This is a genomic window from Morganella morganii H1r (assembly GCF_000633515.1).
Taxonomy (GTDB): domain Bacteria; phylum Pseudomonadota; class Gammaproteobacteria; order Enterobacterales; family Enterobacteriaceae; genus Morganella; species Morganella morganii_B.
The window spans coordinates 55958-100057 of the sequence record NZ_AYMP01000031.1 but is presented as its reverse complement, the minus strand read 5'-3'; the positions used below and the strand labels follow the sequence as shown (position 1 = coordinate 100057).

The 44100-nt window shown below is 52.2% G+C and carries 41 protein-coding genes (1 of these 41 running past the window's edge); 33 read left to right on the top strand and 8 right to left on the bottom strand.

The genetic code is table 11. From position 1 onward, the window contains the following. Nucleotides 1-294 precede the first annotated feature (294 nt). Nucleotides 295-2040 carry a D-lactate dehydrogenase gene (dld, locus tag U868_RS0118065; protein ID WP_025154527.1) on the top strand — a complete coding sequence of 582 codons (1746 nt, stop codon included), beginning with the start codon at nt 295-297 and terminating at the stop codon, nt 2038-2040. A 94-nt stretch (nt 2041-2134) separates the two neighbouring features. Next, nucleotides 2135-2431, top strand: a complete 297-nt coding sequence (locus tag U868_RS0118060; RefSeq protein WP_240182743.1) for a hypothetical protein — start codon at nt 2135-2137, stop codon at nt 2429-2431. A gap of 39 nt (nt 2432-2470) precedes the next feature. Here U868_RS0118060 and sbcB read toward each other — a convergent pair whose 3' ends face one another. After that, nucleotides 2471-3889 (bottom strand): exodeoxyribonuclease I, encoded by a 1419-nt coding sequence (gene sbcB / locus U868_RS0118055; protein WP_025154525.1) that lies wholly within the window; start codon nt 3887-3889, stop codon nt 2471-2473. Nucleotides 3890-4166: 277 nt separating this feature from the next. Between sbcB and tmaR the strand changes: the two genes are divergently transcribed. Beyond that, nucleotides 4167-4493, top strand: coding sequence for a PTS system regulator TmaR (tmaR, locus tag U868_RS0118050; RefSeq protein ID WP_025154524.1), 327 nt, complete (start codon nt 4167-4169; stop codon nt 4491-4493). A gap of 110 nt (nt 4494-4603) precedes the next feature. On the opposite strand, the gene rne is transcribed toward tmaR, so the two are convergent. Further along, the gene (rne, locus tag U868_RS0118045) at nt 4604-7738 is read right to left on the bottom strand and encodes a ribonuclease E (RefSeq protein WP_025154523.1); all 3135 of its coding nucleotides are present in this window, start codon (nt 7736-7738) and stop codon (nt 4604-4606) included. Between the two features lie 534 nt (nt 7739-8272). Between rne and rluC the strand changes: the two genes are divergently transcribed. Further along, a complete protein-coding gene (rluC, locus tag U868_RS0118040) occupies nt 8273-9232 on the top strand; it encodes a 23S rRNA pseudouridine(955/2504/2580) synthase RluC (RefSeq protein WP_025154522.1) in 960 nt (319 codons plus the stop codon). Nucleotides 9233-9300: 68 nt separating this feature from the next. Here the strand turns inward: rluC and U868_RS0118035 are convergent, their stop codons facing one another. Beyond that, nucleotides 9301-9627 carry a hypothetical protein gene (locus tag U868_RS0118035; protein ID WP_025154521.1) on the bottom strand — a complete coding sequence of 109 codons (327 nt, stop codon included), beginning with the start codon at nt 9625-9627 and terminating at the stop codon, nt 9301-9303. A gap of 37 nt (nt 9628-9664) precedes the next feature. Beyond that, complete coding sequence (locus U868_RS0118030) at nt 9665-10255, bottom strand: Maf family protein (RefSeq protein WP_025154520.1); 591 nt, start codon at nt 10253-10255, stop codon at nt 9665-9667. 154 nt (nt 10256-10409) lie between these two features. Here U868_RS0118030 and yceD point away from each other — a divergent pair, with 154 nt between their 5' ends. From yceD to umoD, 20 genes are all read left to right on the top strand, one after another. Further along, complete coding sequence (yceD, locus tag U868_RS0118025) at nt 10410-10934, top strand: 23S rRNA accumulation protein YceD (protein WP_004238065.1); 525 nt, start codon at nt 10410-10412, stop codon at nt 10932-10934. A gap of 12 nt (nt 10935-10946) precedes the next feature. Then, complete coding sequence (gene rpmF, locus U868_RS24725; RefSeq protein WP_004240653.1) at nt 10947-11117, top strand: 50S ribosomal protein L32; 171 nt, start codon at nt 10947-10949, stop codon at nt 11115-11117. A gap of 28 nt (nt 11118-11145) precedes the next feature. Next, nucleotides 11146-12180: a phosphate acyltransferase PlsX gene (plsX, locus tag U868_RS0118020; protein ID WP_025154519.1), complete on the top strand. Its 1035-nt coding sequence runs from the start codon at nt 11146-11148 to the stop codon at nt 12178-12180. Nucleotides 12181-12185: 5 nt separating this feature from the next. Then, nucleotides 12186-13139 carry a beta-ketoacyl-ACP synthase III gene (locus U868_RS0118015; RefSeq protein ID WP_004238069.1) on the top strand — a complete coding sequence of 318 codons (954 nt, stop codon included), beginning with the start codon at nt 12186-12188 and terminating at the stop codon, nt 13137-13139. 19 nt (nt 13140-13158) lie between these two features. Next, nucleotides 13159-14091, top strand: a complete 933-nt coding sequence (gene fabD / locus U868_RS0118010) for an ACP S-malonyltransferase (RefSeq protein WP_025154518.1) — start codon at nt 13159-13161, stop codon at nt 14089-14091. A gap of 7 nt (nt 14092-14098) precedes the next feature. Further along, on the top strand, nt 14099-14833 hold the full coding sequence (gene fabG / locus U868_RS0118005; protein ID WP_004240650.1) for a 3-oxoacyl-ACP reductase FabG: 735 nt from the start codon (nt 14099-14101) through the stop codon (nt 14831-14833). 155 nt (nt 14834-14988) lie between these two features. Next, nucleotides 14989-15225 carry an acyl carrier protein gene (gene acpP / locus U868_RS0118000; RefSeq protein ID WP_004238075.1) on the top strand — a complete coding sequence of 79 codons (237 nt, stop codon included), beginning with the start codon at nt 14989-14991 and terminating at the stop codon, nt 15223-15225. Nucleotides 15226-15294: 69 nt separating this feature from the next. Continuing rightward, entirely contained in the window at nt 15295-16539 is a 1245-nt protein-coding gene (fabF, locus tag U868_RS0117995) for a beta-ketoacyl-ACP synthase II (RefSeq protein ID WP_025154517.1), read from the top strand. A gap of 158 nt (nt 16540-16697) precedes the next feature. Further along, nucleotides 16698-17537, top strand: a complete 840-nt coding sequence (gene pabC, locus U868_RS0117990; RefSeq protein ID WP_025154516.1) for an aminodeoxychorismate lyase — start codon at nt 16698-16700, stop codon at nt 17535-17537. Nucleotides 17538-17557: 20 nt separating this feature from the next. Continuing rightward, the gene (mltG, locus tag U868_RS0117985) at nt 17558-18580 is read left to right on the top strand and encodes an endolytic transglycosylase MltG (protein WP_025154515.1); all 1023 of its coding nucleotides are present in this window, start codon (nt 17558-17560) and stop codon (nt 18578-18580) included. Next, nucleotides 18577-19215 (top strand): dTMP kinase, encoded by a 639-nt coding sequence (tmk, locus tag U868_RS0117980; protein WP_025154514.1) that lies wholly within the window; start codon nt 18577-18579, stop codon nt 19213-19215. Before mltG ends, tmk begins: the two co-directional genes overlap by 4 nt. Beyond that, nucleotides 19215-20213 carry a DNA polymerase III subunit delta' gene (gene holB / locus U868_RS0117975; RefSeq protein ID WP_025154513.1) on the top strand — a complete coding sequence of 333 codons (999 nt, stop codon included), beginning with the start codon at nt 19215-19217 and terminating at the stop codon, nt 20211-20213. Before tmk ends, holB begins: the two co-directional genes overlap by 1 nt. 10 nt (nt 20214-20223) lie before the next feature. Next, nucleotides 20224-21003, top strand: coding sequence for a metal-dependent hydrolase (locus U868_RS0117970; RefSeq protein ID WP_025154512.1), 780 nt, complete (start codon nt 20224-20226; stop codon nt 21001-21003). Between the two features lie 43 nt (nt 21004-21046). Continuing rightward, nucleotides 21047-21397, top strand: a complete 351-nt coding sequence (hinT, locus tag U868_RS0117965; RefSeq protein WP_025154511.1) for a purine nucleoside phosphoramidase — start codon at nt 21047-21049, stop codon at nt 21395-21397. A 21-nt stretch (nt 21398-21418) separates the two neighbouring features. Then, entirely contained in the window at nt 21419-21997 is a 579-nt protein-coding gene (lpoB, locus tag U868_RS0117960; protein ID WP_025154510.1) for a penicillin-binding protein activator LpoB, read from the top strand. Beyond that, nucleotides 21987-22829 carry a hypothetical protein gene (locus U868_RS0117955; protein WP_025154509.1) on the top strand — a complete coding sequence of 281 codons (843 nt, stop codon included), beginning with the start codon at nt 21987-21989 and terminating at the stop codon, nt 22827-22829. Before lpoB ends, U868_RS0117955 begins: the two co-directional genes overlap by 11 nt. Before the next feature lie 18 nt (nt 22830-22847). Then, a complete protein-coding gene (nagZ, locus tag U868_RS0117950) occupies nt 22848-23870 on the top strand; it encodes a beta-N-acetylhexosaminidase (protein WP_025154508.1) in 1023 nt (340 codons plus the stop codon). Continuing rightward, nucleotides 23867-24415: an alpha/beta hydrolase YcfP gene (gene ycfP / locus U868_RS0117945; protein WP_025154507.1), complete on the top strand. Its 549-nt coding sequence runs from the start codon at nt 23867-23869 to the stop codon at nt 24413-24415. Before nagZ ends, ycfP begins: the two co-directional genes overlap by 4 nt. 444 nt (nt 24416-24859) lie before the next feature. Beyond that, nucleotides 24860-26164 (top strand): NAD(P)/FAD-dependent oxidoreductase, encoded by a 1305-nt coding sequence (locus tag U868_RS0117940; protein ID WP_025154506.1) that lies wholly within the window; start codon nt 24860-24862, stop codon nt 26162-26164. 327 nt (nt 26165-26491) lie between these two features. Beyond that, a complete protein-coding gene (gene umoD, locus U868_RS0117935) occupies nt 26492-27052 on the top strand; it encodes a UmoD family flagellar biogenesis regulator (protein ID WP_345840333.1) in 561 nt (186 codons plus the stop codon). Between the two features lie 82 nt (nt 27053-27134). On the opposite strand, the gene U868_RS0117930 is transcribed toward umoD, so the two are convergent. Both U868_RS0117930 and mfd read right to left on the bottom strand, forming a co-directional pair. Beyond that, entirely contained in the window at nt 27135-28304 is a 1170-nt protein-coding gene (locus tag U868_RS0117930; protein WP_025154504.1) for a pyridoxal phosphate-dependent aminotransferase, read from the bottom strand. A gap of 148 nt (nt 28305-28452) precedes the next feature. Continuing rightward, on the bottom strand, nt 28453-31893 hold the full coding sequence (gene mfd, locus U868_RS0117925; RefSeq protein ID WP_025154503.1) for a transcription-repair coupling factor: 3441 nt from the start codon (nt 31891-31893) through the stop codon (nt 28453-28455). A 239-nt stretch (nt 31894-32132) separates the two neighbouring features. Here mfd and lolC point away from each other — a divergent pair, with 239 nt between their 5' ends. From lolC to U868_RS0117880, 9 genes are all read left to right on the top strand, one after another. Next, nucleotides 32133-33335, top strand: a complete 1203-nt coding sequence (gene lolC / locus U868_RS0117920; RefSeq protein ID WP_025154502.1) for a lipoprotein-releasing ABC transporter permease subunit LolC — start codon at nt 32133-32135, stop codon at nt 33333-33335. Next, nucleotides 33328-34023 carry a lipoprotein-releasing ABC transporter ATP-binding protein LolD gene (lolD, locus tag U868_RS0117915; RefSeq protein WP_025154501.1) on the top strand — a complete coding sequence of 232 codons (696 nt, stop codon included), beginning with the start codon at nt 33328-33330 and terminating at the stop codon, nt 34021-34023. The genes lolC and lolD overlap by 8 nt, the downstream gene beginning before the upstream one ends. Beyond that, nucleotides 34020-35267 carry a lipoprotein-releasing ABC transporter permease subunit LolE gene (gene lolE, locus U868_RS0117910; protein ID WP_025154500.1) on the top strand — a complete coding sequence of 416 codons (1248 nt, stop codon included), beginning with the start codon at nt 34020-34022 and terminating at the stop codon, nt 35265-35267. The genes lolD and lolE overlap by 4 nt, the downstream gene beginning before the upstream one ends. An 85-nt stretch (nt 35268-35352) precedes the next feature. Further along, on the top strand, nt 35353-36201 hold the full coding sequence (gene cobB / locus U868_RS0117905) for a Sir2 family NAD+-dependent deacetylase (RefSeq protein ID WP_025154499.1): 849 nt from the start codon (nt 35353-35355) through the stop codon (nt 36199-36201). A gap of 51 nt (nt 36202-36252) precedes the next feature. Beyond that, nucleotides 36253-37485, top strand: coding sequence for a peptidase T (gene pepT, locus U868_RS0117900; protein WP_025154498.1), 1233 nt, complete (start codon nt 36253-36255; stop codon nt 37483-37485). A gap of 265 nt (nt 37486-37750) precedes the next feature. Beyond that, the gene (locus U868_RS0117895) at nt 37751-38317 is read left to right on the top strand and encodes a fimbrial protein (protein ID WP_025154497.1); all 567 of its coding nucleotides are present in this window, start codon (nt 37751-37753) and stop codon (nt 38315-38317) included. 103 nt (nt 38318-38420) lie between these two features. Next, complete coding sequence (locus U868_RS0117890; RefSeq protein ID WP_240182741.1) at nt 38421-39035, top strand: fimbrial biogenesis chaperone; 615 nt, start codon at nt 38421-38423, stop codon at nt 39033-39035. A gap of 7 nt (nt 39036-39042) precedes the next feature. After that, on the top strand, nt 39043-41445 hold the full coding sequence (locus U868_RS0117885) for a fimbria/pilus outer membrane usher protein (RefSeq protein WP_025154495.1): 2403 nt from the start codon (nt 39043-39045) through the stop codon (nt 41443-41445). A gap of 10 nt (nt 41446-41455) precedes the next feature. Continuing rightward, nucleotides 41456-42508: a fimbrial protein gene (locus U868_RS0117880; RefSeq protein ID WP_025154494.1), complete on the top strand. Its 1053-nt coding sequence runs from the start codon at nt 41456-41458 to the stop codon at nt 42506-42508. 61 nt (nt 42509-42569) lie between these two features. On the opposite strand, the gene U868_RS0117875 is transcribed toward U868_RS0117880, so the two are convergent. Further along, nucleotides 42570-43691: a cupin domain-containing protein gene (locus U868_RS0117875; RefSeq protein WP_025154493.1), complete on the bottom strand. Its 1122-nt coding sequence runs from the start codon at nt 43689-43691 to the stop codon at nt 42570-42572. A gap of 112 nt (nt 43692-43803) precedes the next feature. After that, nucleotides 43804-44100: the 3' portion of a two-component system sensor histidine kinase PhoQ gene (phoQ, locus tag U868_RS0117870; RefSeq protein WP_025154492.1), read on the bottom strand. The gene runs 1173 nt beyond the window's last position; only the last 297 of its 1470 coding nucleotides appear in the window; its start codon lies off the right edge, out of view; its stop codon occupies nt 43804-43806.

Here is a 44100-nt window from a genome sequence, read left to right as displayed (position 1 = left end):
ACCACAACAAGGGAAGACCCTTAAATATACAGTGAAATTTAGGCGTGTAGTTGATGAATGTCAAGAGTACAATTGGCAGAGAGATATATATGCGTACAGAGGGCTTTGGTGCGCAATGGTGCATAACTTATTTGTACATAAAGTTGCTCATAAAGCTGCATTTTAATTTTATTTTTTATGCTAACAAATTGATTGTTAATAACTTATTGGCTTTTTGTTTTATTCGTATTATAAATAAAATAAGGGGCATAATGGTTATTTAGCGAACTATAAGTAACCTGAGCGGGGGAATGTATGATCAACAGTCAGCAACCTGACGGCGCACGTCTTATTCAGACACTGACAGACATTGTCAGCCACAAACACATTTTAACAGAACCGCGTAAGACGGAGCGCTACCGCAAGGGGTTCCGTTCCGGTGAAGGCAGCGCGCTGGCAGTGGTGTTCCCGGGTACACTGTATGAATTGTGGCAGGTGTTTAAAGCCGCTGTTGAGGCTGACAGAATTGTGATTATGCAGGCAGCCAATACCGGTCTGACGGAAGGCTCCACCCCGAGCGGGGATGATTATGACCGCGAAATTATTATTATCAGCACGCTGCGTCTGGATAAAATTCAGGTTCTGACAAAACAGCAGCAGGTGGTGGCACTGCCCGGCAGCACGCTGTGGCATCTGGAAAAAGTACTGAAACCGCTGGGCCGTGAGCCGCATTCCGTCATTGGTTCTTCCTGTATCGGGGCTTCCGTGGTCGGCGGTATTTGTAATAACTCCGGCGGTTCGCTGGTGCAGCGCGGTCCTGCTTATACCGAACTGGCGCTGTACGGCCGTGTTAATGCAGACGGCACCGCAGAACTGGTCAACCATCTGGGGATTGATTTGGGCTCCACCCCCGAAGAAATTCTGAATTGCCTGGAATACCGGCAGTATCAGGATGCGGATATTGAGGATACGGATAAGCCGGCTTCTGACCATGATTATCATCAGCGTATCCGTGATGTGGATGCGGATACCCCGTCCCGTTTCAACGCCGACGAACGCCGCCTGTTTGAAGCCTCCGGCTGTGCCGGTAAGCTGGTGGTGTTTGCTGTGCGCCTGGATACGTTCCCGTCTCAGGGTGAAAATAAAGTCTTCTACATCGGCACCAATACACCTTCTGTGCTGGAAGATATCCGCCGTCATATTCTCGCGGAGTTTGAGCATCTGCCGGTGGCCGGTGAATATATGCACCGCGAGTGTTATGACATCGCGAAAGTCTACGGTAAAGACAGCTTCCTGATGATTGATAAGCTCGGCACCGAAAAAATGCCGAAATTGTTCACCATCAAAGGGAGAATGGATGCTGTTTTCAATAAAATTCCGTTGCTGCCGAAAAACCTGATTGACCGCACGATGCAGTTATTCAGCCATTTGTGGCCGAATCATCTGCCGCGCCGGATGGAAGAGTACCGCGATAAATACGAGCATCACCTGATGCTGAAAATGGCCGGTGAGGGGATTGATGAAGCCCGCAACTGGCTGAGCCATTTCTTTGATAATGCAGAGGGCGCTTTCTTTGAGTGTGATGCCAAAGAGGGGGCAGATGCCTTCCTGCACCGCTTTGTGGCCGCCGGTGCCGCCATCCGTTATCATGCGGTTAACAGCAGTAAAGTAGAGGATATTCTTGCGCTGGATATTGCACTGCGCCGTAATGATCAGGCATGGCTGGAAGTCCTGCCGCCGGAAATTGAGAGCAAACTGGTGCATAAACTCTACTACGGACATTTTTTATGCCACGTTTTCCATCAGGACTATATTGTGAAGAAAGGTGTGGATCCGCATGCGCTGAAAGAGGCGATGCTGGAAATCCTGAACACGCGCGGGGCGGAATATCCGGCAGAGCATAATGTCGGTCATTTGTATAAAGCCAAACCACAGCTGAAAGCCTTCTATAAAGCCACCGACCCGACCAATACCCTGAATCCGGGGCTGGGTAAAACCAGTAAATTAAAATACTGGGGTGAAGGACATGAAGGGTGCAGTTGCAGTCAGCATCAGAAGTGATCTTTCAGAGGTACAGAAAATCAGTATAAACCATGAATGTTAATAAGGGATTAAATTCATTATAATCAGCTTTTCTTTCTGATTACTGATGATTATGTTTAAAAGACTCAAAAATGCCTTCGGCAAAGCGGTTCAGGTCAAGTGCCATAAAGCAGAGGTTCTGCATAACCTCAGCACCGATGAGCGGGCGCTGATTGTCTATATCCTGAATGCCCGTGATGAAAATGTCAGTATCGGCATCAAGCACAGCAGTGCGGATTCGCTGATCACCAAAGGGGTGCTGAAAGAACTGGGACGGGATACTGAGAGCCGCACGCGGATGGTTTCTGTTTGTCCGAAGTACAGGGAATCCCTGTGCCGGGTGTTTTATACCGTTAATAAAGCGGGGTAATTTTACCGCCGGGAGTGTTGCTCCCGGCGGTCTGTCTGCTTACTCTGCCAGGTGCTGCGCGTACTGCACCAGCTTTTTCAGCAATTCTGTCTTGTTTGCATCATGCTGATATTCCTGCATCATTTCACCAATCTGTCCGAAATAACGGGTTAAATTATCCTGACTGAACACCTCACGGCGATGGGCAAGCCAGCGCTGCTGCTCATGTTCGTCCAGTGTGCCGGGGAAATTCCGGGCGCGGTAGCGGAACAGTAATTCCGGCAGACGGGCATCCTGATAACTCAGTTCCAGTGCAGGCAGATTTTTCGGATCTGTTTCGCGGATAATGGTCATGGCCGCTTTATCTGATTCACTGAAAAAGCCCTGGTAAATCATGCGATCGACATCATTCTGTACCGGGAATTCACGCGGCTGAGCAAAAACCGCCACCACTTTCTCGCGGATCTCCGGATGCTGATGCAGCAACTCTGCATTACGGGCACACCGGTCTTTATCCAATCCGATACGCTGTGCATCCTGCGGGCGCAGGGTATTTTCCGGTGCCAGGATCGGGCATTTATTGATATGCACCAGTTTGAGCGGTACCGGGGAAGCGCCTTCCGGCAGATCATCACGGCGGGTGTACAGGTGTTCGCGCAGGGTATCCGCATCCAGCGTCAGCAGCGGGGTCAGATCACCGGCGAGATCACACATAATCACAGCATTGCGGTTATCCGGATGCCATGCCAGCGGTGCCACCAGGCTGGTATTGGCACGGATCGCCCCGAACATGCCGGAGACATGTACCAGCGGTTTCATGGCGGGAATATCAATCAGTGCCGCGAGTTTGCGCTTATCGCGCAGGCTGAAGAAATAATCGAACAGACGCGGTTGTGCGCCGCGCAGCTGTTTTGCCATGGCAATGGTGGCATACACATCCGCCATCGCATCGTGGGCGTTTTCATGGGCGATACCGTTGGCGGCGGTCAGATGCTCCAGCTTAAAGCTCGGCAGTCCTTCGTCATTCTCCGGCCAGTTTGTACCGTCCGGACGCAGCGCATAACAGGCGCGGGTGATATCGATCAGATCCCAGCGGGAATTGCGGTTCATCCAGCTGTAGGCATACGGGTCGTAAAAATTCCGGTAGAAAATATTACGGGTGACTTCATCATCAAAACGAATGCTGTTATAGCCGAGAATACAGGTGTCCGGCTGTGTAAAGGTGTCATGAATCAGCCTGGCAAATTGCGCCTCATTAACGCCTTTCTGCAACGCTTCCTGCGGCGTAATGCCGGTTATCATCACTGCGGCGGGCTGCGGCAGATAATCATCCGCCGGGGCGCAGTAGGCGATCACCGGGTCGGCGATAATATTGAATTCGCTGTCCGTGCGGACACCGGCAAACTGCGCCGGGCGGTCACCGGCAGGATCCTGCCCGAAGGTTTCGTAATCGTGAAAGAAAAATTGTGCTGAAGACACCGTATGGCCCGTTTTCTGATAAAGGATGGGCTACAGGGTAACAAATCGCGGACAAAATACCAATTTCGCCGGTGAATGTTCCGGAGACAGGGACTGCCGGGGCTCAGCAGAAAATAACGGGATTTTGTGCGGAATTTGCATCTGCTGAAACAATTCCGCTCAGAAATACGCTACACTGAAGAAAACCGCAGAAAACCGGCAGAATTGCTTGTCGGCAGTCATGGTTAACCTGTATTGTTTAATGAATCACATTTCAGATATGACTAAGGGTAGAATAATGGACAACACAACCAAGCCTTCCTTTCACAATGTCCTGGAGTTCGTTCGTATGTTTCGCCGTAAAAACAAAATACTGCGTGAAATAACTGACAACGAAAAGAAAATTCGTGATAACCAGAAACGTGTACTTCTGCTTGATAACCTGAGTGATTACATCAAGCCGGGTATGTCCATTGAAGATATCCAGGCCATCATTGCCAATATGCGCAGTGACTATGAAGATCGTGTGGATGAGTACATTATCAAGAATGCGGATCTGTCAAAAGAGCGCCGCGAAATCTCCAGAGAACTCAAGGCAATGGGCGATATCAAAGATATCAAGTAATCGCATAACCTGAACAGCAGAAACCGTGAATTGAATATTCACGGTTTTTTTATCTTTTGTCATAAAAAAATGGCTCCCGGGGGAGCCATTTTCAGTTCAGTGCGGATTAATCAGAGCAGGGTTTTTGACGGCTCTGATGCTGCATGGTTAGTGGCAGCATGACCACCTGCACCGTGCAGCGCATAGGCTTCACGGGCTTCGCGCTGATATTCGGTGATAACAAAAGCGTCGCCGGTGGTTGCCGGAGCAGGGGCTTTGGTCATCGGTGAATAAGCATGGCGACCGGCCACAACGACGGTTGTTTCAGTAACCGTTGCCGCAGCCGGTGCGGTAACAGGCTCTGCCACAACAACCGGTTCAGGCTCTGCAATCACTTCCGGTTCTGCAACAACAACCGGTACAACAGGTTCTGTGACAGCAACAGGCTCATCAGCGATAACGTTAGCAGTTTCCTGTACAGGCTCTTCTGCCGGTACAGATTCAGTGACAGTATCCGCAACAGGTGTTTCTTCCGGCGCCGTGGTCTGAGGTGCTTCAGACGCGACAGTCAGAGAGAACTGTTCTGCCGCAACAGAGGTTTCTGCCGCTTCAGTCATCACCTGAGCAACAACGCCGGTTTCTGTAATTACAGCGGTTGTTTCGGTGATTTCCGGTGTCTCAGCTGCAATTTCCTGTTCTGCCTGTGCAGCAGGTGTTACAACCGGATACTGGATCCACACTTTACCGGAAGCCAGTTCAGGCGAGAACACAGCCATTTCCAGCGGAACCGGAGACTGCGTCAGCTGACGGTCTTCACGGTAACGGCGGCGGCGCTGACCACTTACCCGCAGATGACGCGGTGAACGGCGTGAGCGGCGCGGCAGGATGTTGTCGCTGTGTGCTTCATCACCATTGCTTTCAGCCGCTGCCGGTACCCCGGTATCCGCAGTAACGGCCGCAGGGGCATCATCAATAACAACCGGAACCGGTGCTGCAACAGCCGGTTTAGTCTGCGTTTCACCATCAGTGACACGGACAGAGCCGTTCAGCTGGCGGCGGGTACGGCGCTGACGAACCGGCGCCGGTGCATCATCATCTTCCGTATTGCCGTCACTGTTCAGGGCATCCTGCTCGTCCTGCTGGGCGCGCAGTTTTTTCGCATCCTGCTGGGCACGTTTTTCGTCCTGACGGCGGCGCTGACGCTCTGCACGCTGTTCACGGCGTAACTGCTGCTGTGCTTCGCGGGCGGCCAGTTCTTCCGGTGTCAGATCTTCGTTCGGTGTATTCTGATTACGGCCTTTACGCGGCTCATTCACAGCATCGCGATCGCGTTTGTTGCGCGATTCGTTATCACTGCGTTCACTGCGCTCAGGACGGTCAGTACGCTCGGTACGTTCACCGTTACGATCATTACGGTCGCGGCGGTTACGGCGTTGTTTGTTACGATCATTCCCGCCGCGGCGGTTGTTATCGTTAGTCTGTTTTTTCTCTTTCTGTTCAGTTTCTTCCGGTACAGCAGGTGCGGAGCCGAACAATTTTTTGATGAAACGGCTGAAGAAACCACCTTCAGAAGCCGCAGGTGCCTGTTTGTCCTGACGGTTATCGCGTTTGCTTTCCGGTTTGCGGGTTGCGGCAGTCTGTGCCGGTACCGGTGCATCGGATGTGATAGCAAAGGCATTGATAGCCGGTTGTTCCGGCGCACGGCGTTCCTGAGTTTCCTCTTCTTCACCGGCAGCGGATTCCGCTTCGTATTTCTCCGGCAGGCGGTAGCTCAGGGTACCGATTTCATCACCTTTACGGACACGGACCACACGGAAGTGCGGGGTTTCCATCTGGTTGTTCGGCACGATGATGACGCTGACACCGGCCTGGCGTGCTTCAATCGCACTGACCGCCCGGCGTTTTTCATTCAGCAGATAAGAGGCGACCGGCACCGGTACAATCGCATGTACCTGATGGGTGTTTTCTTTCAGCGCTTCTTCTTCAATCAGACGCAGAATGGAGAGCGCCAGTGATTCGTTATCACGCACAGTCCCGGTCCCGCTGCATCGCGGACACACATGGTGGCTTGATTCACCCAGTGACGGGCTCAGACGCTGACGGGACATCTCCAGCAGACCAAAGCGGGAAATGCGGCCAATCTGGATACGGGCGCGATCCTGACGGACGGCTTCGCGCATGCGGTTTTCCACTTCGCGCTGATGACGGACCGGGGTCATATCGATAAAGTCGATAACAATCAGGCCGCCGAGGTCACGCAGGCGCAGCTGACGGGCGATTTCATCCGCCGCTTCCAGGTTGGTGTTAAAAGCGGTTTCTTCGATATCACCGCCGCGCGTTGAGCGGGAGGAGTTGATATCGATAGCGGTCAGTGCTTCGGTGGTGTCGATAACAATCGCACCGCCGGACGGCAGGCGGACTTCACGCTGGAAAGCGGATTCAATCTGCGATTCGATCTGATAATGACTGAACAGCGGCACTTCGCCCTGATACAGTTTGATTTTGCTGGCAAAGTCGGCACGACCGATAGCGGTGATGTGCTTGCGTGCCAGTTCCAGAATTTTCGGGTTATCGATGAGAATTTCACCGATGTCCGGGCGCAGGTAATCACGGAACGCACGGACGATAACATTACTTTCCTGATGGATCAGGAACGGAGCAGGGCGGCCTTCAGCAACTTTTTTGATGGCTTCCCAGTGCTTGATACGGTACTCGAGATCCCAGCGCAGGGCATCGGCTGATTTACCCACACCGGCGGTGCGGACAATCAGACCCATACCCTCCGGGATATCCAGCGCGGACAGGGCTTCTTTCAGCTCGGTGCGGTCATCCCCTTCGATACGGCGGGAAATCCCCCCGGCACGCGGGTTATTCGGCATCAGAACCAGATAGCTGCCGGCCAGGCTGATAAAGGTGGTGAGTGCCGCGCCTTTATTACCGCGCTCTTCTTTATCCACCTGTACAATGACTTCCTGACCTTCTCTCAGGACATCTTTGATATTCGGGCGGCCGGAGGCGTGGTAATTAGCGGGGAAATACTCGCGGGCAATTTCTTTGACGGGAAGGAAACCGTGACGTTCTGCGCCATAGTCAACAAAAGCAGCTTCTAAACTCGGTTCAATACGGGTGATTTTCCCTTTATAGATGTTTGCTTTTTTTTGTTCGTGACCGGGGCTTTCGATATCCAGATCATACAAGCGCTGCCCGTCAACAAGGGCAACACGCAACTCTTCCTGCTGAGTTGCGTTGATTAACATTCTTTTCATTATAAGTTACTCAATTTTTTTCATTTAGTTAGTGCGCTGCGGGCAATTTCGTTGCTACCGGAACCGATGACCTCGTGGCTTTTACCGCACCGTCAGCCTCCCGGCTGTCGATCGTATAGAGGTGCAAATTGTGTCGGTGAGGTTCAGTCTTGTCTGAATCCCCGTTGCCGGCTGAAAATCACGTTTATACGCGATACCGGCCCGGTAAGCTGCAACCCGCAGCCCGCTGATTATCTGACCGGAAATAACGTCTTACGCCATTGCTGCGTTGTCATCGGTCAGACAAAGATAAAATATCTGTTTTGCCAAAATCGGCGCATGCATTATTCCATTGCCGGTGTGGTTATAGCAAGGTGACATTGCATGTTTCGGTGAAATTTGTGCAGAAATTTGTTAATGACGTTAATCCTTGGTCTTTTTCCGGAAAAAATGGGAAAATAGCCGCGTAAAACATTGATGCACATTTGCCGCCTGTTTCACCGGGAAAATATCCCGGTTTACGGAGCAACGGTTCAGAGGATAGCCCCCCGTTTCATGAAAACTGATAATCAGACAGTTCAATTTGTTGTTGTGTCCGGCGATGAAGCCGGCCAGCGTATTGATAATTTCCTGCTCGCGCGCCTCAAAGGGGTGCCGAAGAGCATGATTTACCGCATCATCCGTAAAGGGGAAGTGCGTGTCAATAAAGGCCGGATTAAGCCGGAATACAAAATCGCGGACGGGGACAGCATCCGTATCCCGCCGGTGCGTGTGGCTGAGAAAAATGATGCCCCGGTGTCGGCGAAACTGGATAAAGTGTCTGCACTCGCAAAGTGCGTATTGTATGAAGATGATCATATTCTGGTGATTAATAAACCGGCGGGTACAGCGGTACACGGCGGCAGCGGTCTGAGTTTCGGGGTGATTGAGGCAATGCGCGCGCTGCGCCCGGAGGCACGTTTCCTGGAGCTGGTACACCGGCTTGACCGCGATACCTCCGGCATTTTATTGATCGCCAAAAAACGTTCCGCGCTGCGGGCGCTGCATGAGCAACTGCGCCTGAAACAGATGCAGAAAGATTATCTGGCACTGGTGCGGGGCCAGTGGCAGTCTTCGGTAAAAGTGGTGCAGGCACCACTGCTGAAAAATATTCTCCAGAGCGGCGAGCGCGTGGTGAAAGTCAGTCCGGAAGGCAAATCGTCGGAAACACGGTTTAAAGTAGAGGAACGGTTTGAGGCGGCCACGCTGGTCAAAGCCAGTCCGGTCACCGGCCGTACACATCAGATCCGTGTTCACACGCTGCATGCGGGCCATCCTATCGCGTTTGATAACCGTTACGGTGATGCGCAGTTTGATGCTCAGCTGAAAGGGACGGGGCTTAACCGGCTGTTTTTACATGCGGCGGCACTTGCCTTTACCCATCCGTCCACCGGTGAGGCAATGCGCCTTCAGGCACCGTTAGATGAAAAACTGCGCCATTGCCTGACGGTACTGCGGTCGAAACAGGCAAAATAAGCAGAGAACAGAAATAAAGAACCCGCGCAGAACGCGGGTTTTTGCTTAATACAGAGGGTATTCTGCGGTTACTTCGTCTGCACACCGATAATCTTTGTGGTGCAGCTCTGTGCAATCTCACCGATCGCCTGAGAGTCCTGCTCTGTCAGTTTCTGACCTTTGCGGACCAGATCATCCAGTTTTGCCAGCCCGTCTTTACCGAATTTCGCCAGTGAGTTGTCATACACACACTCACAGACCGCCGGGACTTTACTGCGGTTCTCCGGGTTTTTCAGATTGGTCACAGCGCCTTTTGTACAGTCGGTAACAAAAGTTGTCTTATCCGCCAGTGACGGGGCAGCCAGACCGGCAGCACTGAACAGCAGCGTTGCGGCAGCGATCATTTTCAGCTTCATGTCAGTTCCTCAGAATCATCGGATGCCCCGGAGCGTGTCAGCGGGGGATCCGCAGTGGGTTGTATCCGGCCTGAATCAGTAATTCTGTCAGTCGGATCAGCGGTAAACCTATCAGTGTATTAGGGTCATCTCCCTGCAGTTTTTTAAATAAGGCGATTCCTAAACCTTCAGATTTAAAGCTTCCGGCACACTGATAGGGCATTTCCGCCAGCAGATAGGCCCGGATTTCGTCATCATCCAGTGTACGGAAATGCACACAGTAAGGTTCACATATCGTGTGATCTTCTCCGGTGGCACTGTTGTACAGGCTCAGCCCGGTATAAAAGGTGATGCACTGACCGGAGGCTTTGCGCAATTGTGCAAAGGCCGCGTCATAATGATGCGGTTTGCCGGTAATTTCCCCGTCCAGCACACAAACCTGATCAGAGCCGATAATCAGGCTGTCAGGGTACTGCTGCGTTAATGAACGGGCTTTTTCGCGCGCTAGGCGCATCACCAGCGACAGCGCGTCTTCTGCCGGATGCGGGGTTTCATCTGTCCCCGGGGCGGCGGATACAAACGGGATGCCGAGTTTTTCCAGCAACGCTTTGCGGTACAGGGAGGTGGAAGCGAGAACCAGTGAGATCATAAATATTCCGAAAGTCGTGGTAAAAAGAATAAACTCATTCTAAACTATGCGCCGCTTATTGAGTGTATTTTTAGCGGGAAGGCTGGTTACCGCCCTCTTTGCTGTCTATATTTTCTTTGACTATATCGTCTTACGAATATAAGATGCGCGCCTTATGCAAAAGATAAAATTACCTCTGACTATTGATGCAAAGCGCGCCGCGCAGAAGCGTCTGGATTACCGGGGGTGCTATGCACCTGAGCAGGTTACGCGGTTAGCCGAATCGGTAGTCAGTGTGGACAGCGATGTTGATGTTGATTTGACGTTTGAAATCGATCCGCAGCGTCTGACAGTCATTAAGGGAACAGCAGAAACTGATGTTTCACTTGAGTGTCAGCGGTGTGGTAATATCTTCCCGCTTCATGTCCGCGCAACGTATTGTTTCAGCCCGGTTGTCAGCGATGAACAGGCTGAGGCATTACCGGAAGAGTATGAGCCAATTGACGTAAATGATTTTGGTGAGACAGATTTACTGGCAATGATTGAAGATGAATTAATTCTTTCTCTGCCTGTGGTTCCGGTACATGATTCTGAACACTGTGAAGTGTCCGACGCGGTGAAAGTCTTTGGTGAGCTTCCTCCGGAAGCAGAAAAACCAAATCCGTTTGCCGCATTAGCCAGTTTAAAGAAAAGTACTTAAGGAGTAAGGTCAATGGCCGTACAACAAAATAAACCAACTCGTTCCAAACGTGGTATGCGTCGCTCTCATGACGCACTGTCAGCAACTCTGGTTTCTGTTGACAAAACCTCTGGTGAAACTCATCTGCGCCACCATGTGACCGCTGATGGTTACTACCGTGGTCGTAAGGTAATCAACAAGTAATCTGCTGCTTTTTAAGCACGTTGATATCTTGACTAATCTAACCATCGCGTTAGATGCCATGGGTGGGGATATCGGCCCCCATGTCACAGTGCCTGCCTCGCTGCAGGCACTGGCATCTAATCCAAAGCTCACCCTGTTGCTGGTCGGGCACCCTGATTCCATTTCTCCTCTGCTTGCAAACCAGAATGCTGAGCTGCTCAGTCGTCTGCGGGTGATCCCTGCCTATGAGACGATTGCCGGTGATGCCAAACCTTCTCAGGCTATCCGCCAGAGTAAAGGCACATCCATGCGTATCGCGCTGGAACTGGTGAAAGAAGGGGAGGCACAGGCGTGCGTCAGTGCCGGAAACACCGGGGCGCTGATGGGGCTGGCGAAACTGATGCTGAAATCCATTGACGGCATCGAGCGTCCTGCACTGATGACCGTGGTGCCGAATCAGAAGAAAGGCAAAACGGTGCTGCTTGATCTGGGTGCAAATGCGGAGTGCAGCAGTGAGATGCTGGTGCAGTTTGCTATTATGGGCGCGGTGATGGCAGAAGATGTGGCCGGGATCCCGCATCCGCGTGTGGCATTACTGAACATCGGTGAAGAAGAAACCAAGGGACTCGACAATATCCGCGAAGCAGCCACGGTGCTGAAATCGATACCGGGCATCAATTATATCGGCTATGCAGAAGGTAACGAGCTGCTGACCGGTAAAACCGATGTGCTGGTCTGTGACGGCTTCGCGGGTAATGTTACCCTGAAAACCATGGAAGGGGTGATTCGTGTGATCCTTTCTATGTTTAAATCACAAAATGAAGGCAAATCTTCATCCCTGCTGTACAAACTGGTGAAGAAAGTGGTGACAAAATGGCTGAATAAACGCTTCAGTCACCTGAACCCCGACCAGTATAACGGTGCTTCTCTGTTAGGATTACGCGGCATTGTGATTAAAAGTCACGGTGCGGCGAATGTAAGTGCATTCAACGCTGCCATAACGCAGGCGGTTCAGACTGTTGAAAAGCAGGTGCCTGAACGAATCGCAACCCGCCTCGCTATGGTATTACCCAAGAGTAACTAACTAATATGTATACAAAAATTTTAGGAACCGGGAGCTATCTTCCTGCACAAATCCGCACAAATGCTGATCTGGAAAAAATGGTCGACACAACCGATGAGTGGATTGTTACTCGTACGGGTATCCGTGAGCGCCGTCTGGCCGGTGATGATGAAACCGTTGTTACGATGGGACACCAGGCAGCACTGAACGCACTGGATATGGCGGGTATTCCTGCCGGTGATATCGATCTGATCGTTGTGGGTACCACTTCTTCCACGCACGGTTTCCCGAGCGCAGCCTGTGAAATCCAGAAACTGCTGGGCATTGACAGCTGCATCTCCTTTGATGTGGCGGCGGCGTGTGCCGGTTTCAGCTATGCTATCAGTGTGGTGGATCAGTTCATTAAAACCGGTATGGCGAAAAAAGCCCTGGTGATCGGTTCGGATGTGCTGGCGAAAACGCTGGATCCGGCAGATCGCGGTACGGTTATCCTGTTTGGTGACGGCGCAGGTGCCTTTGTGGTTGAAGCCTCAGAAGAGCCGGGCATTCTCTCCACGCATTTACATGCGGACGGTCGTTACGGCGATCTGCTGACATTACCGAATAAAGATCGCAAAGACAGCGAAAAACCGGCGTACCTGACAATGGCAGGTAACGAGGTGTTTCGTGTGGCGGTCCGCGAATTAGCCAACGTCGTTGAAGAAGCGCTGGTGGCGAACAATATTGATAAATCAGAACTCGACTGGCTGGTGCCGCATCAGGCAAACCTGCGCATTATCAGTGCCACAGCAAAAAAATTAAATATGGGCATGGATAAAGTGGTGGTAACCCTGGATCGTCACGGTAATACCTCTGCGGCCTCTGTACCGACGGCCTTCGACGAAGCGGTTCGTGACGGGCGCATCAAACGCGGTCAGCTGATTCTGATTGAAGCCTTCGGCGGTGGTTTTGCCTGGGGTTCTGCATTAATTCGTTTTTAATTTTTCAGGAAGCTAAATCATGTCTGCATATGCAATGGTATTTCCGGGGCAGGGTTCTCAGTCAGTCGGTATGCTGGCGGATCTCGCGGCAAATTTTCCGGTCGTTGAGGCAACCTTTGCCGAAGCATCCGCTGAACTGGGCTACGATTTATGGGCACTCGTTCAGAACGGGCCGGAAGAGGAACTGAATAAAACCTGGCAGACTCAGCCTGCACTGCTGGCGGCCTCTGTGGCCATCTGGCGTGTCTGGCAGGAAAAAAACGGCGCCATGCCTGCCATGATGGCAGGTCACAGCCTGGGGGAATACTCCGCGCTGGTGTGTGCCGGTGTGATGGATTTTAAAGAAGCCATCAAACTGGTGGAATTACGCGGCCGCCTGATGCAGGAAGCCGTTCCGGCCGGTACCGGGGCAATGTATGCCATCATCGGTCTGGACAATGATGCTATCGCCAAAGCCTGTGAAGAGGCTGCTCAGGGGCAGGTCGTATCACCGGTTAACTTTAACTCGCCGGGCCAGGTGGTTATCGCCGGTGAGAAAGACGCGGTTGAGCGTGCCGGGGCATTATGTAAGGAAGCCGGGGCAAAACGTGCGCTGCCGTTGTCGGTCAGTGTGCCGTCACATTGTGCATTAATGAAGCCGGCTGCTGATAAATTAGCCGTTGCGCTAAAAAATATCACATTTAATACACCAATCTTTTCTGTTGTGAACAATGTTGATGTTAAGATAGAGACTTCCGCCGATGCAATTCGTGATGCATTAGTCCGTCAGCTTTATAATCCGGTACGCTGGACCGAAACTGTTGAGTTTATGGCCGCGCAGGGTGTTGAAGATCTGCTGGAAGCAGGGCCGGGCAAAGTACTGACCGGGCTGACTAAGCGTATTGTGAAAACATTAACATCATCTGCTGTCAATGATATGGCATCATTGGAAACAGCACTTGAAAATCGCTGAGGTTGAGATGAGCTTTGAAGGCAAAATTGCCCTTGTCACCGGTGCGAGCCGCGGAATCGGCCGTGCAATTGCTGAAAAATTAGCAGCACGCGGTGCAACTGTCATTGGTACTGCAACCAGCGAAAGCGGTGCGGCAGCTATCAGTGAATACTTGGGCGCAAAGGGTAAAGGCCTTGCGCTGAACGTGACCGACAGCGCATCCATTGACCATGTATTAGAAAATATTCGCGCTGAGTTTGGCGAAATTGATATTTTGGTTAATAATGCAGGTATCACACGTGACAACTTACTGATGCGTATGAAAGACGATGAGTGGCAGGATATCCTCGACACGAATCTTTCATCTGTATTCCGTCTGTCCAAAGCGGTTATGCGCGCCATGATGAAAAAGCGTTGCGGGCGCATCATCACCATCGGTTCTGTGGTCGGAACGATGGGGAATGCCGGACAGGCTAACTATGCGGCGGCGAAAGCGGGGCTGATTGGTTTCAGTAAATCACTCGCCCGTGAAGTCGCGTCGCGCGGTATCACCGTCAACGTCGTTGCCCCGGGTTTTATCGAAACCGATATGACTCGCGCATTGACAGACGACCAGCGTGCAGGCATTTTATCTCAGGTTCCTGCTAACCGTTTGGGTGATGCTGAAGAGATTGCCAGTGCTGTAGCCTTCTTAGCTTCTGATGAAGCGGCTTACATCACAGGCGAGACATTGCATGTCAATGGTGGCATGTACATGATTTAATGTTTGAGCTGACCATTTGCCGTTTTTGTGTAAACACACGCAAAAGTGAGTATTTATATGGTTAGACCAGCCGGGATTGGGTTGCATCTTTTCCTGTATTTTATAAACTACGAAAACCATCGCATATAGCGAGTTTTGATAGGAAATTTAATAGTATGAGCGCTATCGAAGAACGTGTTAAGAAAATCATCGTTGAACAACTGGGTGTTAAAGAGGAAGAAGTAAAAAACGAAGCTTCATTCGTTGATGACTTAGGCGCTGATTCTCTTGACACAGTTGAGCTGGTGATGGCTCTGGAAGAAGAGTTCGACATCGAAATCCCAGACGAAGAAGCAGAAAAAATCACAACTGTACAGGCTGCTATTGACTACGTTGAGAACGCAGGCAAGTAAGCATCCCTCATGTCCAGGCGGTCATCCGACCGCCTTGTTTCTTTTATTTTCCCCCCCCGGAGGATAAGCGTGTCTGAGCGTCGTGTAGTCGTGACCGGACTTGGCATGTTATCTCCTGTCGGTAATACAGTCGATTCATCCTGGAAAGCTGTGTGTGCCGGGCAGAGTGGTATCAGCCTGATTGAGCATTTTGACACCTCTAACCATGCGACCAAATTCGCAGGTATGGTAAAAGATTTCAATCACGAAGATTTTAATATTTCGCGCAAAGATGCCCGGAAGATGGATCTCTTCATTCAATACGGTATTGCAGCCGGTATCCAGGCAATTGCGGATTCCGGAATTGAAGTAACAGAAGCCAATGCAACCCGCATCGGAGCTGCGATTGGTTCTGGTATTGGTGGTCTCGGACTGATTGAAGAAAACTGCAGCTCTCTGGCTGCCGGCGGCCCGCGTAAAGTGAGTCCGTTCTTTGTTCCCTCAACTATCATCAATATGGTTGCCGGACACCTGAGTATTATGTACGGCCTGCGCGGACCAAGCATTTCTATTGCCACTGCCTGTACATCCGGCGTGCATAATATTGGTCATGCTGCCCGGATCATCGCTTACGGTGATGCGGATGTGATGGTTGCCGGTGGTACTGAAAAAGCCAGCACACCATTAGGTGTTGCCGGGTTCGGTGCTGCGCGTGCCTTATCCACCAATAATGACAATCCTCAGGGCGCAAGCCGTCCGTGGGATAAAGATCGTGACGGGTTTGTGCTGGGTGACGGCGCCGGTATGCTGGTGCTGGAAGAGTACGAACACGCGAAAAACCGCGGTGCAAAAATCTACGCGGAGCTGGTCGGTTTCGGGATGAGCAGCGATGCTTATCACATGACATCACCACCGGAAAACGGTGACGGTGCCGCACTGGCCATGGCAAACGCGATTCAGGATGCAGGCATTCCTGCTGACAGCATCGGTTATATCAATGCTCACGGTACATCCACCTCTGCAGGTGATGTGGCGGAAGCAAAAGCCGTTGAAACGGTATTTGGTGAAGGAACAAACGTTCTGGTCAGTTCCACCAAATCCATGACCGGTCACCTGCTGGGTGCCGCCGGTGCAGTGGAGTCCATTTTTACCATTCTGGCACTGCGTGATCAGATTATACCGCCGACCATCAACCTGGATAATCAGGATGAAGCGGTCTGCAAACTCGACTTTGTACCGGGCAAAGCCCGCAAAGTGGAAGGTATGGAATACGCACTCTGTAACTCTTTCGGCTTCGGCGGCACCAACGGTTCCCTGATTTTCCGTAAGATCTGAGTTTGTTTTCCGGAGAAAAGCGCCTGACGGCGCTTTTTTTTTATCTGATGCCCGGTGTTATCGTGCTTTTGCACAAAAATCACAGCTGTACTATTATACAGGTCTGTCCGCATACTGAATGACGGTTAAATAACAACCGTTAAAACAATGAGTTGGCTATGACACAACAGACGCATTACTGGGTCAATGGTGTAGCGCAGCACACCATTGCGATTTCTGATCGCAGTGTGCAGTTTGGTGACGGTTGTTTTACCACGATGCGCATTGTCAACAGCAAACCATCTCTGCTGTCACGCCACCTGCACCGGATCCGCAGCGGTTGTGCCGGGCTGGGGCTGACGCCGCCGGATGATGCACTGCTGATTCAGTGGATAATGCAGGCCGCAGACGGCAGCACCGATGCTGTACTGAAAGTGATTATTTCTGCCGGTGAGCAGGGGCGCGGTTACCTGCGTGCGGATGTACCGCCGGTAGTGATCCTGATCCGCTCCGCATATCCGGAAAGCTATCCGGCATTGCAGGATCGCGGGTTATCGGTGGTGAAAAGCCCGGTACCGTTGTCCGTCAATCCGTATCTGGCGGGTATCAAACACCTGAACCGGCTGGAGCAGGTGCTGATCCGCCGTTATACGGCAGAACAGCAGGCCGATGAAGCCATTGTCTGTGATACTGACGGCCTTCTGACCGAAGGATGCAGTGCCAATTTGTTCTGGCGCTGCGGTGATGACGTATTTACCCCGTCACTGAGCAAATGCGGCGTGGCCGGTGTGATGCGCGCGCACATCATGGATGTGCTGAAAGGCAGCCGTTACCGCTGTTATGAAACCGAACGTTTTCCGCAGGTGCTGGCAAAAGCGGATGAAGTGATTATGTGCAACGCGCTGATGCCGGTGATGCCGGTCAATGAGATCCGTGCGGATGACCGTCATCACTGGCATTATACCTCCCGCTCACTCTTTACCTGGCTTTTGCCGCATTGTCCGGCAGCAATACCCTGATTGAACAGAGTTAATGACTGATGAAAAAAACACGGATTTTCCTTGTGACATTTTTGGTGCTGCTTGCGGTTGCGGGCGGCGTGGCGTACTGGCTTTATCATCAGGTGAACGCATTTTCCGGGCAAAAAATTTCTGTCACTGAAGAGACCATTTTCACCATTCCGCCGGGGACCGGTCGTGTGGCGCTGGAGAAAAAACTGGCGGAAAGCGGGATTATCCCGGAATCACACAATTATGACTGGCTGCTGCAACTGGAGCCGGAACTGGCAAAAATCAAGGCCGGTACTTACCGCCTGACGCCGGATATGACGGTCAAAAGCATGCTGCAACTGTTTGTCAGCGGTAAAGAGGCGCAATTCAGTATCCGTTTTGTGGAAGGCAGTAAATTAGCGGACTGGCAGAAGATTCTGTCAGAAGCGCCTTACATGAAACAGACCCTCGCGGATTTACCGGCGGATAAACTGACGGAAATGCTCGGCCTGCCTGCAGGGAGTCATCTGGAAGGGCGTTTTTATCCGGATACTTACCTTTATACCGCCGGAATGGAAGATACTCAAATCCTGAAACGGGCGCATCAGCAGATGGAAACCAAACTCGCGGCGGCATGGAAAACCCGTAATACCGACTTACCTTATGCCGACCCGTATGAAATGCTGATCATGGCCTCGCTGATTGAAAAAGAGACCGGCGTGGACGGCGAACGCAAAAAAGTGGCCTCGGTCTTTATGAACAGGCTGAAACTGAAAATGCGCCTGCAAACCGACCCGACCGTGATTTACGGCATGGGTGAGCGTTATCAGGGCACGATTTACCGCAGCGACCTGACGCGGGCAACACCGTATAATACCTATCAGATTGACGGCATGCCGCCGACCCCTATCGCCATGCCGGGCAGTGCCTCGCTGGAAGCGGCAGCCAGACCGGACACCACCGGATACCTTTACTTTGTCGTAGACGGCAAAGGCGGACATGTATTTACCACGAATTTACGGGATCACAACCGGGCGGTTGCGGATTACCGTAACGGATTAAAAAAACAATGACAGGCAAATTTATTGTAATTGAAGGACTTGAAGGTGCCGGGAAAACCACGGCACGTCAGGTGATTGTTGATACACTGCGCGAAAACGGCATCACAGATCTGATCTATACCCGCGAACCGGGCGGCACGCCGCTGGCAGAAAGACTGCGTACCCTGATTAAGGACGGGATCGACGGCGAAACGGTTACCGATAAAGCGGAAGTACTGATGTTATACGCTGCCCGTATTCAGCTGGTCGATAATGTTATCAAACCGGCACTGGCGCGCGGACAATGGGTGATCGGCGATCGCCATGATCTCTCCTCGCAGGCCTATCAGGGCGGCGGACGCGGTATCGATCGCCAACTGATGGAGTCACTGCGTGATACCGTACTGGGGGATTTTTATCCTGATTTTACCCTGTATCTCGACCTGCCGCCGGAAACCGGCCTGGCGCGTGCCCGCAGCCGGGGCGAACTGGACAGAATCGAACAGGAATCACTGGATTTCTTCCGCCGCACCCGATCCCGTTATCTGGAGCTGGCAGAGTCCGATCCGCGCATTGTGACCATTGATGCTTCGCAATCAATGGATAATGTTCATCAATCAATCCGCTCTGCCATACTGAACTGGCTGGCACAGCAGAAAGAGGCGTAATGAACTGGTATCCGTGGCTTAATCCTGTTTACCGTCAGCTGGCAACCGCATGGTTGTCCGGTCAGGGACACCATGCTCTGCTGCTGTACGGCATATCCGGTACCGGCACCGACGAGCTGGCTTATGCCCTGACGCGGCTGCGGATGTGTCAGCAGCCGCAGGGCATCAAAAGCTGCGGGGAGTGCCACAGCTGTAAGCTGATGCTGGCAGGCACCCATCCGGATTTTTATCTGTTGCAGCCGGAAAAAGGCAAATCCGCCATCGGGATTGATGCGGTGCGGGCCGTGACAGAAAAGTTGTACGAGCACGCCCAGCAAGGGGGGGCCAAACTGGTGCATATTCCGCAGGCGGAACTGCTGACCGAAGCGGCTGCCAACGCCTTGCTGAAAACCCTGGAAGAGCCGACAGAGAATACCTGGTTTGTGTTACAAAGCCGGGGGGCGGAACAGTTGCTGCCGACACTGCGCAGCCGTTGTTTTGCTTATCATCTGGCTCCGCCGTCAGCGGATACCGGTGTACAGTGGTTACAGCGCGAGCATCCGCAGTCTGATGCGGTGTCGCGGCAGACTGCGCTGAATCTTTGTCACAATGCCCCGGCGGCGGCATTGTCACTGCTGACCACCGCTGACTGGCAGAATCGCCTGAACCTGTTTACGCAACTGGCAGCGTCCGTACGCAGCGGAGACTTTTTATCGCTGTTATCTGAACTGAATCATCAGGATGCGGAAAAACGCATCAGCTGGCTGACGACTCTGTTTATGGATGCGGTAAAATATCAGCAGAATATGGCACCTGCCTGTCTGAATCAGGATCAGTCTGCTCTTGTTGCACAACTGGCAACGCATTACAGCAGCGCACACTTACTGAATACAGCGGAAAGCTGGCTGACCTGCCGCCACCGGCTGATGACCATCACCGGTGTGAATCAGGAACTGCTGCTGACAGAACAATTGTTACACCAGGAAACCCTGTTTTCTGCATCACCTAATTTAAAATAATGAGTTAATTATGTTTTTAGTCGATTCTCACTGCCACCTCGATTGCCTGGATTATGAAAACAAGCATGAAAGTGTGGACGATGTTATGCAAAAGGCCGCGCAGCGTGATGTGAAATACGCGCTGGCGGTGGCGACCACCCTGCCGGGTTACACAAAAATGCGTGAGCTGATTGGTGAGCGCCCGGATGTGGCCTTTTCCTGCGGTATTCATCCGCTGAATCTGGATGAACCGTATGATTTCACTCAGCTGCGCGAAATGGCAGCAGATAAACGGGTGGTGGCACTCGGCGAAACCGGGCTGGATTACTACTACCAGAAAGAAAATGCCGCGCTTCAGCGTGATGTTTTCCGCGGGCATATCCGTATCGGACGTGAGCTGAATAAACCGGTGATTGTCCACACCCGCGATGCCCGTGAAGATACCCTGGCGATTATCCGTGAAGAGCAGGCCGGGGAGTGCGGCGGCGTGTTACACTGCTTTACCGAAGACAAAGAGACGGCCTCAGCGCTGCTGGATGAAGGTTTTTATATCTCCTTTTCCGGCATTGTGACTTTCCGCAATGCAGAGCAGATCCGCGAAGCCGCCCGTATCGTACCGCTGGATCGCATTCTGGTGGAAACCGACTCGCCGTATCTGGCCCCGGTACCGTTCCGCGGTAAAGAGAACCAGCCCGCGTATGTGCGTGATGTGGCGGAGTATATGGCAGTATTAAAAGGGGTGAGCGTTGAGGCGCTTGCTGAGATCACCACTGACAATTTCTGCCGTCTGTTTCAGGTGTCTGTCCGGTAAATCCGTACACATCTGTCAGGCTGATTAATTACAGGAGCAGGTTATGGCCGAAGAAACTATTTTCAGTAAAATTATTCGTCGTGAAATTCCGTCTGATATCGTCTATCAGGATGACAGCGTGACGGCGTTCCGGGATATTTCCCCGCAGGCGCCGACACATATTCTGATTATTCCCAATCACCTTATTCCTACCGTGAATGATGTCACACCGGAAGATGAACAGGTTCTGGGTCATATGATCACGGTTGCGGCTAAAATCGCACAGCAGGAAGGTATTGCGGATGACGGTTACCGCCTGATCATAAACTGTAACAGTCACGGCGGACAGGAAGTGTTCCATATTCATATGCATCTGGTCGGCGGCCATCATCTGGGGCCGATGCTGGCGAAATAACCGGCGGACAGGAGAACAGTGATGAAACGTCTTTTATGTGTGATAGCGTCAGTCTGGCTGCTGGCCGGGTGTCCTTCAACGGCACCGGTAACACCACCGGTACCGGTGGGCTCCGTAACTCCGCCGACGGATACCACACCGCCGCCGCTGCCGCCGGATACGGTGCCGGTTCCGCCGAAAATGAAAAAAATCGAGTGGGAACAGAGTATTACACCACTGGTTAATCAGATGGTTCACAGCGATGGTGTGAATCAGGGCAGCACGCTGCTGGTGAATAAAGTCGGTAATAAAACCAACAGCAGTCTGCAAACCAGCGTTGCGACCGGCGCGCTGATGAATACCATCGGAAAAACCGGGGTACTGAATGTGATCCCGGCCGGTACGGTCAGCAGTGCTATGTCGGTGCTGGGCATGGGCGACAACGACACACTGACCCTGCGCAGTAAAGCGATTGGTCTGGCGCGTTATCTGAATGCCGACTATGTGCTGTACAGTGTGGTGACCGGTACCCGTGAGGCCCGTCAGATGGAGATGCAGCTGATGTCTGTCAGCAGCGGTGAAATCATCTGGTCCGGTAAGGGCGCGGTGCTTGAGCAGTAACCGCGCGTTACTGTTATGCCTCGCTGAACACTTTCCCGCACTGCCTGCCGGCGGCTGGACAATCCGTCCGCTGCACGGGCTGACGCGGGAAAGTGTCAGTATTGAACAAAAAGGTGTGTCTCTGATTGGCAGAGCACAGACCGTGCACAGTGCGGATATCGGTGTCAGCCGTCAGAAAGAGGCGCGGATCCTGCACCGTCTGCGTGACAGCGGCCTTGCCCCGCGCGTGGCCGGGTTCAGCCATGGCTGGCTGCTTTTGTACCGGGTGGAGGGGGAAACACTGCCGCCGGAACAGATACAGCAACCGGGCTTTATCCCGCAGCTGGCGGCGCTGGTCAGCAATCTGCATAACCAGCCGCTTACCGGGTATCGTCTGCCGCTCAAAGCGCAGGCAGATCGCCATTTTCACCTGACCGACAAACGCCGCCGTACCCCGCAGCTGTTGCGTATCCACCGTCACTTTATGCGTGAAGCCGAGCCTCAGCCGCTGAAACTGGCGCCTGCACATATGGATATCCACCCCGGTAATATCGTGACGGCAGCGGGGGAGCTGCATCTGATTGACTGGGAATATGCCGCTGACACGGATATCGGTCTGTCTCTCGCCACACTTTTTCGTGCCAATCACTGGTCATTGACGTTAATTCACACTTTTCTGCGTTATTATTCTGCTTATCACTGTCCGCAGCGCGTACTGGCGCAGACCTGCCGCTGGCAGGCACGGGCAGATTATATGATGGTTATGTGGTTTGAGAGCCGCTGGGGACAAACCGGCGACCCGCAGTTTCTGCAATACCCGGCCGTGCTGAAAGCCGCCGCCGGGCTCAGGTAAATATAACGAGGTGTCACTATGGGTCCTGTAATGTTAGATGTAGAAGGGTATGAGCTGGACAGCGAAGAGCGCGAGATCCTGCGCCACCCTTCAGTCGGGGGAGTGATTCTCTTTACCCGTAATTACCATGACACGGCACAGCTGCGTGAACTGACGCGGCAGATCCGTGAAGCTACCCGCGACAACCGGGTTGTGATTGCGGTTGACCAGGAAGGCGGCCGCGTTCAGCGGTTTAAAGACGGCTTTACCCGTCTGCCTGCGGCACAGTCTTTTGCCCTGTTTAATGACCTGCTGACCGGCTCTGCGCTGGCGGAAGAGGCGGGCTGGCTGATGGCTGCGGAAATGATCGCCATGGATATTGATATCAGTTTCGCGCCGGTGCTGGATCTGGGACACGCCAGCGCGGCTATCGGCTCACGTGCGTTCCATGAGGACGGCGACATTGCGGCGCAGATGGCGGAACGCTTTGTGCGCGGTATGCGCAGTGCCGGGATGCCGAGTACCGGTAAACATTTCCCGGGACACGGTGCGGTCAGTGCGGATTCCCATAAAGAAACACCGCGTGATGAGCGCGACCCGGCGGTGATCCGCGGTAAAGACATGGCGATTTTCCGCGAATTTATCCAGCGTGGCCTGCTTGATGCTGTGATGCCCGCACATGTGATTTACACACAGATTGATGATCGTCCGGCGAGCGGTTCCTCTTACTGGCTGAAATCGGTACTGCGTCAGCAGCTCGGGTTTGACGGGGTGATTTTCTCCGATGACCTGTCAATGGAAGGGGCGGCGGTGATGGGCGGCTATGCGGAGCGTGGTCAGGCATCACTGGACGCGGGCTGCGATATGATCCTGGTCTGTAATAACCGCAAAGGTGCTGTGACTATCCTTGATAATTTGCCTGTTATCACGGCACAACGTATTGATAAGTTGTATCATCGGGGTAAAGGTTATGATCTGGCTGAACTGCAGCGCAGTGAGCGCTGGCAGCAGGCGAACAAAACCCTATCCGTATTACACGAACAATGGCAGGAGCGAGCATGATTATTTATCTTCATGGATTTGATTCAACCAGCCCGGGCAATCATGAAAAAGTGATGCAGCTGAAATTTGCGGATCCCGATGTCCGTTTTATCAGTTACAGCACGCTGCATCCGCGTTATGACATGAAATATCTGCTGACTGAAGTGGATAAAGCGGTAAAACAGAGCGAAGGACCGGCCATTGTGCTGGGCGTGGGGCTGGGGGGCTTCTGGGCTGAACGTGTCGGGTATCTGTGCGGAATTCGTCAGGTGATGGTGAACCCGAACCTGTTTCCGTATGAAAATATGGAAGGCAAAATCGACCGCCCGGAAGAGTATCTGGATATCATGACCAAGTGTATTTCGGATTTCCGCACCCTGAACCGGCAGAACTGCCTGGTGTTGTTGTCCCGCAATGATGAGGCGCTGGATAACCAGCGTGCGCATGATACCCTGTCACCGTACTATCAGGTTATCTGGGATGAGGAACAGACTCATAAGTTTAAGGATATGTCCCGTCATTTACAGGAAATCAAAGAGTTTAAAACCGCGTTTAAAAAAGCCTGATAACACCGCCTCTCTGTAAAACAGCCGCGCCTGCGGAAGGCGCGGTATTTTTCCCCTGCAACTGAAGCGATTCCTGTCTCAAATCTGCCTTTCCTGTGATCCTTCTCTTACGTATCGTTCCGGTCATTGCGTTATATCAATAACTTTCTTTTTCTGAATCAGCAAGATAACTGGCTTTTATTATCCGCTGCGCTGAGAAGTTAATCCGGTGATTAAAGAAAGCATCAGAGGTAAACCAAAAGTAAAATTATTTTGCTAAATTTAAAATAATGTTTGCATTTTCCCGCCGGATTACCCAAAATTTGATTATGATCAAATATGGTATGACCAAATTACCTGTTGTGGTATACCATGGTGTGACACGATTCAGTTTTGTCTGATGTTATCTCACTGTTTTTTATGAAGAGCCCTGAGATAACGTTAGATTATTTTTCAGAGGATGTTATGACTACACCGAATACGAAGATTGTGATTATCGGCGGTGGCGCAGGCGGGCTGGAACTGGCAACGCAACTCGGCCACAAATTAGGTAAGAAGAAAAAAGCGGAAATCACACTGGTCGATCGCAACAGCAGCCACCTGTGGAAACCGCTGTTACACGAAGTGGCGACCGGTTCTCTGGATGACGGCGTGGATGCCCTGAGCTACCTGGCGCATGCCCGCAACCACTATTTCAATTTCCAGCTGGGTTCAATGACCGGTCTGGATCGTGACAGCAAAAACATCACCCTGGCGGAAATCCGTGACAACAACGGCGACCTGCTGGTACCGGAGCGTAACCTGGATTATGACATCCTGGTCATGGCGCTGGGCAGCACCTCCAACGATTTCGGTACCCCGGGGATCAAAGAAAACTGTATCTTCCTCGACAGCCCGTCACAGGCGAACCGCTTCCATAATGAGATGCTGAACCTGTTCCTGAAATACTCCGCCAGCCACGGCGAAGGCGACAAAGTGAATATCGCGATTGTCGGCGGCGGAGCGACCGGGGTGGAGCTGTCAGCGGAGCTGTATAATGCCGTTGAACAGCTTCACAGCTACGGTTTTAAAGGTCTGAATACCGATGCACTGAATGTGACGCTGGTGGAGGCGGGTGAGCGTATTCTGCCTGCACTGCCGCCGAAAATTGCCGGTGCCGCACATCAGGAGCTTACCAAACTGGGTGTGCGTGTGATGACGCAGACCATGGTCACCAGTGCCGATGAATCCGGTCTGAACACCAAAGACGGCGAGCATATCACCGCAAGTCTGATGGTCTGGGCGGCGGGCATCAAGGCTCCGGATTTCCTGAAAGAGATTGGCGGGCTGGAAACTAACCGTATTAATCAGCTGGTGGTTAAACCAACACTCCAGACCACCCGTGATGACGCAATTTTCGCTATCGGCGACTGCTCATCCTGCCCGAAAAAAGAAGGGGGATTTGTTCCGCCGCGCGCACAGTCAGCACACCAGATGGCAACCCGCTGTTATCACAACATCCTTGCAGTACTCAGCGATAAGCCGCTGAAGGATTATGTGTTCAAAGATCACGGCTCACTGGTTTCCCTCTCCCGGTTCAGTACGGTCGGCAGCCTGATGGGTAACCTGATGCGCGGCAATATGATGATTGAAGGACGTATTGCCCGTGTGATGTATATTTCGCTGTATCGTATGCATCAGATTGCGCTGCACGGCTATATTAAAACCGGGCTGATGATGCTGGTCGGTGGTATAAACCGGATTATCCGTCCGCGGCTGAAATTACATTAATTGATCTCCTCCGATAATGACGCCTCAGGGCGTCATTTTTTATAATAATAAACCCCGCTGAAAGTATGGAAACAGATATTTCACGGATTTGATGTAAAACCGGAAAATGTATTATTCAGCAGCGATTTCGTATCATCACTAACAGATAATTCCTGTGGTAATGCATAAAATAAGGCAGATACTGCTTTTTATTAATTATTGTTGATCGTTGTCAGTACACATACAGTCAGGTTGAATTAATAAATTACAGGGACAGAATTTTTGTTTCATCATTATTATTTAACTTTTATTTAGCGGTGCTGTGGGAATATAGTCCGGTAAGATTAAATGTTAAAAATAAACCGGTTACAGGTAGGAATAATCCTAATTATCACCGCTGGATATTTATATAATTTGACAATGAATAAAATTGAACGGAAACCATTATCACGAATAACATTCACAGGACTTGTGCTTCTTCTTGTTATTTTTGTGGTCATTATTTTTTTGGCTGTGACAAAGAATAAGCATCCCGCTGTTGCTGAGGTGCTTTCATCCGAACCTATTATGGCAACGGTTCCGGTGCGTCATGAATACTGTGATCTGACAACCATGCCCGGCCCGTATAAACGAGACCTTCTGGATATCGTCCATCCGACAGAACAGGTCTGTACTCCGTATCTGCTGTATGAAACTCTGCTGCACGCACCAAAGGTGTACGGCGGCCCGACATACCGCTCCTGCACCATGGCTTACACCTATGAGCACCGGATTATCGGCTATGATGTGGTGTATAAAATCAAAGATACCGTCGGCAGAGTGAGAATCAATTATAATCCCGGTGATGTCATGCCGGTGGATAACACCGGGCGGCTGATCATTTTACCCGGACTGAATAACGCGAAATAAAGTGCGTTGCGGACAAAAAAAGAAAATACCGGTTAATGCGGCAAACCGGTATCCATCATTTTTTATTTAAAGTAACCGGAAATTAAACCCAGCCTTTCTGACGAAATTGTTTTAATACCGCCACAAATTGCTGCATTTCTTCCGGTGTACCTAATGTCAGGCGACTCCAGCCCGTCACCGGCGGAAATTCACGGCCGACCATAATATGATTCTCTTTCATCCGCTGCTGATAGGTTTTTACATCCCCGCTGACTTTATGGAAGATAAAATTAGCCTGTGAGGGGGCATAAGGCAGATTTAATTCCTTCAGTGCGGTTGCCACAATTTCCCGTGATACATCCGTTGAATGACGACTGTAATCAATAAACGGTTTATCATTCAGGGATGCCAGTGCGGAAACGGCACCTGCTATATTAGTATTATCGATAGAATTGAAATTATTTATCTGCTCTGTTACTACCGGCACGGAAATACCGTAACCGATACGAAGCCCGGCCAGGGCAAATATTTTCGAGAATGTCCGCGTCACAATAATATTGGATTTTCCGGCAGCCACCCATTCAACCGCACTTTTAAATTGCGGATCAGACACAAATTCCGCATACGCCTCATCAATAATAAAATTCTGCTGTGGCGGTGCCTGGTTTACCCACTGCGCGAGTTGTGATGCCGGGGTAACCATCGCGGTCGGGTTATTCGGGTTACAGATATAGATAACGGAATGACCGGCAAAGTTATCCGCAATCGCCTGCATGGCCGCAAGGTCGAAAGAGAGATCGGCTTTCAGCGGCACTTTGACAATATTCACGCCCAGCGGCTCAGCATACAGTTCGGCATAATTAAAGGTCGGGTCCGGCACAATCAATTGTACAGGCTGCTGTTTTTTCTGCGCATCCGCCACCAGCATCTGTACAGCCGCCTGAATGGTTTCCGAGGAACCATTTCCGAGGCTGATGTGCGCCGGTGTCAGTGAGAAGTGCGCGGCAATCTGTTCAATCAGCGCTTCGCGGGCGGCATCCGGATAGCGGAACGCGCCGGGAAGGGCATCAATAATCGCCCGGCGGGCTTTCGGAGACATCCCCAGTGAGTTTTCATTGAAGTTCAGCAGCAGCGGATTTTCTGCACTGAGGGGGGCGGCGTTAACCGCGGGAGAAACGGTATCAGTGGCGGCATGACCGGTGCTGATCAGAGAAGCAGCCGTTAAGCCACCGAATGCGATCCCTGTTGATTTCAGAAACGAACGACGATCCATAGTATTTACCCTGTTGTTGTCATTATATTTTGGTAAATACTAACCGAACTAATAATCACCTTGCAAATTAATATTCACAATAAGTGGATTTTTATTCATTCCGGCGGTACCGGCCAAAACCGGCACCTGACAGAGAGGATGTTGTGCGTTATACCGGATGAGCGGCAAAGGCGGTCAGTAAATCGGCGACAAACTCAATACGTTTGCTGCGGTCGGTCAGGTCACAGATAAACTTCAGTTTTGACGGGCCGTCCAGCCGGTACTGTTTCGGGTTATTTTGCAGCAGCCCGATAAGATACGCCGGGTCGACATGGTTTTTCTCACTGAACTCAACAAAACCGCCTTTTTCCTGGGCCTCAATCCGGCGGATCCCCAGCGCCTGTGCCTGCAGGCGCAGACCCGCTGCCGCCAGCAGGTGACGACCGGCATCCGGCAGCAGACCGAAGCGGTCAATCAGCTCAATTTTCAGCCCGGTCAGTTCGGTATCGCTGCGCGCGCTGGCAATCCGTTTGTAGAAGGAGAGGCGCATGCTGACATCCGGCAGGTAATCTTCCGGCAGCAGGGCAGGCATACGCAGCTCCACTTCGGTCTGGCTCTGGGTAAGGTCTTCCAGTGACGGCTCTTTGCCGCTTTTCAGGGAATCGACCGCACTTTCCAGCATCTCCATATAGAGCGTGAAACCAACACTGGCCATCTGACCGCTCTGATCTTCGCCCAGCAGTTCACCCGCACCACGGATTTCCAGGTCATGCGTGGCGAGGGCAAATCCGGCCCCCAGGTCTTCCAGAGACGCAATTGCTTCCAGGCGTTTATGGGCATCGGTAGTCATGGCTTTCGGGTGCGGTGTCAGCAGATAGGCATAGGCCTGATGGTGTGAACGCCCGACACGACCACGCAGCTGATGCAATTGTGCCAGCCCGAAATGATCGGCCCGTTCGATGATAATGGTATTGGCGCTGGGAATATCGATACCGGTTTCAATAATCGTGGTACATACCAGCACATTAAAACGCTGATGGTGGAAGTCAGTCATGACCCGCTCAAGCTCGCGTTCACGCATCTGTCCGTGGCCGACGGCCACACGGGCTTCCGGCACCAATTCCGCAATACGGTCGCGGGCTTTTTCAATGTTTTCCACATCATTGTAGAGATAATAGACCTGACCGCCGCGCAGTACCTCACGCAGAATCGCTTCCCGCACCACCAGCTCATCATACTGGCGGACAAAGGTTTTCACCGCCAGCCGTCTTGCCGGCGGGGTGGCGATAATAGAAAGGTCCCGCATGCCGCTCATCGCCATATTCAGGGTGCGCGGGATCGGGGTGGCGGTGAGGGTCAGGATATCCACATTGGCACGCATCGCCTTGATGCGTTCTTTATGGCGGACACCAAAGCGGTGTTCTTCATCCACCACCAGCAGGCCGAGATCATGCCAGTGCACATCACTCTGCAGCAGCTTGTGTGTACCGATAATGATATCCACTTTACCTTCCCGGGTATCATCCAGCACCTGCTGCTGCTCTTTGGCACTGCGGAAACGGGACAGGACTTCAATCCGCACCGGCCAGTTGGCGAAACGGTCACGGAAGTTATCATAGTGCTGTTGCGCGAGCAGGGTAGTCGGCACCAGCACAGCAACCTGTTTGTGGTTATGGACGGCGAGGAAGGCCGCCCGCATTGCGACCTCGGTTTTACCGAAACCGACATCACCGCACACCAGTCTGTCCATTGCCACCGGCTGACACATATCACTCAGCACCGCATTGATAGCCTGCTCCTGATCTGCGGTGGTTTCAAACGGGAAGGACTGGCAAAACTCGCGGTACTGTCCGCGATCATGCTTAAAAGCAAAGCCGGGTTTGACGGCCCGCTGTGCATAAATATCCAGTAACTGTGCCGCCACATCACGGACTTTTTCTGCCGCTTTCTGACGCGCTTTGCTCCAGGCTTCGCCACCGAGTCTGTGCAGCGGGGCGCTTTCATCCGCGCCTCCGGCATAGCGGCTGATCAGATGTAGCGACGACACCGGCACATACAGTTTGTCTTCTCCGGCGTAGGTGAGGATCAGGTATTCTGCCTTGATCCCTCCGGCTTCCAGGGTGGTTAATCCCTGATAACGGCCGACCCCGTGCTCCAGATGCACCACCGGCTGACCGGGGCGCAGTTCCGCGAGGTTGCGGATCAGGGTATCGGTGTTAATGGTACGGCGGGTGTCCTGACGGCGGCGCACCACGCGCTCACCCAGCATATCGCTTTCGCAGATCAGAACACGCTGACGGTCATTATCAACAAAACCGTGTTCGGCAGCACCGATCATGACATAAATGCCCGGCACGGTTGCGTCCTGTAACGCGCGGATTTCCGCCGGTTTGATTTTGATCCGCGCCAGCAGTTCCTGCACGCTTTCACGCCGTCCCTCACTTTCCACCGAGAAAATCACGGCAGCGTCGGTGCTTTCCAGGAAGCGGCGCAGCGGGTCAAGCGGGGATTTCAGCTGCGGGTTGACTTTCAGATCCGGCAGCGCGGTATACCCGAGGTTGGTATTGGCGGCTTTACGCGGCAGTTTGTCATTATTCAGCTGCACACGCGGCAGCGTTTTCATCTGCTGATTGAGTTCTTCCGGCGTCAGCCACAGCTGTGACGGCGGCAGTAACGGCCGCATCGGATCCACACCCCGGCTTTCAAAACGCTGTTGCACATCACGGCGGAAACGATCGGCGGATTCCTGCAAATCCTGGGTTACCAGCAGCGTATTATCCGGCAGATAGTCAAACAGCGGTACCAGCGGTGCGGTGAAAAACAGTGGCTGCCAGTATTCGATACCGGCGGGCAGGGTACCTTTGCTGACCTGCTGATAAATATGTTCCGGATCGCGGCGCACCTCAAAGGTTTCGCGCCACTGACTGCGGAACAGCTCGATAGCGTCTTTATCTGTCGGGAATTCGTGAGCGGGCAGCAGATTGATCGCATTCACTTCATCGAGGGTTCGCTGGGTATCGACATCAAAGGTACGCAGGCTGTCGATTTCATCATCAAAGAAATCAATCCGGAACGGCAGTTCGCTGCCCATCGGGAACAGATCCAGCAATGCCCCGCGAATGGCAAACTCGCCGTGCTCCAGTACCTGTTCGACACTGCGGTAACCGCCCTGAACCAGCTCTTCACGCAGCTTGTCCCGCGACAGTTTTTCCCCTTTTGCCATCACCAGGGCATGACTTGTGAGGAATTCAGGCGGACACACTTTCTGCATCAGTGTATTGACCGGCAGGATCAGAGCGCCTTTTTCCAGAGTCGGCAGGCGGTATAACGTGGATAACCGGTTGGAGATAATCTCCTGATGCGGCGAGAAGCTGTCATACGGCAGGGTTTCCCAGTCGGCAAGGGTTTCTGCCGGGAGTGCGGTAAACTGGCGGATTTCATCCCGCAGCCGCAGGGCATTCTGCATATCGCGGGTGACCAGGATGACGGGGCCGTCGTGTTGTTCAATTATCGACGCGGTTTCCACCGCACAGGCTGCGCCGGTCATTTCACCGAGCTGGCGGGTGTCTGCGGCACGGGCCGGGAGTTCATAGCGTGTTTTCAGCGACATTCGGTTTTCCATCGGGCTGCGTGTTTCTGTCAGGTAACAAAGTTCTGCCATACCGGAGTGGCTTGTCCGGGCAATAAAAGGCCGCCGCGCCGCCGGTCCGGAGGTGGTCTGATACCGGCAACACGCTGACCGTCAATGAAAAAAAACTACCGCAAACGGGCGGGAGTGGTTCCATTCATCAACCGGAGCCTTTATTATCCCTGAACACTTCGCTTTGGCAACAGGGGCGTTCAGATTTCATGTTTCAGTCTGTCTCATTTTTAATCGGTCTGCGTTACATGCGGGGACGCGGCACGGATCGCTTTGCCCGTTTTGTTTCGCTGCTTTCCGCTATCGGCATCACGCTGGGGGTGACAGCACTTATCACCGTGACATCCGTGATGAACGGTTTTGAACGCTCATTGCAGCAGAGTATCCTCGATTTTATGCCGCAGGCGGTCATCACCACCGGAAACGGCATGCTGGATCCGCAGACGCATCCGGTCTCACAACTCGCCGGGCTGCGTGATGTGGTAAAAACCGCCCCGATTGTCACCGGTGACGTGGTATTGCAGAGCACCGGCAATGTGGGGATCGCCTCCGTGACCGGAATTGATCCGCAGGGGGATGAACCGCTGCTGGATTATCTGGTGAATACCCGGCCGTCCGACCTGGCGGCAGGACAATATCATGTGGTGGTCGGCGAAGGCGTGGCGAAACGCATGGGGCTTAAGCGCGGGGACAGTGTCCGTATCCTGGTGCCGAATGTGTCACAGCTGACGCCGATGGGACGTATCCCGAGCCAGCGCCTGTTTACCGTGGCGGGTTTTTTCTCCTCCGGCAGTGAATCCGATAACACTCAGGTGCTGATGAATCAGGAGGATGCGGCGCGTCTGATGCGCTATCCGGCGGGTAATATTACCGGCTGGCGTCTCTATCTGTCACAGCCGTTGCAGGTGGACAGTCTCAGTCAGCAGATATTACCGGAAGGGCTGGTCTGGACCGACTGGCGCGTGCAGAAAGGTGAGTTTTTTCAGGCGGTGCGCATGGAGAAAAATATGATGGGGCTGCTGCTCAGCCTGATTATTGCCGTGGCCGCATTTAATATTATTACCTCACTGGCCTTGCTGGTGATGGAAAAACAGACTGAAGTGGCCATTCTGAAAACGCTGGGTATGACTCGCGGCAAAATTATGCTGATCTTTATGATTCAGGGCGCGGGGGCGGGGATCCTCGGCTCAGTAATCGGCGTTCTGCTGGGCACGCTGCTCTCTTCACAACTGAATATTCTGATGCCGCTGCTGGGGCTGATCCCGAAAGGAATCGCGCTGCCGACGGTCATTGAGCCGCTGCGCGTAATCACTATCGGCGCGGCAGCCATGCTTATCTCTTTATTATCCACACTCTGGCCTGCGTGGCGGGCGGCAGCGGTACAACCCGCGGAGGCTTTACGTTATGAGTGAGTTATTACTGGCATGTCGTCAGTTATGCAAATCCTATCATGAGGGCACAGTGGAAACTGATGTCCTGAAACAGGTCAATTTTGAACTCCGGCGCGGGGATATGCTGGCGATTGTCGGCAGTTCCGGCTCGGGGAAAAGTACGCTGCTGCATCTGCTCGGCGGGCTGGATTCCCCGACCTCCGGTGAGGTGATTTTCAACGGCACGGCACTTTCTGCCATGAGCCAGAATGCGCTGTCGGCGCTGCGCAATGAAGAAATGGGCTTTATCTACCAGTTCCACCACCTGCTGCCTGATTTTACGGCGGCGGAAAACGTGGCAATGCCGCTGCTGATCGGCGGTATGGCGCGGGATAAAGCACTGGCGCAGGCGGGAGAAATGCTGGAGCGGGTTGGTGTGGCTGCGCGCGCTCATCACCGGCCGTCTGAGCTCTCCGGCGGGGAACGTCAGCGGGTGGCGATTGCCCGTGCACTGGTGAATAAGCCGTCACTGGTGCTGGCGGATGAACCGACCGGTAACCTGGATCAGCGCAATGCACAGAGTATTTTTGATTTGTTATCCGAACTGAATAAAACCCTCGGCACCGCCTTCCTGGTGGTCACTCATGACCTCGCTCTGGCGGCGAAAATGGGGCGGCAGATGGAAATGCGCGACGGTATTCTGAATGCACAGCCGGAGACGGCGCTATGAATGTACTACCGCTGTCATTACTGACTGCGCTGCGTTTCAGCAAAGGGCGGAAACGGGCGGGGATGGTCTCGCTGATTTCCGTCATTTCCACCCTGGGGATCACGCTCGGGGTGGCGGTACTGATTATCGGGCTGAGTGCCATGAACGGCTTCGAGCGTGAGCTGGAGAACCGGGTGCTTTCTGTGGTGCCTCAGGGGCAGATCTCTACCGTTGAACAACCGTTTGATACCTGGGCGCAGAGCCTGCTGCGGATCAAAAATACCCCCGGGGTGATGGCGGCCAGCCCGTATATTGAATTTACCGGACTGGCGGAGAAAGGCAGCAAATTACAGGCCATGCAGCTGATGGGCGTGGATCCGGTCACTCAGAAGTCGGTGAGCGGATTGCCGGCATTTGTTGCGGATAATGCCTGGGCGGATTTTCAGGCCGGGAAAAATCAGATAATCCTCGGTGACGGCGCGGCGAAATCTCTCGGTGTCGCCCGGGGTGACTGGCTTACTATCATGATCCCGAATCACGACAGCAGTGAGCGCCTGTTACAGCCGAAGCGTATCCGGTTACAGGTTGCGGGGATTTTCCGTCTGAGTGGTATGCTGGATCACCGGCTGGCGCTGCTGCCGCTGGAGGATGCACAACAGTATCTGGATTACGGTGAGGGTGTCACCGGGATTGAAATCCGCGTGGATAATGTTTTCAACGCTAATGACGTGGTGCTGCGGGCGGCGGAAGCCAGCCGTGAACATGTCTTTTATAAAAGCTGGATCAACGAATACGGTTACATGTACAGCGACATTCAGTTAGTGCGCAGTATTATGTATCTGGCCATGATTCTGGTGATTGGCGTGGCGTGTTTCAATATCGTTTCTACCCTGATTATTGCAGTAAAAGACAAGAGCGGGGATATCGCCATTCTGCGCACCCTCGGCGCGAAAGACAGCCTGATCCGCGCTATTTTCCTCTGGTACGGATTGCTGACCGGCATGGTTGGTTGTATCAGCGGGGCGGTACTCGGCACACTGGCAGCACTGAACCTGACACCGCTTATCCGTGGTATTGAATTCCTTATCGGTCATAAACTGTTGTCCGGTGATGTCTATTTTATTGATTTTCTGCCGTCGGAGCTGCGGCTGACAGACCTGCTGTATGTGGTTCTGACCACCATTGTGCTGAGCCTGCTGGCAAGCTGGTATCCGGCGAGACGCGCCTGCCGCCTTGAACCGGCACGTATTCTGAGCGGGCAGTAAAGCCCGCAGGAATTATAATGATTTTTGAATCCGAAGTGCGGATGCATTACCCTGAACGGAGACAATGATGAACAAAGGCCGGATTATGCGCAGAACGCACCGATTAAGAAAGTTACGCAAACAGCGGCGGATCCTGCGCCAGCGTTTTCACTTACGCTTTTTCTATCGTGACAAATGGATGGCCGGAAAAATGGATCAGTTTAAACCGAAAGTTGTTGTGCTGACCGGCGCAGGTATCTCCGCCGAGTCAGGGATCCGTACGTTCCGTTCGGAAGACGGACTGTGGGAAGAGCACAATATTGAAGATGTGGCGACACCGGAAGGCTATGCCCGCAACCCGCGTCTGGTGCAGCAGTTTTATAATGACCGCCGCCGTCAGTTACAGTCCCCTGAGGTGAAACCGAACCCGGCACATCTCGCGCTGGCGGAGCTGGAACAGGTGCTGGGGGATAACTTCCTGCTGGTCACCCAGAATATTGACAACCTGCACGAACGGGCAGGCAGTGAGCGGATTATCCATATGCACGGCGAACTGCTCAAAATCCGCTGTGCGATGTCCGGACAGGTTCAGTCGTGTACCGGTGACCTGTCTGCTGATGAGCGCTGCCACTGTTGTCAGTTCCCGTCACCGCTGCGCCCGCATATTGTCTGGTTCGGTGAAATGCCGTTCGGCATGGATGAAATCTATCAGGCACTGAATGATGCGGATATCTTTATCGCCATCGGCACGTCCGGGCATGTCTACCCGGCGGCCGGGTTTGTCCATGAGGCACGGTTGTGCGGGGCACACACGGTGGAACTCAATCTGGAGCCGAGTAAGGTGCAGAGTGAGTTTGAAGAGTGTCACTACGGCCCTGCCGGGCAGGTGGTGCCGGAATATGTCCGTCAGCTGCTGGCACAGATTAACAACACTAAATCTGATTTGACGCAATAACTCAATTTATGTTTCCCCGATAATAAGAAATCAATGTTATTGGGGGAACACATGGATAAGTTATTGGAGCGCTTTTTCGGTTATGTCTCTTTTGACACGCAGTCGAAGCCGTCAGCCAAGCTGACACCAAGCAGCGACGGTCAGTTAAGGCTGGCGCGTGCTCTGGAAAAAGAGCTGAAAACGCTGGGGTTATCAGATGTCTCGCTGGATGATAACGGCTGCGTGATGGCAACGTTACCGGCGAATATTGACTGGCCGGTGCCGGTTATCGGTTTTATTTCTCACCTTGATACCTCTCCGGATTTCTCCGGGCGTAATGTGAATCCTCAGGTTCTGGAAAATTACCGTGGCGGTGATATCGCACTCGGCATCGGTGACGAAGTGCTGTCGCCGGTCATGTTCCCGGTGCTGCACACCATGCTGGGTAAAACCCTGATTATGACCGATGGTAAAACCCTGCTGGGTGCAGATGATAAAGCCGGTATTGCGGAAATCATCACCGCGGTGGTGCGCCTGAAAAACAGCGATATTCCGCACGGCGATATCCGCATTGCTTTCACGCCGGATGAAGAAATCGGCCGCGGCGCGCAGTATGTGGATCTGAAAAAATTCGGTGCGCAGTGGGCTTATACCGTTGATGGCGGTGGTGTCGGGGAGCTGGAATATGAAAACTTCAACGCGGCGGCGGTTGCCATCCGCATTGAGGGCAATAATGTGCATCCGGGCAGCGCCAAAGGCGTGATGGTGAATGCACTGTCGCTGGCAACCCGTATTCACAGCGAATTACCGCCGGAAGAAACCCCGGAGAATACCGGGGGGTATGAGGGGTTCTATCATCTGCAAAGCATCAAAGGCACCGTTGAACGCGCGGAAATGCACTATATCATCCGTGATTTTGACCGTAACAACTTTGAAAAACGCAAAAGCAACATGATCGCGATTGCCGAAAAAGTCGGTAAAGGTCTGCACCCGGACTGCTATATCGAGCTGACGATCGATGACAGCTATTACAATATGCGCGACCATGTGGTGAAACACCCGCATGTGATTGAACTGGCCAAACAGGCGATGATTGACTGCGATATTGAGCCGGTTATCAAACCTATCCGCGGCGGTACTGACGGCGCACAACTTTCTTATCGTGGTCTGCCGTGTCCGAATCTGTTTACCGGCGGGTATAACTTCCACAGTAAACATGAGTTTATTTCGCTGGAAGGCATGGAACAGGCTGTTTCTGTGATTATGCGGATCGCAGAATTAACGGCATTGGATATGAAAAAATAAATAATTTACATATTAATTAAATATCAATAAGCCACCTGAATAAAAGGTGGCTTTTTTATTAAATAAAATAGCCTCATAAAACAGTAAAATCCTTTCCGATGATATAATGTTTTTTATTCTTCATTATCTGCTTTTTGTTTTATATTTGTTTAACTGTTACTGATATGTTTTTTACGCCTGTCAGATTCCGGTGCAGATAGTCTTAATAAGATAATTCATATCATTAAAATTATATATAATTGATATACTTCAAAGGTAATTATTTATGTCTCGTTTCAAAAGTAAATTATTAATCTCTTCTCTTTTTTTATTGTCAGTTAATTCATTAGCAGCAGATGGTGATGAAATCCTGGGTGAACAGCCGGCTGAAGATCCTGTTGAGATCAATGGTCATATTATATTTAAGGGTGAAATTACAGATTCTAGTTGTGATATCGCTCAAAAGGATATTGAGGTCAACCTCGGTACTCATTCTGCAAAGTTACTGAAAAACAGAGATGACAGAACACCGGCAGAACAATTTGATATTGCTGTGACAGACTGTTCATTATCCATGGCATCATTAAAAATCCAGATGAGTGGTACAGCGCATAAAGATAATGCTGCATTATTCGCACTGGATGCCGGTGAGAAGAATGCCGGTAACGTCGGCATTATGGTAATTGATAAACAGGATCAGCCGGTAACACCGGGTGCCGCTTATCAGGATATTGTACTGAAAAATGATACCCGTGATTACACACTGACCTACAGCGCAGCTTATCAGGCTACCGGACTGGCAACACCGGGCGCGGGTAATGCAACGATTAACTACATCGTTTCTTACGAGTAACTGTTAATACCGGCGGCAATTGCGATTGCCGCCGCGGACAATCTGCACGATGAAAAATTATTTTACTTTTATTATTCTTGTTTTTTTGATGACGGGGCCGGCAATGGCGGGTATTGTTGTTGGCGGAACCCGGTTTATTTATCCGCAGGATAAAAAAATGATCGCGGTTCCTGTTGATAATACCGATAAAAAAACAGCTTACTTAATTCAGGGATGGATTGAAAAAGCGGATGGCATTACAAAAAGTAAGGATTTTATTCTTACCCCGGTTCTCTTTCAGCTGGATGCGGGGAAAAAAGGTATTCTGCGTGTTATGCTGAAACAGGCCGTCTTTCCGGAAGACAGAGAAACATTACTCTGGCTGAACATCCGGGGGATTCCGGAAACACAAGAACACAGAAAAAATAAACTTCATGTTGTTATCAATTCAAAATTTAAATTCTTTTATCGTCCTGCAGGATTAACTGAACCTGATTATAATGACCTGAGGTATGAACAGAAAGGAAATAAAATAAACATAATTAATAATACACCTTTCCATATTACTGTCAGAAATTTTACCGTTAATGATAAAGAATATACAGTTTCGGACATGATTGTTCCATTTGAATCATTAACTGTGCCGCTGACAGCGATTCATTCTAATGACACGATCACAGCCAGCTATATTTCTGATTTCGGCGGAATTATATCCAAACCTGTGACGTTTAAAAAATAATAATACTATGCAACTGAAAACACCTTATTTTTTTCTTTTGGTGCTGCTTCCGGGCTTTTTTCCGGAAAAGGCCCCGGCTGCACCGTATTTTAATCCGGCAGCCCTGGGTCTGAACGGTGATAACCCGGTGATGGATTCCGCGAGATTTAATTATCTGCGTGAACGGCAGTTTCAGGAAGAAGGGCGCTATTTTGTATCAGTCAGGGTTAATCAGCGGGTAACGGGCGGCCAATGGCTGGAATTTTATTATCATCCGCAGCAAAAAATATTGCTGCCGGTGGTAACCCGAAAGCAATGGCTGGCATGGGGATTACGGCCTGATGCATCGCCTGCATTTGCCGGAATGGAAAATACAGAGCAGGTTACGGATATTGCCGGGCTGGTCAGCGGAGTTGTGCTGAATTTTGATGCGGCACAGCAGGCTCTGGATATTACGATCCCGCAGCGTTTTTTTCTGACTGATGAACAACGGGCAGCGGATGCTTCATTATGGGAACCCGGGATTACTGCATTTATGCTCAATTATGATTACCGCTTTTCCCGGCAAAACAGCCGGTTCAGTGATCACACCGGACATACCCTGTTAATGCAAAGTGGTTTTAATGCCGGATTCTGGCGGCTTCGCCATCACAGCAGAGCAGAATACAGAGACCGGAAAATGGCATGGCAATCAGAACGGCTGTGGATGTACCGGGCCATTGCCCCTCTGCGCAGTGAGTTACAGCTGGGGGAACTGTTCAGCGGTGATGTGCTGTTTGACAGCCGCGCATTCAGGGGGATCCGGCTGGCTTCACAAGGGGATATGTATCCGCTGAGTCAGCAGGGGTATGCGCCGGTTATCCGCGGTATCGCCGGGCAGAGTGCGGAACTGACCATCAGGCAGCAGGGCATGGTTATTCACCGTGAAACACTACCCGCCGGTGAATTTGTGATTGATGATTTGAACAGCACTTTTCAGGGCTCGGTGCTGGATATCACTCTTGAGGAAGCAGACGGTACTGTGCAGCATTTTATGCAGTATGGTACTGCCGTTCCTGTCATGCAGCGGGAAGGGCGGCTCAGATATACGCTGGATGCCGGAAAGCGTAACCGGTACGGAAACAGCAAAAAACCGTTGTTTGTGCAGGGCACGGCGGCATATGGCATCAATTCTGTTCTGACATTATACGGCGGCGGTTACGCGGCACAGCATGCCCTGAGCAGCGGGGCGGGTGCCGGTATCAATATGGGGGCGGCAGGCGGGGTTTCCGCCGATATTCTGATGCGTCACACAACAGCACAACATTATCCGCGTTACCGGTTAAATTATCAGAATTTTTTTCCGCTGACCGCCACACTGCTGCATACCGGCGGCAGTCATGAACAACGTTCCCGGCAATGGCAGGTCCGGCTGACACAGCCGTTACCGGGCGATAACGGCGTGGTATCGGCAGGATATCATTATAACCGTACCGGACATGAGGGGTACGGAGACAGGATACTGATCAACCGCGATATCAGCTATTTCAGCCGGGCCGGCCGGATACATTACGGCGTGAATGCACAGTACCGTACCGGAGGTCACTACCGGAAAGCCGATAAACGGGTCTCTTTTTCCCTGTCTGTGCCGCTGGATTTTGCCGGTCAGCAGGTGCGCAGTCATTTTCATTACCAGCAGCGGGCAGGACAATCCTCTCTGCAGACATCCGTCAGCGGATTACTGGGTGAAGAGCAGCGCCTCGGATACGCAATCACGCACCGTTATCAGCAGCAAAACACGGTACATGACCGGGGGGCAGAACTGCGCTGGCGACATGATCTGGCTGATATCCGCGGCAGAATTAACCACAGCTATGATCAAAACATGCTGAGCGGAGATATTCAGGGCGGGCTGATTATTCATGAAAAAGGCATCACGCTGTCACGCCCGCTGGCGGAAACCAGCGGACTGGCTGATACCGGCGGTACCGGGGGAATAGGTATAGTATCACGGAGCGCCGCACGGACAGACAACGCCGGATTCAGTGTGATTCCGCAACTGAGTCATTATCACCGGAATGTTGTCCGTATCGACCCGGAAACCCTGCCGGATAATGCGGATGCGGATGATCCGGTTGTGCAGGTGATCCCGTCAAAAGGTGCCGTAGTGTCTGTCCGTTTTGCGGTGAACAGCGGTTTCCGTGCCATTTTTGCATTGAGAACCCGGCAGGGTGTCGTGCCGTTCGCTGCCCGTGTCAAAATCAGAAAAGCAGACGGAAGCAGCGTCAGCGGTATTACCGGTGAAGACGGGGACGTGTATCTCAGCGGATTACCGGCACAGGGGCGTTTGCAGGCGGTCTGGGGAAAAGCGGCGCAGGAACAGTGCGAAGCGGATTTTTCAATCCCGCCGGAACAGCAGGGATTGATCACGTTCCCGCTGATGTGTCAGTAAAGGAGTTACCATGTTTATTCAGATCAAAACATTATGCCGTGCCGGGCTTTTTTTGTGGCTGACAGCCGGATTGAGCCTGTCTGCCACCGCAGAGGAAAATTGTACATTGATGACACCGGAAACCACACTCCGTATTCCCGGCGGGATTATCAGTGAGGCTCATCATGTACCGATTGGCGGCATTATCGGGGAGATGATACTGTCTGACAGTATTGATGTCTATCAGTGCCGGATTGAGCCGGGTAAAGCGATTGAATTTGTGCTGGTGGGCGGCATGCCGGGTAACAAAATACAGCACGCCTCAGGGCAAACAATCTATGAACTTCCCGGTGGTATTGGTTACAGCCTGGGGGCGGTGGCGGAGCATCCGGAATGTATGAAGTCGTCACGTTATGTGGATGGCCGTGACTCGCCGGACAACAACCGTGCCAATAAACGGCTGTGTACGATCAGCAGCGGGATGGAGCCGTCTCAGCCATACAGGGTCCGTGTTATGGTCACTCTTTATAAACTGAAACCGCAAATAACGGCACATCATCCCGGCGGTTATCTGGGGCAGCTCTCAATGCGTGTTGACGGACAGTGGCCGTGGGAACGGTATCATATTGTTGAATCCGGGTTACATCTGGGCGGATTTACGGTCCGGCAACATTCCTGTGATCTTGATCCGCAGACAGATACCGGGGTGGATCTGGGGCCGGTATCACGGACGGATTTCAGCGGTAAAGGGTCTGTTGCACCGGGAAGTATCCGCAGCCTGACTATCGCACTGCAATGCAACTCTCTGACGCAGGCGGATATCCGGTTGTCGGGCAGTGCGTTCACGGCAAAAAACAGCCCCGGAACGCTGAAACTGACGCGGGGAAACGGCAGTGCGTCCGGTGCGGGGGTCCGGCTGACCCATAACGGCAGGCCGGTAACCTTCGGGGAAGCGCTTTCGTTTGATGAAGTCACTGCTCAGCGGGCCGTATTGCGGCTACAGGCCGCTTTTGTGCAGACAAAGGACAGTATTGAACCGGGCACAGCGGAAACGCTCCTGAATTACACCATCCGTTACCAGTAAAAAAGCGCCGCATGATGATGCGGCGCTTTTATCTGAACAGCGAAGACTATTTTATGGCTGATTAATCATCAAAATACCAGTAGCCATTATTAATCAGCACGGTCAGAAGGGTGATAAATTCCGGATCACTGAAAGCATCCCCCAGCATGGCGGCATTGATTTCATCATACTGGCAGAGCACATCCGCTGCTTCAATATGCGGGGTTTTCAGGGCCTCGCCGTTAACGAAACAGGTATCACCGACACGCAGTACCCGCAGACCATTCAGGCGGAACAGGGATTCCCCCTGTGACAGCAGTTCCTGAATTTCATCCGGGCTGTACCCCGGCTCCGGTGGTGCCAGATCCAGCTCATGGCGGGACTGGGAAATAAACTCACCGAACCACTTGCGGAATACATCCGGCTGGTCGAGCAGATCCTGCATCATACCGTGCAGTTTGGTCAGTTCGCCCTGCTGAATCAGCGCCGGGTTATCACGGAACGCCAGATCCGGGTCGCTGTAGCGGTAACTACCGAGTTCATTGGCAATCACATAATCGGCAAAACCACTGAACAGTTCACGGGCATTCGGGGCGCGGAAACCGACAGAATAGTTCAGGGATTCCTCAATGGAATAGCCTTCGTGCGGGAATCCCGGCGGAATATAGAGAATATCGCCCGGTACCATTTCATCATCAATAATGGCATCAAACGGATCCACCTGTAACAGATCAGGATGCGGCGCGTGCTGTTTCACCGGGATTTTTTCCCCGACACGCCAGCGGCGGCGGCCCTGGCCCTGAATAATGAACACATCATACTGATCCAGATGCGGGCCCACACCACCACCCGGCACAGAATAGGAAATCATCAGGTCATCCATCCGCCAGTCAGACAGGCAGCGGAACGGCTTCATCAGTGCGGCGGACGGAAAATGCCAGTGATCAACGGCCTGAACCAAGACAGACCAGTCTTTCTCTCCCAGCCCGTCAAATGCCTGAAACGGCCCGTGGCGCACATCCCACTTCCCGTTGAAACGGGTGACGATGCGGCTGTCAACTTCATCTTCCATTGCCAGTCCCGCCAGTTCATCCGGGGAAATGGTGTCGCGGAAATTGCGGAAACCACCTTTGATCAGTAACGGACGTTTTTGCCAGTGGCTTTCCATAAAGGTCTGCCAGTCTAAATTCAGTTCATAATCCATGTATTCGTCCTCAATAAACGCCGTGATCAGGCAGATAAAAGGAGTATAACGGAAAAAGACATCTTGTATTCATGCATATATTCATACATTTCCGGTAACAACAGACTGACTGTCAGTCTGTGTCTTCGTTGTGAACAGTCTGCCGCCGGAACGTCACGGTAATACGGGCACCGCCCAGCGGGCTTTCGGTGACAACCGCACCGCCGTCATACTGCTCCAGAATATCGGTGACAATCGCCAGTCCCAGCCCCTGACCCGGCTGCAGCGTATCAACCCGCTGACCGCGGCTGAAAATCAGTTCCCGTTTCTCTTCCGGTACACCGGGGCCATCATCATCGACAATCAGAATAACGGCATCATGCTGCCACTGTGCCGTCACCCCGACAAATTCCAGACAGTATTTGCAGGC

Coding starts and splice junctions, on each gene's coding strand:
- fabG (WP_004240650.1), top strand. CDS start 14,099: ATGAGCTTTGAAGGCAAAATTGCCCTTGTCACCGGTGCGAGCCGCGGA.
- rne (WP_025154523.1), bottom strand. CDS start 7,738: ATGAAAAGAATGTTAATCAACGCAACTCAGCAGGAAGAGTTGCGTGTT.
- U868_RS0118035 (WP_025154521.1), bottom strand. CDS start 9,627: ATGAAGCTGAAAATGATCGCTGCCGCAACGCTGCTGTTCAGTGCTGCC.
- pepT (WP_025154498.1), top strand. CDS start 36,253: ATGGATAAGTTATTGGAGCGCTTTTTCGGTTATGTCTCTTTTGACACG.
- U868_RS0118030 (WP_025154520.1), bottom strand. CDS start 10,255: ATGATCTCACTGGTTCTCGCTTCCACCTCCCTGTACCGCAAAGCGTTG.
- U868_RS0118015 (WP_004238069.1), top strand. CDS start 12,186: ATGTATACAAAAATTTTAGGAACCGGGAGCTATCTTCCTGCACAAATC.
- U868_RS0117875 (WP_025154493.1), bottom strand. CDS start 43,691: ATGGATTATGAACTGAATTTAGACTGGCAGACCTTTATGGAAAGCCAC.
- lolE (WP_025154500.1), top strand. CDS start 34,020: ATGAATGTACTACCGCTGTCATTACTGACTGCGCTGCGTTTCAGCAAA.
- cobB (WP_025154499.1), top strand. CDS start 35,353: ATGCGCAGAACGCACCGATTAAGAAAGTTACGCAAACAGCGGCGGATC.
- hinT (WP_025154511.1), top strand. CDS start 21,047: ATGGCCGAAGAAACTATTTTCAGTAAAATTATTCGTCGTGAAATTCCG.
- rluC (WP_025154522.1), top strand. CDS start 8,273: ATGAAAACTGATAATCAGACAGTTCAATTTGTTGTTGTGTCCGGCGAT.
- ycfP (WP_025154507.1), top strand. CDS start 23,867: ATGATTATTTATCTTCATGGATTTGATTCAACCAGCCCGGGCAATCAT.
- mfd (WP_025154503.1), bottom strand. CDS start 31,893: ATGTCGCTGAAAACACGCTATGAACTCCCGGCCCGTGCCGCAGACACC.
- yceD (WP_004238065.1), top strand. CDS start 10,410: ATGCAAAAGATAAAATTACCTCTGACTATTGATGCAAAGCGCGCCGCG.
- nagZ (WP_025154508.1), top strand. CDS start 22,848: ATGGGTCCTGTAATGTTAGATGTAGAAGGGTATGAGCTGGACAGCGAA.
- pabC (WP_025154516.1), top strand. CDS start 16,698: ATGACACAACAGACGCATTACTGGGTCAATGGTGTAGCGCAGCACACC.
- U868_RS0117895 (WP_025154497.1), top strand. CDS start 37,751: ATGTCTCGTTTCAAAAGTAAATTATTAATCTCTTCTCTTTTTTTATTG.
- tmk (WP_025154514.1), top strand. CDS start 18,577: ATGACAGGCAAATTTATTGTAATTGAAGGACTTGAAGGTGCCGGGAAA.
- mltG (WP_025154515.1), top strand. CDS start 17,558: ATGAAAAAAACACGGATTTTCCTTGTGACATTTTTGGTGCTGCTTGCG.
- lolD (WP_025154501.1), top strand. CDS start 33,328: ATGAGTGAGTTATTACTGGCATGTCGTCAGTTATGCAAATCCTATCAT.
- holB (WP_025154513.1), top strand. CDS start 19,215: ATGAACTGGTATCCGTGGCTTAATCCTGTTTACCGTCAGCTGGCAACC.
- lpoB (WP_025154510.1), top strand. CDS start 21,419: ATGAAACGTCTTTTATGTGTGATAGCGTCAGTCTGGCTGCTGGCCGGG.
- U868_RS0117930 (WP_025154504.1), bottom strand. CDS start 28,304: ATGGATCGTCGTTCGTTTCTGAAATCAACAGGGATCGCATTCGGTGGC.
- rpmF (WP_004240653.1), top strand. CDS start 10,947: ATGGCCGTACAACAAAATAAACCAACTCGTTCCAAACGTGGTATGCGT.
- U868_RS0117970 (WP_025154512.1), top strand. CDS start 20,224: ATGTTTTTAGTCGATTCTCACTGCCACCTCGATTGCCTGGATTATGAA.
- tmaR (WP_025154524.1), top strand. CDS start 4,167: ATGGACAACACAACCAAGCCTTCCTTTCACAATGTCCTGGAGTTCGTT.
- U868_RS0117885 (WP_025154495.1), top strand. CDS start 39,043: ATGCAACTGAAAACACCTTATTTTTTTCTTTTGGTGCTGCTTCCGGGC.
- U868_RS0117890 (WP_240182741.1), top strand. CDS start 38,421: ATGGCGGGTATTGTTGTTGGCGGAACCCGGTTTATTTATCCGCAGGAT.
- U868_RS0117940 (WP_025154506.1), top strand. CDS start 24,860: ATGACTACACCGAATACGAAGATTGTGATTATCGGCGGTGGCGCAGGC.
- acpP (WP_004238075.1), top strand. CDS start 14,989: ATGAGCGCTATCGAAGAACGTGTTAAGAAAATCATCGTTGAACAACTG.
- U868_RS0117880 (WP_025154494.1), top strand. CDS start 41,456: ATGTTTATTCAGATCAAAACATTATGCCGTGCCGGGCTTTTTTTGTGG.
- dld (WP_025154527.1), top strand. CDS start 295: ATGATCAACAGTCAGCAACCTGACGGCGCACGTCTTATTCAGACACTG.
- U868_RS0118060 (WP_240182743.1), top strand. CDS start 2,135: ATGTTTAAAAGACTCAAAAATGCCTTCGGCAAAGCGGTTCAGGTCAAG.
- fabD (WP_025154518.1), top strand. CDS start 13,159: ATGTCTGCATATGCAATGGTATTTCCGGGGCAGGGTTCTCAGTCAGTC.
- umoD (WP_345840333.1), top strand. CDS start 26,492: ATGTTAAAAATAAACCGGTTACAGGTAGGAATAATCCTAATTATCACC.
- lolC (WP_025154502.1), top strand. CDS start 32,133: ATGTTTCAGTCTGTCTCATTTTTAATCGGTCTGCGTTACATGCGGGGA.